Annotated in this window: 54 protein-coding genes and 2 tRNA genes (1 of these 56 only partly in view); 22 read left to right on the top strand and 34 right to left on the bottom strand. The window is 56.2% G+C overall.

Features of this window, described 5'->3' with window-relative positions; genetic code table 11:
- Together B5D49_RS06530 and B5D49_RS06525 are read right to left on the bottom strand one after the other, a co-directional pair.
- Positions 1-192: the start of an Mrp/NBP35 family ATP-binding protein gene (locus B5D49_RS06530; RefSeq protein ID WP_078716879.1), read on the bottom strand. Its footprint begins 702 nt before the window's first position; the window shows 192 of its 894 coding nt (coding positions 1-192); it begins with the start codon at positions 190-192; the stop codon falls past the left edge of the window.
- Between the two features lie 60 nt (positions 193-252).
- Positions 253-897, bottom strand: a complete 645-nt coding sequence (locus tag B5D49_RS06525; protein ID WP_078716878.1) for a protein-L-isoaspartate(D-aspartate) O-methyltransferase — start codon at positions 895-897, stop codon at positions 253-255.
- 165 nt (positions 898-1,062) lie between these two features.
- Here B5D49_RS06525 and B5D49_RS06520 point away from each other — a divergent pair, with 165 nt between their 5' ends.
- The 3 genes from B5D49_RS06520 to B5D49_RS06510 all read left to right on the top strand — a co-directional run bounded on the left by B5D49_RS06520 (position 1,063) and on the right by B5D49_RS06510 (position 3,632).
- A complete protein-coding gene (locus B5D49_RS06520; protein ID WP_078716877.1) occupies positions 1,063-1,491 on the top strand; it encodes a CBS domain-containing protein in 429 nt (142 codons plus the stop codon).
- Positions 1,492-1,601: 110 nt separating this feature from the next.
- The gene (locus B5D49_RS06515) at positions 1,602-2,927 is read left to right on the top strand and encodes a M23 family metallopeptidase (RefSeq protein ID WP_078716876.1); all 1,326 of its coding nucleotides are present in this window, start codon (positions 1,602-1,604) and stop codon (positions 2,925-2,927) included.
- A gap of 135 nt (positions 2,928-3,062) precedes the next feature.
- The gene (locus B5D49_RS06510; RefSeq protein ID WP_078716875.1) at positions 3,063-3,632 is read left to right on the top strand and encodes a hypothetical protein; all 570 of its coding nucleotides are present in this window, start codon (positions 3,063-3,065) and stop codon (positions 3,630-3,632) included.
- Positions 3,633-3,721: 89 nt separating this feature from the next.
- Here the strand turns inward: B5D49_RS06510 and lon are convergent, their stop codons facing one another.
- The 10 genes from lon to B5D49_RS06460 form a co-directional block, all read right to left on the bottom strand.
- Positions 3,722-6,178: an endopeptidase La gene (gene lon / locus B5D49_RS06505; protein WP_078716874.1), complete on the bottom strand. Its 2,457-nt coding sequence runs from the start codon at positions 6,176-6,178 to the stop codon at positions 3,722-3,724.
- A 109-nt stretch (positions 6,179-6,287) separates the two neighbouring features.
- Positions 6,288-7,535 carry an ATP-dependent Clp protease ATP-binding subunit ClpX gene (clpX, locus tag B5D49_RS06500; protein ID WP_078716873.1) on the bottom strand — a complete coding sequence of 416 codons (1,248 nt, stop codon included), beginning with the start codon at positions 7,533-7,535 and terminating at the stop codon, positions 6,288-6,290.
- A gap of 122 nt (positions 7,536-7,657) precedes the next feature.
- Complete coding sequence (gene clpP, locus B5D49_RS06495; RefSeq protein ID WP_078716872.1) at positions 7,658-8,263, bottom strand: ATP-dependent Clp endopeptidase proteolytic subunit ClpP; 606 nt, start codon at positions 8,261-8,263, stop codon at positions 7,658-7,660.
- Positions 8,264-8,400: 137 nt separating this feature from the next.
- A complete protein-coding gene (gene tig / locus B5D49_RS06490) occupies positions 8,401-10,020 on the bottom strand; it encodes a trigger factor (RefSeq protein ID WP_078716871.1) in 1,620 nt (539 codons plus the stop codon).
- A gap of 49 nt (positions 10,021-10,069) precedes the next feature.
- Positions 10,070-10,153: transfer RNA gene (locus tag B5D49_RS06485), tRNA-Leu, on the bottom strand.
- Between the two features lie 84 nt (positions 10,154-10,237).
- Positions 10,238-11,602, bottom strand: a complete 1,365-nt coding sequence (gene thiD / locus B5D49_RS14735) for a bifunctional hydroxymethylpyrimidine kinase/phosphomethylpyrimidine kinase (RefSeq protein ID WP_159447152.1) — start codon at positions 11,600-11,602, stop codon at positions 10,238-10,240.
- A gap of 110 nt (positions 11,603-11,712) precedes the next feature.
- Complete coding sequence (locus tag B5D49_RS06475; protein WP_078716870.1) at positions 11,713-12,141, bottom strand: hypothetical protein; 429 nt, start codon at positions 12,139-12,141, stop codon at positions 11,713-11,715.
- 111 nt (positions 12,142-12,252) lie between these two features.
- Complete coding sequence (locus B5D49_RS06470; protein WP_078716869.1) at positions 12,253-13,176, bottom strand: MerR family transcriptional regulator; 924 nt, start codon at positions 13,174-13,176, stop codon at positions 12,253-12,255.
- A gap of 424 nt (positions 13,177-13,600) precedes the next feature.
- Positions 13,601-14,245, bottom strand: a complete 645-nt coding sequence (locus tag B5D49_RS06465) for a hypothetical protein (protein ID WP_078716868.1) — start codon at positions 14,243-14,245, stop codon at positions 13,601-13,603.
- Between the two features lie 40 nt (positions 14,246-14,285).
- A complete protein-coding gene (locus tag B5D49_RS06460; protein WP_078716867.1) occupies positions 14,286-14,798 on the bottom strand; it encodes a GNAT family N-acetyltransferase in 513 nt (170 codons plus the stop codon).
- A 217-nt stretch (positions 14,799-15,015) separates the two neighbouring features.
- Between B5D49_RS06460 and B5D49_RS06455 the strand changes: the two genes are divergently transcribed.
- The gene (locus B5D49_RS06455; protein WP_159447151.1) at positions 15,016-15,522 is read left to right on the top strand and encodes an OmpA family protein; all 507 of its coding nucleotides are present in this window, start codon (positions 15,016-15,018) and stop codon (positions 15,520-15,522) included.
- A 162-nt stretch (positions 15,523-15,684) separates the two neighbouring features.
- Here the strand turns inward: B5D49_RS06455 and B5D49_RS06450 are convergent, their stop codons facing one another.
- The 12 genes from B5D49_RS06450 to B5D49_RS06395 form a co-directional block, all read right to left on the bottom strand.
- On the bottom strand, positions 15,685-16,113 hold the full coding sequence (locus B5D49_RS06450; protein ID WP_078716865.1) for a response regulator: 429 nt from the start codon (positions 16,111-16,113) through the stop codon (positions 15,685-15,687).
- A 44-nt stretch (positions 16,114-16,157) separates the two neighbouring features.
- The gene (locus B5D49_RS06445; protein ID WP_078716864.1) at positions 16,158-16,817 is read right to left on the bottom strand and encodes a sensor histidine kinase; all 660 of its coding nucleotides are present in this window, start codon (positions 16,815-16,817) and stop codon (positions 16,158-16,160) included.
- Between the two features lie 32 nt (positions 16,818-16,849).
- Entirely contained in the window at positions 16,850-17,200 is a 351-nt protein-coding gene (locus B5D49_RS06440) for a response regulator (RefSeq protein ID WP_078716863.1), read from the bottom strand.
- Positions 17,181-18,935: a sensor histidine kinase gene (locus tag B5D49_RS06435; protein WP_078717005.1), complete on the bottom strand. Its 1,755-nt coding sequence runs from the start codon at positions 18,933-18,935 to the stop codon at positions 17,181-17,183. The genes B5D49_RS06440 and B5D49_RS06435 overlap by 20 nt, the downstream gene beginning before the upstream one ends.
- A gap of 22 nt (positions 18,936-18,957) precedes the next feature.
- Positions 18,958-20,178 carry a response regulator gene (locus B5D49_RS06430; RefSeq protein WP_078716862.1) on the bottom strand — a complete coding sequence of 407 codons (1,221 nt, stop codon included), beginning with the start codon at positions 20,176-20,178 and terminating at the stop codon, positions 18,958-18,960.
- A 25-nt stretch (positions 20,179-20,203) separates the two neighbouring features.
- Positions 20,204-22,330, bottom strand: coding sequence for a SulP family inorganic anion transporter (locus B5D49_RS06425; protein ID WP_078716861.1), 2,127 nt, complete (start codon positions 22,328-22,330; stop codon positions 20,204-20,206).
- A gap of 7 nt (positions 22,331-22,337) precedes the next feature.
- Positions 22,338-22,928, bottom strand: a complete 591-nt coding sequence (locus B5D49_RS06420; protein ID WP_078716860.1) for a TetR/AcrR family transcriptional regulator — start codon at positions 22,926-22,928, stop codon at positions 22,338-22,340.
- Positions 22,929-23,198: 270 nt separating this feature from the next.
- Positions 23,199-23,684, bottom strand: coding sequence for a flagellar protein FlaG (locus B5D49_RS06415; RefSeq protein ID WP_078716859.1), 486 nt, complete (start codon positions 23,682-23,684; stop codon positions 23,199-23,201).
- Positions 23,685-23,878: 194 nt separating this feature from the next.
- Positions 23,879-24,844 (bottom strand): VgrG-related protein, encoded by a 966-nt coding sequence (locus tag B5D49_RS06410; RefSeq protein WP_078716858.1) that lies wholly within the window; start codon positions 24,842-24,844, stop codon positions 23,879-23,881.
- A 145-nt stretch (positions 24,845-24,989) separates the two neighbouring features.
- Positions 24,990-26,111: an A/G-specific adenine glycosylase gene (gene mutY, locus B5D49_RS06405; protein ID WP_078716857.1), complete on the bottom strand. Its 1,122-nt coding sequence runs from the start codon at positions 26,109-26,111 to the stop codon at positions 24,990-24,992.
- A gap of 67 nt (positions 26,112-26,178) precedes the next feature.
- Positions 26,179-26,925, bottom strand: coding sequence for a 2,3-diphosphoglycerate-dependent phosphoglycerate mutase (gene gpmA / locus B5D49_RS06400; protein ID WP_078716856.1), 747 nt, complete (start codon positions 26,923-26,925; stop codon positions 26,179-26,181).
- Positions 26,926-26,957: 32 nt separating this feature from the next.
- The gene (locus B5D49_RS06395; RefSeq protein WP_234990650.1) at positions 26,958-29,465 is read right to left on the bottom strand and encodes a tetratricopeptide repeat protein; all 2,508 of its coding nucleotides are present in this window, start codon (positions 29,463-29,465) and stop codon (positions 26,958-26,960) included.
- A gap of 178 nt (positions 29,466-29,643) precedes the next feature.
- Here B5D49_RS06395 and B5D49_RS06390 point away from each other — a divergent pair, with 178 nt between their 5' ends.
- Both B5D49_RS06390 and B5D49_RS06385 read left to right on the top strand, forming a co-directional pair.
- Positions 29,644-30,006 (top strand): molybdenum cofactor biosynthesis protein MoaE, encoded by a 363-nt coding sequence (locus tag B5D49_RS06390; RefSeq protein WP_078716854.1) that lies wholly within the window; start codon positions 29,644-29,646, stop codon positions 30,004-30,006.
- A gap of 114 nt (positions 30,007-30,120) precedes the next feature.
- Positions 30,121-31,236 (top strand): glycosyltransferase, encoded by a 1,116-nt coding sequence (locus B5D49_RS06385; protein ID WP_078716853.1) that lies wholly within the window; start codon positions 30,121-30,123, stop codon positions 31,234-31,236.
- 178 nt (positions 31,237-31,414) lie between these two features.
- Here the strand turns inward: B5D49_RS06385 and B5D49_RS14730 are convergent, their stop codons facing one another.
- The 5 genes from B5D49_RS14730 to B5D49_RS06365 form a co-directional block, all read right to left on the bottom strand.
- Entirely contained in the window at positions 31,415-31,627 is a 213-nt protein-coding gene (locus B5D49_RS14730) for a dual CXXC motif small (seleno)protein (protein ID WP_144019231.1), read from the bottom strand.
- The gene (locus tag B5D49_RS06380; protein ID WP_078716852.1) at positions 31,627-32,976 is read right to left on the bottom strand and encodes a TolC family protein; all 1,350 of its coding nucleotides are present in this window, start codon (positions 32,974-32,976) and stop codon (positions 31,627-31,629) included. Before B5D49_RS06380 ends, B5D49_RS14730 begins: the two co-directional genes overlap by 1 nt.
- Positions 32,977-33,094: 118 nt before the next feature.
- The gene (locus B5D49_RS06375; protein WP_234990649.1) at positions 33,095-33,844 is read right to left on the bottom strand and encodes a MogA/MoaB family molybdenum cofactor biosynthesis protein; all 750 of its coding nucleotides are present in this window, start codon (positions 33,842-33,844) and stop codon (positions 33,095-33,097) included.
- Positions 33,844-34,371 carry a 2-thiouracil desulfurase family protein gene (locus B5D49_RS06370; RefSeq protein WP_078716850.1) on the bottom strand — a complete coding sequence of 176 codons (528 nt, stop codon included), beginning with the start codon at positions 34,369-34,371 and terminating at the stop codon, positions 33,844-33,846. Before B5D49_RS06370 ends, B5D49_RS06375 begins: the two co-directional genes overlap by 1 nt.
- A gap of 14 nt (positions 34,372-34,385) precedes the next feature.
- Positions 34,386-35,117, bottom strand: coding sequence for a DUF1614 domain-containing protein (locus tag B5D49_RS06365; RefSeq protein WP_159447150.1), 732 nt, complete (start codon positions 35,115-35,117; stop codon positions 34,386-34,388).
- Between the two features lie 128 nt (positions 35,118-35,245).
- Between B5D49_RS06365 and rfbA the strand changes: the two genes are divergently transcribed.
- Positions 35,246-36,139, top strand: coding sequence for a glucose-1-phosphate thymidylyltransferase RfbA (gene rfbA / locus B5D49_RS06360; RefSeq protein ID WP_078716848.1), 894 nt, complete (start codon positions 35,246-35,248; stop codon positions 36,137-36,139).
- A 160-nt stretch (positions 36,140-36,299) separates the two neighbouring features.
- Here rfbA and B5D49_RS14945 read toward each other — a convergent pair whose 3' ends face one another.
- On the bottom strand, positions 36,300-36,443 hold the full coding sequence (locus B5D49_RS14945; protein ID WP_200806772.1) for a hypothetical protein: 144 nt from the start codon (positions 36,441-36,443) through the stop codon (positions 36,300-36,302).
- A gap of 168 nt (positions 36,444-36,611) precedes the next feature.
- Here B5D49_RS14945 and B5D49_RS06355 point away from each other — a divergent pair, with 168 nt between their 5' ends.
- Positions 36,612-37,202, top strand: a complete 591-nt coding sequence (locus B5D49_RS06355; protein ID WP_144019228.1) for a PilZ domain-containing protein — start codon at positions 36,612-36,614, stop codon at positions 37,200-37,202.
- A 14-nt stretch (positions 37,203-37,216) separates the two neighbouring features.
- On the opposite strand, the gene B5D49_RS06350 is transcribed toward B5D49_RS06355, so the two are convergent.
- Together B5D49_RS06350 and B5D49_RS06345 are read right to left on the bottom strand one after the other, a co-directional pair.
- Complete coding sequence (locus B5D49_RS06350; protein WP_078716846.1) at positions 37,217-37,651, bottom strand: response regulator; 435 nt, start codon at positions 37,649-37,651, stop codon at positions 37,217-37,219.
- Positions 37,652-37,687: 36 nt separating this feature from the next.
- Positions 37,688-38,071 (bottom strand): hypothetical protein, encoded by a 384-nt coding sequence (locus tag B5D49_RS06345; RefSeq protein WP_078716845.1) that lies wholly within the window; start codon positions 38,069-38,071, stop codon positions 37,688-37,690.
- 153 nt (positions 38,072-38,224) lie between these two features.
- Between B5D49_RS06345 and rdgC the strand changes: the two genes are divergently transcribed.
- The 5 genes from rdgC to B5D49_RS06320 are packed head-to-tail and all read left to right on the top strand — an operon-like array spanning position 38,225 to position 42,375.
- The gene (gene rdgC / locus B5D49_RS06340; protein ID WP_078716844.1) at positions 38,225-38,839 is read left to right on the top strand and encodes a recombination-associated protein RdgC; all 615 of its coding nucleotides are present in this window, start codon (positions 38,225-38,227) and stop codon (positions 38,837-38,839) included.
- Positions 38,840-38,848: 9 nt separating this feature from the next.
- Entirely contained in the window at positions 38,849-39,373 is a 525-nt protein-coding gene (locus tag B5D49_RS06335) for a hypothetical protein (RefSeq protein WP_078716843.1), read from the top strand.
- A gap of 1 nt (position 39,374) precedes the next feature.
- The gene (locus B5D49_RS06330; protein WP_078716842.1) at positions 39,375-39,938 is read left to right on the top strand and encodes an arylesterase; all 564 of its coding nucleotides are present in this window, start codon (positions 39,375-39,377) and stop codon (positions 39,936-39,938) included.
- Between the two features lie 58 nt (positions 39,939-39,996).
- On the top strand, positions 39,997-40,617 hold the full coding sequence (locus tag B5D49_RS06325) for a hypothetical protein (protein ID WP_078716841.1): 621 nt from the start codon (positions 39,997-39,999) through the stop codon (positions 40,615-40,617).
- A gap of 33 nt (positions 40,618-40,650) precedes the next feature.
- Positions 40,651-42,375: a YcaO-like family protein gene (locus tag B5D49_RS06320; protein ID WP_078716840.1), complete on the top strand. Its 1,725-nt coding sequence runs from the start codon at positions 40,651-40,653 to the stop codon at positions 42,373-42,375.
- Positions 42,376-42,434: 59 nt separating this feature from the next.
- Here B5D49_RS06320 and B5D49_RS06315 read toward each other — a convergent pair whose 3' ends face one another.
- The gene (locus tag B5D49_RS06315) at positions 42,435-43,388 is read right to left on the bottom strand and encodes a YbgA family protein (RefSeq protein WP_078716839.1); all 954 of its coding nucleotides are present in this window, start codon (positions 43,386-43,388) and stop codon (positions 42,435-42,437) included.
- A 213-nt stretch (positions 43,389-43,601) separates the two neighbouring features.
- Here B5D49_RS06315 and carB point away from each other — a divergent pair, with 213 nt between their 5' ends.
- From carB to B5D49_RS06285, 6 genes are all read left to right on the top strand, one after another.
- Positions 43,602-46,847, top strand: a complete 3,246-nt coding sequence (gene carB, locus B5D49_RS06310) for a carbamoyl-phosphate synthase large subunit (protein WP_078716838.1) — start codon at positions 43,602-43,604, stop codon at positions 46,845-46,847.
- Positions 46,848-46,969: 122 nt separating this feature from the next.
- Positions 46,970-48,397 (top strand): amidophosphoribosyltransferase, encoded by a 1,428-nt coding sequence (gene purF, locus B5D49_RS06305; RefSeq protein WP_078716837.1) that lies wholly within the window; start codon positions 46,970-46,972, stop codon positions 48,395-48,397.
- Between the two features lie 33 nt (positions 48,398-48,430).
- A complete protein-coding gene (locus B5D49_RS06300) occupies positions 48,431-49,444 on the top strand; it encodes a KpsF/GutQ family sugar-phosphate isomerase (protein ID WP_078716836.1) in 1,014 nt (337 codons plus the stop codon).
- A complete protein-coding gene (locus tag B5D49_RS06295; RefSeq protein WP_234990648.1) occupies positions 49,441-49,992 on the top strand; it encodes a YkgJ family cysteine cluster protein in 552 nt (183 codons plus the stop codon). Before B5D49_RS06300 ends, B5D49_RS06295 begins: the two co-directional genes overlap by 4 nt.
- A 9-nt stretch (positions 49,993-50,001) precedes the next feature.
- Positions 50,002-52,347 carry a penicillin-binding protein 1A gene (locus B5D49_RS06290; RefSeq protein ID WP_078716834.1) on the top strand — a complete coding sequence of 782 codons (2,346 nt, stop codon included), beginning with the start codon at positions 50,002-50,004 and terminating at the stop codon, positions 52,345-52,347.
- Positions 52,348-52,454: 107 nt separating this feature from the next.
- Positions 52,455-53,261 (top strand): PhzF family phenazine biosynthesis protein, encoded by an 807-nt coding sequence (locus B5D49_RS06285; RefSeq protein ID WP_078716833.1) that lies wholly within the window; start codon positions 52,455-52,457, stop codon positions 53,259-53,261.
- Between the two features lie 50 nt (positions 53,262-53,311).
- On the opposite strand, the gene B5D49_RS06280 is transcribed toward B5D49_RS06285, so the two are convergent.
- Complete coding sequence (locus tag B5D49_RS06280; protein ID WP_234990647.1) at positions 53,312-55,297, bottom strand: peptidase U32 family protein; 1,986 nt, start codon at positions 55,295-55,297, stop codon at positions 53,312-53,314.
- A gap of 290 nt (positions 55,298-55,587) precedes the next feature.
- Between B5D49_RS06280 and B5D49_RS06275 the strand changes: the two genes are divergently transcribed.
- From B5D49_RS06275 to B5D49_RS06265, 3 genes are all read left to right on the top strand, one after another.
- A complete protein-coding gene (locus B5D49_RS06275; RefSeq protein ID WP_234990646.1) occupies positions 55,588-56,109 on the top strand; it encodes an iron-sulfur cluster-binding protein in 522 nt (173 codons plus the stop codon).
- 18 nt (positions 56,110-56,127) lie between these two features.
- Complete coding sequence (locus B5D49_RS06270; RefSeq protein ID WP_078716831.1) at positions 56,128-57,039, top strand: dihydroorotate dehydrogenase; 912 nt, start codon at positions 56,128-56,130, stop codon at positions 57,037-57,039.
- 80 nt (positions 57,040-57,119) lie between these two features.
- Positions 57,120-57,211, top strand: a tRNA-Ser gene (locus tag B5D49_RS06265).
- Positions 57,212-57,552 lie beyond the last annotated feature (341 nt).

The raw sequence follows: 57,552 nt of genomic DNA, 5'->3' as shown, positions 1-57,552 counted from the left end.
GGCCAGTGCCGCAGCCAGGTTCACGGACACGGAACTTTTCCCGACCCCGCCCTTGCCGGACATAATGAACAATTTATACTTGATTTTCGCCAGGGTGGAAGAAATCAACCCGTCCTGGAGCTGTTGTTTGGCACTGGGACCATCAGCTCCGGAGGACGGACAGCTCCCTCCGGTGGACGAACATGAACTCATATGCTTCTCCTTGCTCCGCCCTATAAGCGGATTGCTATCCTGATACGTTTCTCTGAGGCGCTACCAGCCGTGACGTCCCACGAGATCCACAAAACGGACCTCGCCCAGGTCGCTACGGTGCGCCTCGCCATTGATCTTTTCCACGAGTACGAGGGTTTGGCGTCCTCGATCCGTTCCCACGGGAATAACCAGACGGCCACCTTCCGCTAATTGGCCCACTAAAGGCTCCGGCACCTCCGGCCCTCCAGCAGTCACTAATATCCTGTCAAAAGGAGCCTCCTCAGGCCAGCCCATGGTGCCGTCGTCAAGCTTGCAGCGCACACTGAACAGCCGCATATCCAGGAAACGCTGGCGAGCCGCAAAAAACAACGACTTAATGCGTTCCACAGTATAAACATCGGCCCCCATATGGGCAAGGACGGTAGTTTGATATCCCGAACCGGTGCCAATTTCCAGCACCTTCATATCCGGTTGCACGGCGAGGGTCTGGGTCATCACCCCCACCACGTAAGGCTGAGAAATCGTCTGACGCTCACCAATCGGCAGGGGACAGTCGGAATACGCCTTGGACGCCAACGCTTCCTCGACAAAGACATGCCGGGGAATCTCGCGCATGGCCGAGAGCACCGCGGGGTCATCAACTCCCCGGGCCTCCAGTTGGTCACGCACCATGCGTTCCCGAATTCGTTTCGGATCTACGCGCATTCCGCCCTCCAACAACGCTGTCGCCTATCCAGGCGGATGCATGACCAGATTTTACCCGGCAAGTCAACCAACACACCGGAGCAATGTAAAATGGCATTGACAAAATCGGTATTTTATGAAATTGTTTTATTCAATAATTACAGTAAGGTTAAAGGTGGTATTCCTATGAAGGTCAAGGATTTGATGTCCTCCCCGGTTTTTTCCCTCCGGCAGACGGATACGCTCTACAGCGCCCGGGAGCTTATGCAGATGCAACGCATCAGGCATATCCCCATCGTCACTTCCGACAATCTCTTCATCGGACTAATCACGCATCGCGACCTTCTTTCCGCAACCATTTCGCATCTCGCCGAGGTAGACCCGGAAACCCAACGGGAAATCGACTCCGGCATTCCCATCCAGGAAATCATGCGCACGGACCTTCAGTCCATTTCACCGGAAGCAGGACTGGAAGAAGCCGCCAAAGTACTGCTCAATCACAAATACGGCTGCCTGCCGGTTGTGGACAACCAACGCCTTGTGGGCATCCTTACCGAAGCCGATTTTCTGAAACTCACCATTCAGTTGCTTGAGGCTATTGACAGCGCCGACTGATCCCGCCAACCTATCGCTACAGCGTCTTTCCCCCAATCCCCTAAATTCGTGGGACGGGGCATTTTTTCGTTACGGCATCGTCAATTCAGTCTTTCCTATACGGAGCAAACATGAACACCCTGCATCGCAAACCCGCCCGTAAGGGTGGACGGATTTTTATTCTACTCCTCCTAGCCGCCCTGCTGTGCGTTGCGGGCTGGTATGTCCTTCGCGACACCACGCCCCCCAGCCTGACCATCACTCCGGAACAAGGATTCCTGAATGCGGATTCTCAAATCGTCATTACCGCGCTGGATGAGGGCGTCGGCCTGAAGCGCCTGAATATTCGGATATCCCAGGACGGCAGAGACCGTGTGAGCGTGGACAAGACGTTTGGATCCACCACGCACAAACACGAAGAAATCATCCCGCTCAACGGACAACCGCTCTCCGAAGGACCGATTGAAATTTCGGTTCGCGCCGATGACGGAGGATTATTCCTGTTCTCTCACTCCCGCAAGGCCGAAGTCACCCTCACGCTGGACACAAAGGCGCCACGCATTGAGCTGCACAGTACTCGACACAACATCAGCCAGGGAGGCAGCGGACTGGTGGCCTTCGGTGTGGACGAAGACTTGCGCGAATGCGCCTTGCACATCGGAGATCATGAATTTCCAGCCTATCGCCAGGAGGACGGCTCCTACCTTTGCCTGTTCGGAATGCCCTGGGACATGGGACCGGACGATTTCAACCCCATTCTGCGAGCAGTGGATCTTGCCGGTAATATCTCGGAACGCAATCTGCCGCACCACGCCAATGCACGCCGGTTCCGCTCGGACCGGCTCAACCTGCCCAAAAGCTTCCTTGTCAGAAAAGGTGCCTTATTCCAGCGCATGTTCCCGGACGACCCGGAAACCGACCCCCTGGGGCGCTACATTAAAATCAACAACGAGCTTCGCCGGCAAAACCGCGCTCAACTCTTGGAAATCGGGATGAATACCTCCCCGGAGCCTCTCTGGGAAGGCGTTTTTACGCGCTCCCCTGGGGCTACCACCGCGAAATTCGGGGATAATCGCGACTACTATTTTGAAGGTGTGGCCGTAGACAATCAGACGCACTTGGGCGTGGACCTGGCCAACCATCAAAACAGCCCCATCGAAGCCGCGAACAATGGCACTGTCGTCTTTGCTGATTTTCTGGGCATCTATGGGAAATGCGTCATCGTGGACCATGGGTTGGGGCTACAGAGCCTGTACGCCCATTTGAGCCGCATGGATGTGGCCAAAGGCGACGCCGTAAAAAAAGGACAAGTGGTCGGACTTTCCGGGGTAACGGGGCTGGCCGGGGGCGATCACCTGCACTTCGGCATCATTGTCTCCGGGCTGCCCGTACAACCTCGTGAGTGGTGGGATCCTTCCTGGATCCGCAACAACATCACCCCACGCCTGGAAAAATAATAGAAACGAATCCCTGCTCCGCTTCCACTGGCGACGGAACAACCTGTTCCGTCGCCTTTTTTCATACCATTCTGCTTTCCACAGGCATAATTATTGCTTTCCGTTATCGAAGGAACTTTTTTCCGGAGGAACGGTATGGACACAATCTCCGCCCCAGGCCTACCGGCCATAACCAAAAGCAAAAACGTTGAAAGCTCCTCATTTCCCGGCATGCGTCGCCAACTGAGCAAGGAAGAAGAGCAGGAACTGGAGCAGCTTCGGGAAATGCTCATGGACCTGTTGACCGAGGCAGTGGACAACCCCAACGGTCAACAACGGTCACGCATTCGCGAAATCGAAAACAGAATTGCCGAACTGACCGGTGAAAAGCCCAAGACAAACCTGGCTGCCTACACCAAAAAACTCCCAGGCCAGGAGGATGACCAGGAAGAGCAACAAAACCCTTTGCTCGGCAACAGCGCTTTTTTGGATAATGAGAAGATCCGCCGGCTCACATTGCCGCATATGCCCATTCCCGACGGACCGGGAACCCTTGCCACGCCGCTCTCCAATGCCACGGCCGCGTATCTTGCAGCCGCACAGGATGTCCCCAAGCAATCGCCTGGAATGCCATCCGCAGCCACACCGACGCTTCAGCACCCTGTACGCCAATCAAGCGACAATCTTTTCCCGCAATCCAATCTGCATATTGATCGGCGCATCTGAAAAAAACATATTACCCCTCTTCCACCAGCAAAAAAAAGGCGACCCGGAACAACCGGATCGCCTTTGGCATTTCAAATACAATGACAGCGTCAGTGCGGACGCTCCAACTGCGGCTCCTTGAGCAGCAAATTGGCGATGGGTTCCGCTGACTTGCCCCGCCCACAGAAAATCGCATCCGCACTCTCACAGACCAGAGCCTGCTCAAGCACCTCGTCCATATTCTCCATGGGCAGAATGGTCAGATCGTCCTTGATCTCCTGAGGCACGTCACGAAGATCCTTCTCGTTATCCTTGGGGATCAACACGGTCTTGATCCGTCCCCTATGTGCAGCCAGCAATTTTTCGCGAAGGCCGCCGATAGGCAACACGCTTCCACGGAGGGTGATTTCCCCTGTCATGGCCAAATCGTGACGCACAGGGATGTTCAACAGCGCCGAGACAACGGACGTGGCCAGAGTAATACCGGCGGACGGGCCATCCTTGGGAGTCGCCCCCTCGGGAACGTGAACGTGAATATCCACATCCTGGTGGAAATCACGTTTCAAGCCAAATAAATCCGAACGGGAACGAATATAGGAAATAGCGGCCTTGGCCGATTCCTGCATGACGTCCCCCAGCTTGCCGGTAATGACCACCTTGCCCTTGCCGGGCATAAGTGCCGTCTCCACCATCAGCAGCTCGCCCCCCATCTGGGTCCATGCGAGTCCGGTTGAAACGCCCACGCCGGGAGCCTTTTCACGCTCTCCATGACGGAACCGAGGAATTCCCAAGAAATCCTCCAGACCGGATGCATTCAAAGCGACCTGCATCTGCTTGTCGTCCGCTTCAACGATGCGCATGGCCGTTTTGCGACAAATCGAAGCGATCTCCCGCTCAAGATTTCGCACACCGGCCTCTCTGGTGTAGGTTCGGATGACTTCCACCAACGCATCATCGGGAAGGTCCAGGTTTTCCATGGCCAACCCGTGTTGTTCCAGCTGCTTGGGCAACAGAAAACGCCGGCCGATTTCGCGTTTCTCGGTTTCCAGATATCCGGGCAAACGGATAATTTCCATGCGATCCTGCAACGGCAGCGGAATGGATTCCAGCGTATTGGCCGTGGTGATGAAGAACACCTTGGAAAGATCATAATCCAGATCCAGATAATGATCGTTGAACGTGGCGTTCTGCTCAGGGTCCAGCACCTCCAGCAATGCCGAAGAGGGATCCCCACGAAAGTCCGTGCTCATCTTATCCACTTCGTCCAGACAGAGCACAGGATTGTTGAAAGAGCAGCGGCGCAGAGACTGAATGATCTTGCCGGGAAGCGCCCCCACATACGTGCGTCGGTGGCCGCGGATTTCAGCCTCATCACGAACACCGCCAAGAGAAAGCCGGACGAACTCGCGCTCCGTAGCGCGGGCAATGGACCGGGCAATGGAGGTTTTACCGACACCGGGAGGCCCGACCAGGCAGAGGATCGGTCCCTTGATGGTCTCCACAAGATTTTGCACGGCCAGATACTCAAGGATGCGCTCCTTGGGTTTCTCCAGGCCGAAATGATCCTCGTCCAGGATGGTTCGCGCCTTATCTATGGCCACGTTGGTTTGCTTGAGTTCGCCCCAGGGCAAATCCAGAACCCAATCGACATAGTTGCGCAAGACCGTATATTCCGCAGAACTGGGCTGCATGGTACGAAGTTTTTTCACTTCGCGCATGACCCGCTCGCGGTTCTCATCGCTCATTTTTTTCTTGCCGAGCCGCTCTTCCAGCTCTGCAGCTTCGGCAACGGGATCATCCTCTCGGCCCATCTCTTTGTTGATGGCCTTGATCTGCTCGTTCAGATAATAATCCCGCTGATTTTTTTCCATCTGGTCTTTGACGCGACCCTTGACCCGCTTTTCAATGGTGGCAATCTCCACCTCGCCCAGCAGCATTTCATAAGTGCGTTCCAGGCGTTCATGCGGAGGAAGCGTTTCCAACACTTCCTGCTTCTGGCGGAAATCCACACGCAGATGCGGCATGATGGAGTCGGCCAACTGACCTGGCTCATTTATGCCGGACATGGCGGAAACCGCTTCCGGAGCGACCTTGGAATTGGCCTCGCCAAAGCTATCCAGCCCCTCATGCACGGCCCGCACCAAGGCGTCGGCCTCGGATCCCTCAGCGGTCTGCTCGGGGATCCGTTCCACCCGGGCCATGGAATATTCGTCTTCCGGGGACACCACATTGGTTGTGGGATCCCATCGTCCGCGGTACAGCCCCTCGAAAAGCACCTTAATGGTACCGTCGGGAAGCCGCAGCATCTGAAGAATCTTACTCACCGTGCCGACCTCGTAGAGATCGCCCGGCTCGGGTTTTTCTTTTTCCGGTGCCCGCTGGGTCACCAGAAATATTTTTTTGTCAAAATTGGCCAGCGCACTTTCAATGGCCTTCACCGACGCCTCGCGCCCCACAAACAAGGGGACGATGGACCGGGGAAACATCACCACTTCGCGCAGGCTCATCATGGGCAGGGTAACGAAGTCGATGGGGGAATCCTTCGAGTCGAAACCGAATTTCGGCATGCGTTCCTCCGTAAATCATGAACCTTCGCGTCGGAAAATCCCAACGCGTCAGCCCTACAGGTAATGCCGGAACGCAGGATGTCAATCACCGGCGAACGGGCAACAGCCTTTACGCGCTTTTCACTTCCTGTTGATACAAAAGCAGGGGTTCCTTGCCTTCCTCAACAACGCCCCGGTTGATCACGCACTCCTTGACGCCCTCCTTGGACGGAAGCGAGTACATGATATCCATCATCACGCTTTCCAGGACGTTCCGCAGGCCACGCGCCCCGGTTTTCCGATCCACGGCGCGGACGGCAATGGCCTTGAGCGCGTTATCCGTAAACCGTAAATTCACGTTGTCCAGGCTGAACAGCTTTTGGTACTGCTTGGTGAGGGCGTTCCGCGGCTCCACCAGGATGCGAACCAGGTCGTCTTCGGTCAATTCCTCCAACGAAGTGATCACCGGAACTCGGCCGACAAATTCTGGAATCAGGCCGAACTTGACGAGATCGTTGGGTTCGGTTTTTGAGAACAGTTCGCTGTCCGTGGCGCTCACCTTCACATCCACCTTGGCGCCGAAGCCCATGGCCGAACCTTGCAGCCGCTGCTGGACGATACTCTCCAGACCAATAAACGCCCCGCCAAGAATGAACAGAATATTGGAAGTATCGAGCCGAATGAATTCCTGCTGCGGATGCTTCCGGCCACCCTTGGGAGGAATATTGGCCTCGGTACCCTCGATAATCTTCAAGAGTGCCTGCTGCACCCCCTCACCAGAAACGTCTCGGGTAATGGACGGGCTGTCACCTTTGCGGGAAATCTTATCAATTTCATCAACATAGATAATGCCGCGAGAAGCAGCTTCAATATCGTAATCCGCATTCTGAAGCAGCTGAACCAGGATATTTTCCACATCCTCGCCCACATATCCAGCTTCGGTGAGCGTTGTGGCGTCGGCAATGGCAAACGGCACCTTCAGCACCCGGGCCAGGGTCTGGGCCAAGAGCGTTTTGCCCGACCCCGTGGGACCGATGAGCAAAATGTTGGATTTGTCCAGTTCCACATCATCCTTGCCAGCCGTGGAAGCGTAGAACACCCGCTTGTAGTGGTTATGCACGGCCACGGACAGGATCTTCTTGGCCTGCTCCTGACCGATAACATACTGATCAAGCGAATCGCGAATCTCCATTGGAGAGAGTAGCCGCCCCTCTTCCATGCCGCCGTGCATGATTTCCTGGGCTATGATTTCATTGCACAGTCCCACGCACTCGTCGCAGATATAGACGCTTGGTCCGGCAATCAGCCTTTGGACCTCGTTTTGCGACTTGCTGCAAAAGGAACAGCGCAACTCGTCCGTACCTGTGTTTTTACTCATGAATGCTCCATGTGTTGTGTCGGGATGGCGCCCCCCACGTTTTACTTCGCCCGTCAAAAACGGGTCGGAGGGCGCGAGGGGCTTCAGGCGTCGCGCCGAATCAAGCGCATCTTCAAAAAAGCTTATTCGCTTTCTTTCAGCGTAGTTCCCCGAGACGCCATGATGCTGTCGATGATGCCATACTCTTTGGCCTCCTCAGCACCCATAAAATAATCACGCTCCGTGTCTAGAGCAATCTTGGAAAGATCCTGGCCGCTATGCTTGCTGAGAATCTGATTCAGGTCTTCACGCAAACGAAGAATTTCACGGGCCTGGATATCAATATCCGTGGCCTGCCCCTGAGCACCGCCCAGAGGCTGGTGGATCAAGATCCGGCTGTGAGGCAGGGCATAACGCATTCCCGCCTCGCCCGCACAAAGCAACAGGGCACCCATGCTTGCGGCCTGCCCCATGCAAAGGGTCGCCACAGGCGCGGAAATGTATTGCATGGTGTCGTAAATGGCCAACCCCGCGGTGACGGAGCCGCCCGGGGAGTTGATATACATATAAATCTCTTTTTCCGGGTCTTCCGACTCCAAGAAGAGCAACTGCGCACATATCAGGCTGGCCACATGATCGTCCACGGCGCTGCCGAGCAACACGATGCGGTCTTTGAGCAGTCGCGAATAAATATCGTAGGCACGCTCTGTGCGGCCGGTGGTCTCAATGACGATGGGTACGCTGGGCATAGCCTCTCCTTGCGGTATAGTAACGTATCGGCATCCGGACGTTGAAACATTACCCGCCGTCCACCCGGGGGCGAACGGCGGGTGCAACGCTCACGTCGACATGATGGGGCATTTTCCCCTGCGAAGCAAGCGCCTCGTTATTCTTTCTCGTCGGCGGCAGGCTTCTTGGCCGTCTTCTTGGCAGCGGGCTTCTTGGCAGGCTTTTTCGCAGCCTCATCGCCCTCGTCAGCCTTCTTCGTGGCCTTCTTGGCCGTCGTTTTTTTGGCCGGAGCCTTTTTCGCGGGCTTCTTCTCGCCTTCTCCGTCGTCATCCGCCTTTTTGGTCGTCTTTTTGGCAGCAGGCTTTTTAGCAGCGGCTTTTTTGGCCGGAGCCTTTTTCGCAGGCTTTTTCTCGCCTTCAGCTTCCTCGTCGCTCTTTTTCGCAGCCTTTTTGGCGGCAGGCTTTTTTGCGGGCTTTTTTTCTTCCGCTTCAGGCGCCTTTTCAGTCACCTTGGCGTTGTCGAAAATAAAATCCGTCGCCTTATCCGCCAGGAGGCGATCCCGCAGGGGAACAATCAGTCCCTGCTCTTCATAGTACTGCTTCAGGTTATGGAAAGGCTGCTGCGTCTGCATGGCCATCTGGCTGATGGCAATATCGATTTCCTGCGGTGTCACTTCCAAGGATTCCTTGCGGGCCACGGCAAGCAGGAAAATTTCCGCACGCACGCTTTCCTCGGCCTGGGCGCGGTACTCCTCGCGAAGCTCGTCCAAAGACTTTCCAGTGGAGCTCAGGCTCTTGCCCTGACGATCCAAACGCTGCTCCAGGTCCGCCACCAAACGATCAATACGGTCAGCAACCATGCTGGGAGGCAGCTCAAAGTCCAAGCCCGCCAGCATTTTATCCAACAATTCCTTCTGCGCCTTGCTCTTGACGAACTGCTCACGCTGGCCCTTATACGACTCACGGATGGCGGTACGCATGGTTTCGAGGTTTTCGAACCCGGCTTTTTTGGCCACGTCATCACTCATTTCAGGAATGACACGTTCCTTGACCGCATGCACCGTGGCCTTCATGGTCAACGTACGTCCGGCAATATTCGTATTGATGAAATCCTCGGGGAAGGTGATCTCTTTCTGGCCCATTTCTCCGGGCTTCAGAGTCTTGATCAGGTCTTCAAACTCTTCAAGAGCCTGTCCCTGCCCCAGAGAAAGGTCAAAACTTTCGGCCTTGATGCCGTCCACAACCTTTCCCTCGGCGTCATACGCACCGAAGCTGACAGTAACGACCTCGCCTTCCTTACCGGGGCGCACTTCCTCCAACACCTTAACTTCCGCGGCGTTGTCCAGGATGCGCTTCTCCACCTCAGTCAACTCGGCCTCGTCGATTTCCACGGTCTCCTTTTCCACCTCAAAGGCGGCATAGTCCGGGATATCGATATCGGGAGCGGTTTCAAAAGAAATCTTGTACTGAAAGTCCTCATCCCGAACGAACTCTTCAGCGTCCACGTCAATACGGGACACAGGCTGCGCCCCCAACTCACCCATGATCTCATTGATATGGTAGTTGATCAGGTCCGTGGTGGCCTCGCCGTAAATCTGAGCGCGGAACTTCCCCTCAATGACGGAAGCCGGAGCTTTACCCTTGCGGAATCCACGAACCTCATGGTTACGTTTGTACAAGGCAATAGCGGCGCCCAGAGCGGCGTTTACCTCTTCAGCGGGAACCTCGATAGTAATTTCCCGCTTCACCGGGGACAATTCGTTCACTTCGTATTTCATGACTCCACTTTCCTCCTCGAATCATGCCGTTGGCGTCGCTTGAAATATCTGGTGCGAGAGGGGAGACTCGAACTCCCACGGCTATGCCGCTGGATCCTAAATCCAGTGCGTCTACCACTTCCGCCACTCTCGCCAAAGGGACGCTTATAGAGCACTCCGCTTGAGCGCTGTCAACTCCAATAACCACTCCTGCCCCGGAGACAAGCCCCAGAGCGGATTATTTCAACAAACCAATCAACTTTTCGACCATTTTTACCAGAATACCCGGCGCGGCGGCCCAAAGGCAAACACGCCCTCCGAGACCATAAGCTCCGCCGTCCGCCAAACCGGAAACGCGATCCACGGCTTTATGATTGGACAACGCATGATAGGCTCCCCACTCCAAGGCCGCGTCACATGCCCGCTGCGGCGTCGCCGGGGCATCAGCACGGTCGAAGCGGGCCAGCACGACGTCCATGGCAGCAAGAGCCGAAAGCACATCTTCACCGGGACGCAAACTCAGGCAACAGCGCACATCTTCGCGTACTTTCCGCACGGACAGGAGCACCGCAGCCTCATCATTTTCGATCCCATATTCAGAACGGCCCAGGGCAAACACGCGCCCCCCCGCGGAACGACACACAGGAGCGTCCAACGTAGCCACGTCCTCAAATCCACGGGAAAACGGCATGGACAACGCCATGTTGAGTCCCTGTTTGGGGATAACACGCTCCACTCCGGGCAAACCGGCCAATCGTTCCATAGCCGTTGACAACTCCTGCAGCACAGGCCACCGCTGCCCTTCTTTCAAAACAGGGGCAAGGTGGTTGGGCGGTCCGCTTCCGTTGCCCACATGAATTTCATCCCGAAGGCAAAGGTTCAGATACCGTTGCGCCTCACGAACGGCCTGGGACATTTCCAGCCCCTGTCCTGCATACGTTGCAATGGCGGCAGAAAGCGTGCAGCCCGTTCCATGATTGTTGTTTGTATCAACTCGACGCTGCATGAAGGGCAACGGCTTATGCCCCGGACGCGCAAACCAGTCTGTGGAGGCGACGGAGTCCATTCCGTGGCCTCCCTTGATCAAAACAGCCTTCGGTCCCTGCTCCAGGAGTCGACGCGCCGCCTCGGCAATCTCCTCGGGGGTCCGAATAGTCATGCCCGTGAACAGTTCCGCTTCGGGAATATTGGGGGTAAGCAGCGCAGCATGTGGAAAAACAAATTCCCGCATGGCCTCCACCGCGTCATCCTCCAAAAGCTTGTGTCCGCTCTGGCTGACGCATACCGGATCCACCACCACGGGAAAGGCCGCCTCGCGCAAAAAGGGAGAGACCGCTTTCATGATGGAGGCAGAAAAAAGCATACCGGTCTTGGCGGCGGCCACATCGATGTCCGTCAACACGGTCTTGAGCTGTGTCGCCACAAAGGACGCTGGGGGGGCGTGAATGCCCTCCACCCCCAGGGTGTTCTGCGCCGTAAGAGCCGTAATGACGGAAAGACCGTAACACTGAAGCGCGGTGATGGTCTTCAGGTCGGCTTGGATTCCGGCGCCGCCGCCCGAGTCGGAACCTGCAATAGTAAGAATGCGTGGGAGCTGTTTCATTACAACCTCAGATACTTCATGTCGAAAACGCAGCGACCCAATCGGATGTCGCCGCGCCGCAAGGTGCATAGCAGGAAAAGTCGTCGGGGGAAAGTCGATCAGGAGGGGGATCACCCGCAGGAAAGCTTGACGTACTCGTCCAGGGACACGCCGTTCCAGTTTTTACTGGTCCAGTAGGCGGTGGCCCAAATCATCAAGGCGGTAGCCTGCAGATCGCTCAATCGGCGGAGCTTGACTTCGAGATTGCTTTTACTGGCTCCATGCTGAATGTGAACACTGCGCTCATCGCAGGCTTCCCCAAGGCGAAGCAGCAAATAGGCCTGCTTGGATTGATTCGGCAACAACTTGACGTCCCGATGGGCCTCCAGGACCGTCTTCAGTTCCGCCACGGAAAAATCGTTGGAGACATTGCGGATGCATTTAAAAAAAACATCCACCGCCCACGGCAGGATGAACTCGGCCCCAGCGCTCTTTGTTTTAAAGAACTCCTTAAGCCACTTTTCCTGATCGTGGGTGATTCGTGCAGCAACCTGCGGCATGCGTCTCCCCTCCGCCTCGTATGTCATAGTGTGATCCAATAACCCGAAATACGTATTTGCATCAAGACTTTTTCTAGTTCTTTTATGGTCTCGCTCTAAGATATAACAAGATCAACCGGCCCACGCATCAAATCCGTCCTTGACCTTTTTAAACAACGTCAACAACAGAGAGTCTGGAACATCGTTGCCATTGATATTCAAACGGACGATTTCGGTAACGGTGTTGCGGCTGGGGGTCACGGTTTTCTGCGTAACCAGCACGACGTGCTGCTCGCGCCCCTCTTCGCCGTCCCTTGATGTGACCAACAATACCCACTGATCCTCGCGAAGCTCCCAGGACAAGTCCAACTTCCGACCAGCCGCCGCGTTGCGTTCAATCATAAAAACAAAGTCCCGCAGGGCAAAATGCTTCTGCACCTTGCCAAGCACACCGAGATATTCCCCATTGCGCGTGCGGATGACCAAAGGCCGGGCAAGGTAATCCTCGGACGGAAACAAGGGAGCGTTCTCGGCTCCCCCGCGAAGCAAACGCTCCAACTCTTCTTTGGCACGGCGTAACGAGGCCACCTCGGACTGCACCTGATCCAACTTGGATTGGTACTGCTCCTCGCTTTCCCTGCGTTCCCGCTTCAGCTCGGCAAGCTCATCACGCAGAGAGCGGATTTCACCACGAAACAACGATTGGTTTTCCAAGAGATCGGTCATTTTATCCAAGACCCCACCCATGGCATAGGCCGTGGAGGGGGCGTCCGGACGAGCCTCGGAAACAGGCTCCCCATTGTCGCGGGGCGGCGTGACCACATGGGACCGCATAGCCAGTTCCTGCTCAATTTGTTCCGTCGACCAATTGTTGTTGAACATCTCGCGGATCCTCCTGAAAATATCGATTACTTCAACGGGATAACGTTTTCTCCGCCCTTCCCCTCCCTGGGAGGGGATGTAACCGGAAAAACGATCCTTATAATAGACGACGGTGGAGGGCGGGATATTGAGCTGCCGCGCCACCTCGCGCAAACTTATGAATTGTTTTGTCATCGTCTGGCTGTCTGCTGTTCGCTGTTGTTCAACTAATCAACTATTACACAACTTTTTTTTCATGGTCAACAAGGCTTCTCATAAAAAGACTGGACAGTGCGTGGCTCCTTGTTGTTCACCACTGATCAAAATGATTTTCCGCTTTCACGGTACGCTACTGGAACAACAGGGGCATTCCTCTCCCGCATACATCGTACTCAACACGACAGCCCACTGAACACGGACCGGCATGCCCCAAAAATACGCGGAATGGTTTATCACGCACCAAGCTCCCCCCACTCACCGGCGAGAGAAGCAAGGGCAAAGGCAGGGACCGTCCACAAAAAAATAGTAAAACCGAATTTTATTTAAAAAAAACGCCCGGCAGGCATGACCGGGCGTTTGCACGTTAACGAGCAATCGTTTTGTTGACGAGTCTGCGTTCCTATTGCTTCAAAGGCAATGCGCTGTTCTCGGACTCTGACGTCCCTTCTTCCGCTGTGGAGCCGGCTTCGTCCTTTGCAGAATCCTTCAGCGGCTCTTCCACAGAAGGCGCCGCAACCATGTCGGACGAGTGGTCCTCTTCCGCTTGCCCAGCAACAGACTCCGTTGTGGCAGGACCGTCACGAAGCTCCAAAAGCAGCACCCGAATCCGATCCAGACGTCGCGACTCCGCTCCCGGCCTCAACTGGGAACGCAAAAAGGTTACGTCCTGGAGCATATCGTCCACCATGGACTCCATCAAAACGCGCAACGCCACACTCCGCTGCTCCTCATTCAAATTCATCAGCCGGGCGTTGACCCGCCCCATCTGGCTCACAATGTCGTCAACATACGCATCCAGCGACGACACCGTATTCTTCATGCTCTGATAGTCCTGAATCTCCCTGGTCAGTCCGCTGAGATTACGGTTCAATCCAAAAAAGAAAATCGCCACCAACACCAATGACAGCAAAGAAATCACCAACGCGACTTTGCTGAGATCCCGCGGCGACTTGTCGCCCTGCGGCACGGTACCGTTGCCTTCCCTTGCCTCGCTCTCTTCCGGAGACGGGGAGGCGGAGCCCATCGTGCTACGATCCTGATTCATGGAATTACCCTCCTGCATGATCAGCCTTCATCATCTTGCATCAATCGACATGAAATGCGGCATGATGACGAATTACACCAGTGGGGGCAGCATTGCCCCAGGCCAGCCCCAAAACGTACTGCTCCGGGACGCAGGGCAACGAGAGTCCATCATGCCGGGAAAAACCAAACCGTTTATAATATGCCGGTTCTCCGACCAAAACAACGCCCAATGCGTCCCGTTGGCGCATGATCCGCAATCCCTCGCGAATCAAAGCCGACCCAATACCACGATTCTGCAAGGGAGGATCCACCCCCACCGGTCCCAGGGCGAACCAACCCGATTGAGCTTCCACCCCAAGCCAAACAGGGGAAAAAGTTACCTGACCGGCAACCACGCCATCCTGTTCCGCTACAAGAGAAAGCGTCAGCGCGTCGGCCCTACGCAACGTGTCAACGATGACTGGCTCCATTGGCTCGGAACCCGGGGGATGTTGCGGATGCCCTTTAAAGGCCCGGTACAAAACATGGTGAATGATGTCACGGTCCGTCCCGCGCTCCGGTCGAATCTGCATGTTCCTCCCTGCGTAATCACACCTTACGATTCCCCCGAAGGATACGGACTTCAAGATGTAATTCCAAGTAAAATGAACCGGATCGTCTAGCTGTTCGCCCCAAAAGCCAAAAGCATGTTGCTCCACCGGTAACAACGGGCTATTCAGGATGATGAGTCCCCCTTTTCGCAGGGGCTGCCGAACGTCCCCAAATCCGACAATCCAAGGAGCCGGAACAATGCACACACCACGCCGGATGTTTTCTCCAGGCCTCGTGATCGGCCTGCTGGCCTTCACCCTTTGGTCTTGCGCCCTGCCCGCTGTTCGGGCCGCACGCTCGTTGGGAAGCCAAACCGACCGCATTCGGGCCGAACTCTTCAACGAGGGCGCCTCGGAGCTGGCCGTCCCATTTGCCTCGGGCAAGGCAACATTCCTTCCGGAAGCAATGCCATTATTGGATGACGCAACAGAGGCGCTTCGTGATGTGGATCAGGAAAAATACCGCCTTGTGGTGGTCGGACACACAGACACAACAGGCAGTGCCGCAGCCAACTTACGCCTTTCGCGACAGCGCGCCCAGGCCGTGGCCGACTATCTGCAAGAACAGGGAGGATTTCCCTGGTGGTTCCTCCAGACCATGGGGAAAGGCGAAGAAGACCCCAAGATAACGCCCGAAGCAACACCCGAGGATCGAGCGGTCAATCGTCGAGTGGAGCTGCGGTTGGAAGAAACAGCAGCGGATTAATCAACGGCCCAGCAGTACACCGAAACAAAGAAAAAGGGGCCGCATAATGCGACCCCAATCCCGCAGCGCACGGCGCGGCAGACGCCGAACCCACGGGGGACACCCGAAGGTGGGGGCATACTCGAAACGCCGGCAAAACGTTCGAGCATGTCCGCCAAATTCTTACCAGCCCTTGGTGGTCATGATCTCCTTGATCTTATCCTCGGTCATCTTCTCGACCAGAACGAGCTTGCGGGCTTGGGCCTTTTTGATCTTGTCGGTCAAAACGTCGATGTCCGCGGGCTTTTCCATGAAATCCATGGCTCCCAGCTTCATGGCCTGTACGCCCTTTTCCAGCGTGGCATGTCCTGTAAGCAGGATAACCTGCATTTCCGGATGCTTCTCACGGATGAACTTGAGCAGGTCAATGCCGTTCATCTCAGGCATCTGCAAATCCAGCACAATGGCGTCATACGAATCCGCATCCACCGCTTTCATGGCTTCGGCCGGATTCTCAGCCGTGGACACGTTCATACCGCGCACAGACATGCGCTCAGACAAGCTCTCCAAAAAATCCTTCTCGTCATCAACGAGCAAAACCTTTTCCGACATAGCGATTCTCCTTAAAGGGACAAACGGTTGCTCTCTATCACCGGCTACTGATTTCCACTGCGCGGCAGACGCACCACCAGGGTGCCGGCGTCGTCTCCCGGCTCCACGCTGGCGGCGAGGCGTCGGGTCAGGCGTTCCAGACTCCCGGGCAGGTCCGCTGGGAAACGGACGCCCGAGAGCGACAATTGGACCCCATCGGCCGGGGCAGCGGCCTGGGGCATTACGGAAAACAGGATCGTACCGCCTGATTCGGCGCCCTCCAGGGCAACATCAATGACGGCGAACAAGAGATGCTCTAAAAAATACGGATCCGTGCGAATAGAGCAGTCCTGACTTTCTCCCATCTCCAACCGGACATTGCGGGCCGCGGCGAGCCGCTGGCAAATTCCCACCATCAGCTCCACACTGGTGACCAGATTCACTTCCCGCACGTCCTCATCAACACTGTGGGCGAAGGTATTCATGTTGCGCACGATGCCGTCGCCACGCTGAATCTGATTCAGGATACTGCGAGATACGCTTTGCAACTTTTCCGGATCCAGAGGACGACCTTTTGCAGCCAACAGACTCAAGTCCTCCAGCAATCCGGCTCCGGCGTGTATCACGGCAAACACGTTTTTTATCTCATGAGATATGGAAGCGCTGACCTTGCCGAAAAATTGCAAATCCTCGCGTTCCACATCATCGTGCCTTTCACCGCTCATGCCTCATGCTCCTTGCCGAAAACATTATCTCTCTATTCCATGGCCTTATGGATACGCTCCACAAGATCTTCAATGCGTACCGGCTTAATCAGGTATGATTCCGCCTCTGCCGAACCGACCTTGAAATCTTCTTCGGATCCATGCCCGGAAAGAAAAATAAACTTCATGTCGGGAACCAGCTCCGCCAAGCGCCGACGCAACTCCAAACCGCCCATGCGCGGCATCTTCATATCCAGGACAGCCACATCGTAGTTCCCTGCCTTGACCATCTTCAGCGCCTGCTCTCCGGTCTCAGCCCACTCTGTGGGCATTCCCCGCATGCTCAGCCGTTCGGCCATGGCCGAGACCAGTTCGGCCTCATCATCAACCAGAAGAATGTTCATGGTTCGCTCCCTCTTTGATATTGGCCTGGAGCGGCAAGGTAATGGCAAAGGTCGTCCCCTTCCCCACTTCGCTTTCCACGGTCATTTCGCCGCCCAGTTCCTGTACAAGTCCATATGTGATGGACAGTCCCAACCCTGTTCCTCCCCGCTTTTTCTTTGTCGAAAAGAACGGTTCAAAAATGCGCTTCCGGTCCGCCTCAGGAATACCGCATCCGTTATCCTTCACGATAAAGCGAATGGCATCCCGACCGTAACGGTCCGCGGCCACTTCCAGACGCCCCCCGTCATTCATGGCCTGAAACGCATTGTTCACCAGGTTGAGCAAAATTTGTTGCAGCTTGCCCCGATCAGACTCGAATTCCGGCAATTGTTCGTCGATCCGCAAATCAATGGTGATGCTCCGATACTCCGCTTCCTTGTGCAAAAAGCCGAGCACTTCCTCCACCAACTTGCCAAAACGGATTTGTTCCACACGAACATCAATATGCCGCGCAAACCCGAGAAGCCGCTTGGTAATGGTTCCGCAACGCTCCACCGAGCTGATGATGGAATCCACAATCCCTACAAGGCGCACGTCCTCGGCATACTCTTTTTTATACGTAAAGAGGTCGCGTATCAGACCAGCCTTTTCATTGATGATTGCCAAAGGGTTGTTGATTTCATGCGCCACGCCCGCGGCAAGTCGGCCAATGGAGGCCATACGGTTGGTATGCTCCATATGATGCAGCGTCTTGGCCCGGGTCTGGTCCGCCAGATAAATCTTCCCCACCATGTACGTGGCCACCCCGGCAATAACCAAAAGGATAACAGCGACGCTGACCACCAACAACCAAAGCAACTCAATGCGGATGCTCTGCCATGGCTTCATCAGCTCGGCCGTGGGTTTGACCAGCAGCAGAATGAACGGCGTATCCGTAATATAGGCATACCCGACGATCACTTCCCTGTTGGTTTCATCCCTGGCCAACATCACCTGGGTGGTATCCGAATACTTCGGAATCCGCAGGGCCGTGTGCGACAACACCGGTCCATTCCATCGCGAAGGGGTTTGCAGCATGCCATGCACGTCCACAAGAAAGGCGTCCCCGCCGCCGGACAAATCCAGGCTGGATAAGATATTGTTGAACTGTTCCGTATCCAACGTTGCCCGAAGAACGTATTGCTGCCCATTCGAATTGGCTGGACACTTGATGGCCACAATGAGGTGAGGCACGTCACGGTATCCACGGAACACGCTGCTGATGAACGCGCCGCGTTCCTTGGCCTTCTGGAACCAAGCCTGGGCACTGTAATCCCGCCCCTGGAGCTGGTACGGTCCCACGTAGGCCACCTGCCGCCCGGAATCGTCAATAAGCCCCAGGTCCACAAACCCGCCGAACCCCTGCTTGAGCGCCTCCAGCACCTCGGCCAACCGCCGGGTATCTGCAAGCCTGGTCACGTCTTCCTGGATGGCGACATATTTCAAGGCGTTTTTTCGTTCATCCAGAAAGTAACTCACAGCCCGCCTCGTGTTGGACGTGGTCCTGGCGGCGCGCAAGAGGTTCTCGGACTCCAATGAGGTCCGGGTCACGTTGTAGTCGATGAAGGTCATGACAATAAGCGGCACCAATGCAACCACCGCAAGCACACCGATGGCGAGCCACCAGATACGGCGATAGTTGAACAGGCTTTTATACGGCCCGGCATCGGGATCCGTATCCCAAAACTCCGGAATGAGCCGGCGCAGCTTTGTCAATACCTTCACGACCACACCCTCGTCAGCCGTTCACGCGGCGAATTTTTTCGTTAGCTTCCTTCAAGGTTTTGCTGAGGACGTCGATATCTACGGGTTTGTGCAGATAGGCAAATGCCCCAAGTTCCATGCACACTTCCCGGTCTTCCTCGGAACCATGCCCGGTAAGAATGATGACTTCGATTTCAGGGCGACTCTGCTTGACCCGACGCAGCACTTCGATGCCGTCGATCCCGGGCATTTTCAGGTCCAGGATCATGACTTCGGGTTCGTCCTCCTCCACCAGGTTCAGAGCGGATTCCCCATCGTACACCACGGCGGACCCCATATCACGGAGCATAAGCCGCTCAGAGAGGGTCTGCACGAATTCCCGTTCATCGTCCACCAGCAACACCTTGGACGGAACCTCAAAGTCCACCTTGCGGTAGATGTCGGTCTGGTGGAACTGCTTGCCCACACCGGTCTCCACGCTACGGACACCTTCCACCTTCCCGACAATGTCGGCGAGTTCCCGTTCCAGACGTTCCAACATGAGCACGTTCTTGTTGATGGTCAGCTTGACCTTGCCGTTATCGGCGGCAACATTCACATTATGCCCTTCGTTGGCCAAAACGGTCTCCACCCGGGCGGACAGCAGGAAATCCTCAACCGCATCCCGGCTGGAGTGCCGAACCCGAACAGCCTCATTGCCTGCTTGCTCCGCTATGAGATCGGCGGCTTTTTCCACACCGACCTTGGGGACGGGTACCACCATATCATACAATTCATCATTCCAGGGATCATCGACGCCCTTCAGCGTGTTGACCCAGGCAGCACGGTCCTCGTCGTCCTTATGGATCAACTTGTGCGCATGCTTTTCCGCATAGCCCTCTTCCTTTTCCGCCAGGGCAAGCCGATCCTTGATCCCTGCAATCAGGCAGACGCGCAGAATGTGGCCAATATGGGCAGGAGGAAGCTGGGAAGCAAATCCGGAAAACAGCAGGTTATCGGCATTGAGCAGCTTCTGCGCCATGGCCAAACGTAGCCAGGCCACGGAGCGCTCTTTTTCATGACTGAACTTGTTGAACACGGACGTCCCGGCTTGAAAAGCGCGGGTAATTTTGTCCTCGGCCATGCCGGACAATTCGGCTGCATCGGCCACGATCTCCTGATCCGTGACAAGACGATACCCGGTGGCGTCCAACACGCGTTTGACCACGACACCTGCTTCGCAGAACAGGCCGTTGAATACGGTAATGACGGACATATTGTCTTCTCCTGTGTTTGTCCCGCTAAGCGAGGCGGCAGAATGTGGTCAGGGGGCAGGATTCCTCCTGGCCTTCCCTGTGGGCCTTTTCGTGCGTGGCGCAAAGAGCGCTTTCCATGGTCACGAACACATTTTCCCTGCCGATTTTCTCCAGCAAGTGCGTACGCTCCAGCACGGCCATAACCGCTTCGTTCACACCGGCCAGGCAGATTCCCATTCCGTTGCTGCGCACACGATCCACAATGAGCGACAGGGCTTCCTCGCCGGAGGCATCCATATCATTGATACCATTGGCAACAATAATGATCTGCCTGAGCTTAGGCATATTCATCATGCGATCCGTAATCTGGTCTTCCAGGAAGCTCGCGTTGGCGAAGAACAACGGACCGTCAAAGCGGACCACGGCGATGTGTTCGCATTCCTTCAGGCCATGCACACCGGCGTCGCGCAACGAATCATCCTCGGAGCGCGACAACGAGGCCACCCGGGGCCGCATGCTCTTGTAGAGGAATACGCCCAGAGAAAGAGCCACGCCCACCATGATGCCCTTGTCCAGATGCGGCGCAAAGGCCAACGTGCAGACAAAGGAAATGATGGAAATAGCGCCGTCATACCATTGGGCTTTCCAGGCATGAATGAAGCCCGAGGCGTTGATCAGGCCGATGACCGCCATCATGATAACGGCCGCCAGGACGGCCTGAGGCAAATGATACAGCAGCGGAGTAAAGAACAACAGCACAACCACAACCATAAGCGAAGTGAATACGCTGGACATGCCTGTGACGGCTCCGGCCTGCAGGTTTACGGCGGAACGTGAAAAAGACCCGGATGCGGGATAACTCTTTCCACAGGCGCCGATCATGTTGGCCAACCCCTGACCGATGAGTTCCTGGTTTGGATCCAGGCGCTGGCCGGTCTTGGCGGCCATGGCCTTGGCAATGGAAATGGCTTCCATGAATCCGAGCAGAGAAATGATGGCCGCATACGGCAACAGGTGCAAAAGAACCTTGAGGTCAATGTCCGGGACAGTGATGGAAGGAATGCCCGAGGGAACCGTACCAACCACGGCGCCTCCGCCCATCATCCTTAAGGACGCGGTATCCAGCGCCTTATTTCCCACCTTGATGCGCCAGGTGCGGCCATCCGGTTCCATACCCGCAGGGACACCCCCCTGCGCGTAGAATTCCAGATTCCCATCCACACCGTTGGCCCCGGTAAAAAGCATCTCCCGCAGGGCGGCCCGGCTTTCCGACGCCTCATGCTTAAGGCGGGCGATGCGGACGCCAAGCACACTGAGGTCATGCTGCACATCCAACATGGCCACCGTGTCGTCCGCTTCCTTGGCGGCTTCAAGCTGTTTCGTCAAACCGGTCCGCTCGGCGGCCAACTCGTCCACACCCTGGACAGCGCTGTTGAAGGAAACCACCGCCTGGTGCGCGGGTTCATACATCACAGCGTCCAGAGAGACCTTGGCATCATGATTGAATCCGGTAGCCCAAGACAAGAGCGTGGTGATGACCACAGCCACCAAAACGTTCGGAATCCGGGGATTGATGCGTTTCAAGACGATCATGATGGCAAAGGCCAACGCCCCCATCGCCAGCGTAGGCCAGTGCGTGTAATGGAAGGCGGACTCCACCACCCGCATGATGGTCTCATAATGATGCGCGGCCTTGTCCACATACACGCCGAACATCTTTGAAAGCTGGGACGATGCAATGATGATGGCCGCAGCATTGGTAAAACCGTTGACCACGGGATGAGAAAGGAAGTTCACCACAAGCCCGAGCCGAAGCACTCCCAATGAGAACTGAAACAACCCCACCATAAGCGCCAAAAGGATGGCGTATGCAATGTACCCCTCGCTACCCGCCGTAGCCAAAGGTTCCAGCGAAGCCGCGGTCATCAGGGAGACCACTGCCACCGGGCCTGTGGCGAGCTGCCGGCTCGAGCCGAACAGCGCTGCGATCAAAGGGGGCAAAAACGAGGCATACAAGCCGTAATACGCGGGCATACCCGCCAACTGCGCATAGGCCATGGACTGCGGGATCAGCACCAGGGCCACGGTAAGCCCGGAAATGGCGTCGGCGCGCAACTTGGCGGCATCGTAGCCCTTAAACCAGCCGATAAAAGGGAAAATTTTCGTCAACATCCAGCCTCTACCTCTCGTTAGCCTGCAGCATCCTGCGGCACGATCGCAACAATTCGTTGAAGAGCGCGCCCGCATCATACAGATTGTAGTTTTTAAACCGCACCAGGCCATCAACCATCGTATAGATGATTAGCGCAGACTTTCGCGGCTGCACGTCGGGGTGGATGGAACCATCCTGCTTCCCCCGGGTTACGGCCTGCTCGAAAAAGTCCACCAGACAATTGTAGATCGCTTCCAGATTCTCCCGAAACTCCGGACTTGTTTCCGCGAATTTATAGAGATCATGCCTGTGCAAAAGCAAAAAACGATCTTCCATCAGCCCGGCAAGATAAAGAAAAAACGCCACTGTTTCCTCGACCATATCCAATCCGGAAGCAAAAGAGCGGTCCCGAAAAAAAGCCTCAAATTGGCCGACAATGGCCTCTCGGGTTTGCTCCAGAATTGCTAGCAACAGCCCTTCCTTATTTTTGAAATGATAGAAGAGCGTTCCTTCCGCCGCTCCGGTCAATCGAGAGATTTCCTGCACGGACGTGCCGGCGAACCCCTGATTGGCGAACATGACGGTGGCAATTTTGAGTATGGCGTCTTTTTTCTTCATGCCTCATCCACTCCCGTAAAAACTGAGCAAGTGGTCAGTTTCTATTTTTACTATGTGCAACCATCGATAATGTCAAAAAAACAGGCGAAACTGAGCAAACACTCAGTTTCGCCTGTAACCTTTCGAAAATACTTTGTGATTTAGTTCACATTTCTTTTCTCCACTTTGGAAAATTACTTTTTTTTCAATTTCTGAAAATCCGATATACAAAATACACAAGGCGATTCCCGAAGGAATCGCCTAACGTCGATGGATTGCCAACAGCAGGGGCTATACGGGACGGTTCATCAACGCCCCCCCAAAAGTAACCTCGGAGTCCGTCAAGGCTTTTTCGGCCATTTCACCCGAAAAATCCCTCAGATGCGAAGCGAGACGAACCAATTCATCGGCCGGAATTTTCCGAATCACCTTATCGGTCTCTGGATCGCGCACTTCGACCTGCACTCCTTCAGCGTCCTCCCGAACTTTGAAACGGAGTTCCACGCCGTGAGCCTGCAAAGCTTCCCTGGTCTGTTCCAACGCCTGGTCAAGACGTTGCTCCCGGGATGGCTCATTCAGCGCTTCCGGAGCAGGCACGTTCTTGCGAGCAACACGCCCTGCCCCCTCATCCTGCAGACGAAGTTCTACATCCCGACCGGATCGGCGCTCCTCCCGTCGGTCATGCCTCCCCACCACGCGCCCGACCTGTTCCGCACTCTGCGCCACATCACGACGCATCGCGGCTGACGGGGCTTCGATGTACTTTACCAGATCCATGGCTGCTCCTCCGCCTACAATTATGCGTTACGTCCTTCTTATCGACATGTTCCCAAAAATCTTTACCCCCCAACCAGAAGACAACCACTCATCAAAAAAAACGCTCAGGCGAGTTTGCCTGAACGCTTTTCAGCTTGTTGACCAACATCTTTCCACTCCTGGCCATCAGCAGGTTACGGACTACAGGACAATCATCAGACCAGCTGATTCACGCCCCCACTTTCCAGCATGGAGAGAGCCAATTCCTTTTCGCGATCCATCCTGTTTTGCACACTTTCGCGCACTCGGGTTGAGGAAGATCCGAACTGCGTCTTCCGGTAATCGTAGACCTCGCCAATAAGCTGACGCGCAAAGTCGCGATGCTCCGGCGATGTTTGAATCTGCTGCATGACCCGGTCAAAAATTTCGGCAGCGCCTGTGGCGCCATGCTGCACAGAAGTACTCCAAAGCACCTCCCGGGCCGCCAACGGCAGAGAATCAACGTCCACCCCGGTTTCCGCGAGAATTTTTTCCCTGGCAGGTTGGTAATGGTCCTGTCGAATGAACTGCCGCTGGATCAACTCAAACCGCTCCGGATCCTCCCTGGCAATCGCACGCCACTGGTCAGGCATACCGCCTCTGCGTCCCCCGGTATTGGCCGGTCCCGCAGCACGCAGCCGGTCCGCCCACTCCGGTGCCTTCTCGTCCAAAAAATTGAGAAAACGCTCCATGGTTCCGGTTCGGGATGCGATCTGAAATTTGCCATAGGAGGTACCGCCTACGCGATCATATCCAACAGCTCCCACACCCCGGTCACCGGATTCGAAAATAGCGGAAAGCGCTCCGTCCACCACCGCATTCCGGGGCGAATCCACGACTTGGGCACGGACCACATGCGTGGAGGCACCTCCTCCTGCCTGCCCCTTATCCATGATACGCGAAATGGTGGCCAGCGCATCCATCATCAGGCCATCACTCATCATCGTCCCGCCGGCGAACGATCCAGCGCTCCGGGGTTGAGAGTCCTCACCGTCCCCCAACAACTGCATGGCCATCCGCATCTCGGTCTGAAACGCCAAATCTCTGGCCCGCACAGGGTCTGGACGCCCTCCCCCCATGGTCGAAGCGCCTTGCCTGGCGTGCAACGCCTGCAAAAATTGTGTGTAGTTGATTTCGGACATTCCGATTCCCCCTGTCAAAATCCGGACGCCTGATGGTCCTCTGTTTCAAGGAAAGCACATAGCGTGCCACCGCAGACAACAGCTTAGAACCATGGGGGAAATGTCTCAAAGCGAACAACGGATAAGAATTCTCCGATTCCACACGTCAGGAACCGATCAAGCGTTGAAATACCGAATCCTCCCGCAGCAACTGAATAAACTTACGATGCCCCGCGGGAAAGGCAAAATCGTCCAGTTCATTTACAGTCACAAACCGGCCGTCAACAGCTTCATACGTTGCGGGCGTCCGCACTTCATCGGCATATTGAAGATAAAAACAATGCAGCGTCACACGAAATTTGGTGTAGCTATACTGCACCACGCCACATTTGTGTATCGGCAGCACATCCAGCCCGGTTTCCTCCACATACTCACGGATCACGGCCTGTTCCGGAGTTTCACCCTCCTCAATGCCGCCGCCGGGAAACTCCCAAAGCCCGGGCCATACGTCGTCCGGACGACGCTTCTGAATGTAGACCTTTCCCTGATGAATCAACGCTCCCGTAGCCACGGTCACCTTGACCACAGCCTGTTTTTTCCCGGGTACAGGCCGCTCTCTCTCCACCCCCAGGGAGTGGGCGCGACACAGGCTGGCAACAGGACAGGATGTGCAATCCGGTTTTTTGGGAGTACAGACCAAAGCTCCCAGTTCCATCAACGCCTGATTGAAGCATCGGGCCTGCCCCTCTGGAATCAGGGCCAACGCACGATCCTCGATAAACCCGTGGGTCGCGGCCTGCTTCACGGGCTTGTCCAGATCATAAACACGGGCCAATACCCGTTCCACATTGGCGTCCACGGCCACATACGGCTGATTATACGCCACGCTCATGATGGCTCCAGCGGTATAGGGTCCGACCCCCGGCAAGGCCAGCACCTGCTCATACGTATCAGGAAATCCACCGTTTTCCGCCATGGCCCGTGCGGCTTTAAGCATATTCCGTGCACGACTGTAATATCCCAATCCCTCCCAGGCATGCAGGACGTCATCCTCCCGAGCCAGGGCCAACGCCCGCAAATCGGGGAATCGCTCAACCCAGCGCTGAAAATACTCCACCACGCGGGTCATCTGGGTTTGCTGAGCCATTATCTCTGAAACCCATACATGGTAAGGATCATAGGAAGTTCGCCAGGGCAGAGCGCGCCCATTTTCCGCAAACCAGGAACAAAGCCGGGGACCAAGGGAACGCGTAATGGAATCGGAAGAATCTGAATTCGTATCAACCATGGAGGCGTGTGTACTCTGGAGCGCTTCCGGGGGCAAGTGGCAGAAGGTGTGAGTCCCCCCGTAGAAACTATCCGGCTCGTCCCTGCCCGGCCACCTCGGCCTGGGCCTTTGCCACGGCTTCCGAATTACCGAGGTATTTTTTAGCAAGAGGGCGCATGTCCTGATCCAATTCATATAATAAAGGAATTCCCGTTGGGATATTCACATCCATGATCGCTTGTTCGTCCAGCCCATCCAGGTGCTTGACCAGGCCACGCAGGGAATTGCCGTGTGCCACAACCAGTACCCGACGCCCTGCCTGCAAATCCGGCACGATAACATCGTGCCAATAAGGCATGGTCCGTTCAATGGTCTGTTCAAGACTTTCCCCAACGGGCAGATCCGCACGGGGCAAGTCGTCATATCGAAGGTCCAATCCCGGCCATCGGGAGTCGGACGGCTCCAGCGGCGGGGGCGCAACGGCGTATCCACGTCGCCAGGCAAAAACCTGCTCCTCGCCATACTCAGCAGCTGTCTCTGCTTTATTCAACCCTTGCAATGCTCCGTAATGACGCTCATTCAGCCGCCACGTTTTCCGAACGGGAAGCCAAAGTCGGTCCATGACATCCCGCACAATCCAAAGAGTGCGAATGGCCCGCTTTAATAGCGAAGTATGACAGACATCGAAGTCAAGCCCCTCGGCAAGCAATTGAGAAGCCCCTTCCCGGGCTTCTTCCCGGCCTTGATCCGAAAGATCAACATCCGTCCATCCCGTAAAACGATTTTCCAGATTCCAAACACTCTGACCATGCCGGATCAAAACAAGACGGTGCATGCGTGCTCCTTTGAAAACCGCCACCATTGTTGCTACTTTTTTTTCTTCGACTCCGATTGCTGCGCCTCATCCATCGGACGCTCGAAGAGTTCCTTTTTCTTCCGTTCAAAGGAAATGGCGGTTTTCAACAAGGATACCACAAGTGCCAATACGCTCAAAATGAGAATCAGGCCTTTTTGAAACTCCCATTGCTGTTCCCGAATCATGTCCACAATCCAAACATTTTCCATGGACCGAGTGAAATATATAAACAAAGGGAGTCCAACCAAACCCAACCCCAAGCCGATCACCTCAAACCAGATAAAACTCCGCCCAAGCATCAGCACAAACAACGTGGTGTCGCGAACAATACGCAGCGTAACCAAACGCTTTTGCAATGCGCTCAAGCGTTGCTCCACTTCATCCAGATAGGAGCCAGCCTGACGAAAGTTTTCCGCTGCCTTGATGTGCTGATGGTTAACCCAATTAATTTTCTCAACACAATAATTGAAATCCTTGTTGAACTCCAAAAGCAGCTTGGGAAACGGAAACCAGGCCGCTTCCTGTTGCACGTCCTTCAGGCGCTCCACAAGATAGTCCACTTTGGCTTGCATCCGCTTGATATCCCGCTCCACCTGGCGGGATAATTTGTCTTCAAATAGAGCCAATTCACGAATCAATTCCCGAAACGCCACAAAGTTATTCAGTTTTGCCAAGCCCTGCATGTGCTCCAAGGAACGTTTGGCCGGTTCATAAAATTCGTGGTCTTCGCCGAAACGCTGATCAATCTCACCGCTCAGCGCGTCAACCCGCTCCCGTTGCCGCATGACCTCGGCTTCAGCCAAGGCCCAGCGATCCCACATGGCGGAAAGCACATGAGCACGACCACGGTCCAGCTCCGGATCAATCAATGCCCTGTTGAAAAAATTGGGATCCTGCTGAAACAAATCATCAAGCATTTCGATAGCCTGACCGGTGAATCCCAGCTTCACCATACAGACTCCGCCGCGATACAATGTTTCCAACCAATTGGGGGAAACCGTCAAAGCCCGCTTATACAGCGTAGCCGCTTCCTTATAATCCCCTTCAATCTCAAAGCTACGCGCCTGGAGGTACACGAAAAAGCCCTGCTGCAAGGGGGTGTACCCCATGCGCTCCGCCTCCTGCCAATAAAAACGCGCCTGATGATGATCGCCCTGCTCCATGGCAACATAGCCCTGCAGGGATGATGGTATGAAACTGCGGGCGTACTTTAATCGGAGCTGCTTCAACAACGCGCCGGTTCGCTCATAATCCCTGGCTCGGAACGTCTCCATGGCCGTGTTGACGAACTGTCCCTCCTCGGGAACAAGCTGCCGCAACCCTTGCGGCCACTCCTTTCCCCGGCTGCGCCAGACCCGCTCCAACACTCTGAATTGCGCGGGACTGTTAATTTCAAACATGGCAGCGGCCATGATATTCTCAGGCTTTTTGCCCGAAGCAAGTAAACCAGCCAACGAGTCCAAGGTGTTTTCCGAATCCAGGGCATCGTCGAGACTGCGCATGGCCTTCGGAAACTCCTTGATGTCCATCCCTGCTAAGGCCTTCCAGACCCCCGGCCGGGGATCCTCAAGATTGCGGGACGGGCATTCCGCCGAGGCATGACTTCGAAGCCCGCAATAAAAACATTCGGAATCCTGGGTCGCCAACATGAGTTTACGTGGTAGAATGACCTCTGCCGCGCTCTTGGATTTTTCACCCACATCTTCAGCCAGACTGACATTGCACCAGGAATCCAACGACTCCTCGCCGCCATACCGGGCTTCGTTAACGACGAACCCTTCCCCAAGCATCAAGCCGTCACGATAGGAAAAATGCGGAAGATCAGGGCTGAGCTTGTTCCAATCCAAATTGAACTTATGCGTCACCTCTTCAGTAAACTGACGCCCCTTTTGGGATACCGCAGCCATGACACAGGGCCAGTAGGTTCGTTCTGATTCCTCCTTTGTGGCGGCAATGAGCCGCAGCAGCTCGGCAATAAACCCGCGCAACGAACGCAACCCCCGAAGCGAGACGATCAGAACCTCTTCACGGGTGCCAACCAGGTAACGGACATTCAGGCGCGTAAAGAGCTTCTTTATCTCTTCGGCCCAGGCCCGCCAGCCCATGATGCTATCCTTCTCGCCCATGCGGCCCACCGGCTTGATCACAAAAAACCAGTTCAAAACCGTTTCGTAATCCAACCCCTCATCCGCGTCGAAAAGACGCCAGTCCACGTTGGCCAAGCCGGGCATGCTCCCCTTTTGCTGCAGACTCAGCCCGGAAATACGCTGAACATCCTCCGTAAGCTTCGGGTGTATCCAGGCCTCGAATTCCTTGGGTGGGTCAACACTCTGCTTGCCCAGTTCCGTAGGAAATGCCATGGAAAGGGTCAGGTCATACCCGACAAGAACCGTAACGGGCATGATCTGACAAAAAAGTGGCATGGGATTGAGGCGCGACCATATCTGCAGCCGCCCCAAAGCCCGAAACACCTCAGGGGTCGGAGAAAGCCAGAGCGCCTGCCCGTCCGCCTCAGCCATGGGGATTGCCCCATAGTCCTTCAAGGTATGGGGCACGGCCGTATTGAGGGCACCGTTCCAGACGAGCCACACGCAATATCCGGAACCGATCATTCGTGACTGTGAGACCTTCGGCAGGACTTGCAAAAGAGAAGAAATACTGCTCATCTGGCTACCTCAACAACTCAAGGAGAAAGGCATGGACCTGACTAAAACCATTGCGGAACTAAAGACCCAACCAGGGTTTACGGAAAACGTCGGCATGATGCTCATTCATAACGGAGTGGTACGGGGTTGGTCCAGAAAAGACCGCAACACTGTAACCGCCGTAGACGTTCAGCCGGATCTCGACAAAATAAAACAACTTTGCCGGGAATGCGAACAGCGCCCCGGCATCTGGCGGGCTGTAGCGCAGGCCAACAAAGGACATCTCGTGCCTGGCGATGACCTGCTCTTCATCATTGTTGCCGGGGACATCCGCGAGAACGTCAAGCCCGCTCTAGCCGATCTGCTGGACCAGATCAAATCCCAGGCCGTCACCAAGCAGGAAGTGTTTGCCTGAACCCCGGCGTATTTCGCAGGGCATTTGAAAACATGCAAAAAAAAGTCCAATAGGACTTGATTATAGTCGGGAAACGTCCTGGCCGTCATGCCCGACCCCGACCGGAACAACGCAATGAACATTATTCAGGTCGCCAACGTCCGCTGGTTCAACGCCACCGCATGGTACGCCCTGTACCTCAGCAAACTGCTGCAGCAGGACGGACATAACGTGCTTGTACTCACGTTGCCGGATACGCCGCCGGACAGCATGGCCCGCGACATGGGCCTGCACACACTGCCCATGGACCTCAATTCCAACAACCCGTTGCGGCTGGCACGCACCTGCGTGGATATGGTCCGCCTGGTGCGCTCTTTCCAGCCCCAGATCATCAACTGCCACCGTGGAGAAAGCTTTTTTCTCTGGGGCATGCTCCGAAAGCTGGGACTGCCATTTCAACTGGTGCGGACCAGAGGCGACCAACGCGCTCCACGCAGTGATTTCTTCAACCGTTGGCTGCACAAAAATGTAGCCTCCTCCGTGGTGGTAACCAACAAACGCATGGCATCCCATTTTCTCAAAACCATGCGCACTCCAGAGGACCAGGTCTGGTGCATCCACGGCGGAGTCGATCGGAAGACCTTTGCCTTCGATGCCCAAGGCCGTCGACGTGTCCGCGAGGAATTCGGCTTTGGTCCAAACGATTTCGTCATCGGGCTGGTGGGACGGTTCGATGAAGTGAAAGGTCAAAAAGAACTGGCCCAGTGCGTAGCACGGTTGCGTGAAAAGCACGGACTCAACCATATCCGGCTGTTTTACATCGGTTTTGAAACCGCCACCAAACAGGACCAAGTTCAACAGTGGATCCAGGAGCTGGGCATTCAGGATATTACGTGCATCAGCGGCAAACGAAACGACATGGCCGCATGCATCTCCGCGCTGGACCTGGGGGTGGTCGCCTCCCTCTGGTCGGAAGCCATTGCCCGCGCCGCACTGGAAATCATGGCCTGTGAACGGCCTCTCGTTTCTTCGGACGTCAATGTCATGCCGGATCTGGTGCCGGACCAAGGTCTTTTCCCTGCAGGAGACAACCAAGCCATGCTTGGCACACTGCTGGCTGCCGTCACCAAGCCGGAGGTACGTGAATCTTTGATTCAAGAAGAAAGAAAAACCATGTCCCAGCTCACGGGGAACGACTTTCTAAAACGAACGCTGAACCTTTACAGCAGTCTCAGCAACAAGGCAGATTAGCGGAAGATTTTTCTGACCATGGGCGACGGCCGACGTGTCGTACTTGTCGGTTCGGTGCGATACGCGGAGGGGAAATAGCACTTGGACCCTCAGACACACACCGCCGGCGTCCCTCTCTCAGCTCCACCAACAAAGAAGGCCGTGCTTAACAGCACGGCCTTCTTTGTTGGTGGACGAACTACAGCCGGTCCATGGGAATCCAGCCAAGATCCTCTTCAAACGGATCGTCGATCTGCGAAGCTATTTCACGCAATTCCATGGATGCTCCACATTTTCGGCAACGCATCACAACCCACGGACAACGACGTGTGGCATAGAGTTCCCCACCGCATTTTCGGCAGGTTTTCGGAGTCCCCGCCGGGGTTTCCCCTTTAAGTCGATCAAATCCCATTATTCCGTCACCAAACCGGGATTTTTTTCTCCCATCGCAATATACAGCGTGGAAAGGGCCGTCTGATAGTCGGCAAGAGCCTGGATAAGTTCGGCTTCGCTGGACGACACGTTGGCCTGTGCATCAAGGACATCCGTATTCGTACCCACCTGGGCCTGATACCGGGCCAAAGCCATACGATAGGATTCCGTGGCTGCGGCAACGGACTTATGCGCCACCTCGATACGATCCCGCGCTTCGACAATATTCAAAAGCGCTTCCTTGACCTCGTACCCGGCGTCAAGCTTGACCTTTTCCAATTCAGCCATAATCTGGGCGACATTTTCATCGGCCTTGAGCGCATCCAGAACCTGGGTAGCGCCTCCAGCCCCCAGAGAGTAGGACATGTTGACACCCGCGGTCCAATACTCCTGACCAGAGTGGCTCCACTGCGCGGCATTTTCTTCCAGATCCATGCCGTTGCCCTTCTTGTAGTAATCCCACTCGGCATCAACGGAAGGTAAGAAATCGCTGGCCGCAATATTAAAATCCTTACGGGCGATAGCCACACTCTTCTCGCCGATACGGATATCCGGCCGTTTGGAGTAGGCTCTGGTCAACGCCTGCTTGAGTTCCATGGCAAAAGGCCGCTCGTCCAGTTCTCCCACGTACTCCACATCCGCCTCCAACGGCAGATTCAGCAACGTATTCAGCTTGGCTTCGCGAGTGGCCACACGGTTACGGGCTTTCACCAACTCCTGTTCAGCGGACGCCAGGTCCGTTTCAGCCTGCAACACGTCGAGACGCGGCTTAAGCCCAACGTCATAGTAAGCCGTGGTCACTTCCAGCTGCGACTTGAGCCGTTCCACGGAATCCTCGGCGCTCTTCACGTCCATACGTCCCTGAAGCAGCCCCAGAAACGTTGTCTGAATCTCACCGATAAGCGTCAATTCCGCCTGCTCAAGTTTCGCCTCGGTCTGTTCCTCCTGAAGCATGCCCTTCTGGAAGGCGTTCAAAAGGGAGATACCGGGAAACAGTGGTTGCGACACATTAATATGAAAAGCCCAAACATCGCGACGGCCACTTGTTGCCGTGGCGGGTTCACGATCCTTATGGGTATAGCCGTATCCCATAGTGGTGGAGGGCAGCATGTCCGTAAACGTGGACCCGGTTTCGTATTCAGCTCCGGAAAGCTGGGCCCGTGCCGCCACAATCGCGGGGTTGGCCTCCAGACCGCGCTCCACACAGGCTTTCATGTCAAAAACCCGGGGCGCACTTTGCGCTGATTCAGCATCACTCTGCTGAGCCCAGACCCCCCCGCAGGAAACCAGCAACAGGGCCAAACTGACGGCAAGCGTCCGTATGTGCATATCTACTCCGTATTCACGCATTTTTCTTGTTCCGTTGTATCTCCACATCGGGTGATTGAAACAGGCGTTTAGCACCATGTTGGATTGCTGACAAGCCTTGTGAAAAAAAGCGTTGAGGTCAGGCTCCGCCACAATCTGAAGGATCGCCGTGGAGTTTTTCCAATGTATGCCGCAATGCCGGAAGCACGACGCCCAGACACTCCCGTACGGCCTTGGGACTTCCCGGCAGATTTATAATCAGCGATAGCCCCAGCGTACCGGCTACGGCTCGGGAAATCATGGCGTGCGGGGTTTTGGCGAGGCTTTCCGACGTCATTGCCCGTTCCATTCCGGGCAGACGCTTCTCAATAACCCGCAGGGTCGCGTCCGGGGCCACGTCACGAGGAGCCACACCGGTTCCACCTGTGGTCACAATGAGGTCTACCCCCTGCCCCCAGGCCAGATCCATCAGCAATAACTGCAAAGAACTTTGATCGTCCGGCAAAAGATAGCCCATCGTAAGGGAAACGTCGAGATGTTCCCCGAGCATTTCACCCACAAGCGGGCCTGCAGTATCGATCCGCTCACCGCGAGCGCCCTTGTCGCTGAGCGTAACCCAGGCCACAGACCACCCCCGACGCTCAACATGAAGACCTTCCCAAAGCCCCGGGGTCAAGTCCCGTTGCGCGGCAAACAAACGCAACGCCCGGCCCGGACGCTCCGGCTCTCCTGGTTCCAAATGAAATCCCACGGCCCGCAATACTGGCCCATGGTCGTCGCAAAGCAATGTACCGGCCCGCAGGGATTCTTTGTGCGTCCAATCAATTTCGACGCGCTCTCCCTTGGAGACGGCATGTTCAAGCTGCACCTGATGCTTGGTTGTGGGCATCATGCCTCCTCTGCTACGGATGCCGCATACTTTCTTACGCGTTCCAAAAAAATATTTCGATTGCCGGGATGCTGCAACACCACTTCATCTGCCATGGGAATACGAGGGAAGCGCTCCTGAAAGGCGCGAGCGAACAGTCCCAGGCTCCAGCCCATCCCGGGAGTGTTTTCAGGATGCCAAATCGGCTTTGGAGTGACGCAGGCGCAACTGGGAGAGTTGCTTTTCAAAACCATGCCATGCACCGGTTCCCTTACGAACCGCTCAATTCGGGGCAACACCCATTCCATCAGTTGCACGGTATAATTCCGCCCGGTACGCAACCCTACGAAAGTGGGGCAAAATACGCTCCCCCCAATTTCCGCAGGCTCCCGAGGGATGGACATCCCGCACTCCACCTCGGGACACAGGGGAACCAACCGGGCCGCGCGCTGCATTGCTTCCACCAGCACAGGCTCGCCACGCTCACCGCCATCATATCGTACACGTTCACCCAGCAGACACCGGCTGATACCGATTTTCAGACACATAACTCCCTGCCCCGTCACGCCACAAGCCCAGCCACCACGCAACCAAAAAAGATGCCCCAAAAGACCTGTGGTCCGCCGAAGACCAAGTACGGCGTATCCACCCTCCCGCGCATTCGCGGCACGGCCAGCGGCAAGAATCCGTTCCCCACGATCGGACCGAACACGGCAGCGGCAAAGGACGCTGCCGCTGTAAACTCCGCGTGGGGCAGCATGACCGCGGTCAACCCCGCACAGACCGGCGGCAAAAATACAGGCAATTTCGGGGGCATTCCTCCGCGATAGGTGGTGGCTGCAAAACAGACCGCCGAGGACACAACAACGGCCAGCCCAGCCCAAGCCAGAGCATTCGGCAGGTGCGCCACCCGAAACAGAAACACAGCACTCATTACCAGGGGTAAAATCAACCCACCCAAAGCCACCGCGAAGGTTTGAGGGACCAATTCCTCTCCGTAGATGCTCTCCGCACCGGCCATGCCCCGCGTGCGCAACAATTCCGCAAAAGGTGTTTCCGGACGGATCACTTCCCGCACCAGACGCTCACTCCGGTATACAGTGAACTCCAGCCCCCGGGTCAGAACCATGGCCACCAACAACACAATCCCCTGGAGTGGAGTCAGCCCCAGTCCTTCGGCGGCATGTGCCGCGATGTTGGCGGGTAAAACCACGAACAGCAGGAACAACAACGCTACAAACAAGAAAAAGGCGATAAAGGAACCTGGTCCGCCGGAATGGTAAACAAATCGCATTTCAAATCTCCCTGCGGTGTGCGGCGCATCCAGGTTGCAATTCCATTCAACCCGCGTCATATTCGCGCCCGTTGGGTTTGGGTGTTATCGTAAGGCGCTGTTCAAGTAAATCAAAAGCGAGGTCCATCATGAAAGGCATCATCCTGGCCGGAGGCTCCGGTACGCGGCTCTACCCTCTCACCAGAGCCATGAGCAAACAGCTCCTGCCGGTGCACGACAAGCCCATGATCTACTACCCGCTTTCAACGCTTATGCTGGCCGGGATTCGTGAAATCCTGATCATTTCAACCCCAACGGATCTGCCTCGCTTCCGGGAACTGTTCGGCGACGGTTCCCAACTCGGCCTTTCACTATCCTACGTGGAGCAACCCAGCCCGGACGGATTGGCACAGGCCTTCCTTCTTGGCGAAGATTTCATCGGGAATGATACGGTTTGCCTTGTGCTCGGCGATAACGTTTTTTATGGGCAGGGGCTTCCGACCATTTTGGAGGACTGCGCCCGGCTTAAAAAGGGCGGCATCGTCTTTGCCTACCCGGTCAAGGATCCCAAACGGTATGGCGTGGTTGCCTTCGACAAACACAAAACCGTGACCTGCATCGAAGAAAAGCCCGAACAACCTAAATCCCGATACGCAGTCACGGGACTCTACTTTTATGACAATGATGTCGTGGGGATGGCCCGGGAGCTAAAGCCTTCGTCCCGCGGTGAGCTGGAGATCACGGACCTGAACAACCTCTACCTCAGACGGGGCGACCTCCGAGTTGAGACCATGGGCCGCGGCTTTGCGTGGCTTGACATGGGAACCCACGATTCCCTGCTTCAAGCCGCCAACTACGTGGACGTGATCCAAAAACGGCAAGGGTTGATCATTTCCTGCATTGAAGAGATTGCCTACCGTAAGGGGTACATTGATGAAAACCAATTGCGAACCTTGGCTGCCCCCATGCTCAAGAATGCCTACGGCCAATACCTGCTGGAGGTCATCCGCGACGTAGAAGAAGGCGTTGCCAGCCGATACTAACCCTTTCCCCGGATGACCAGGCCAACGGCCGAAAAACCACGCCAAATGAAAAGCCCCCAGACATCGTCCCAGGGGCTTTTCATGCTTACTACCCGCTCTCGTAGCCATGCACCAAATCGGTGGACACGCTCACACGAAAACGGTCTACAAAAAACTTTGCTTAGTGATGCTCTTCCTGCTTGGTCTCTTTGATGCGAATCATGGCAATGCTCACGATCCATGCCAAATAGACAAAAATCAGGGAAACCCCGATAAACCCTTGCGTCGTGCTCTGCGCCATACCGTGCAGAAGTTCGCCGATCATAGTCCTTCCTCCCTGTTTCCTACGAAAATCTTGTAATTTCTTTTGCCGGATTCCCACAAAAAGTCAAGGGGTGAAAATATCATTTGCCGCTTCCGCCCAATACAGGGCTTGCTTCAAACGCAAAAAGGAAATATACAGATCGGCAATACATTAACCAACAATTTTGCCATGAACATAAAGAAACTGTTGGGAAAACTTCATCCAGGCGAAAACGAATCCCGCTCCGGCTCTTCTCGGTCTCCCAAAAAGAAGAACCCGGCGGGCGAATACGCCATTTATCTGCCGGGTGAATCCTCTTCCGGTCCCGCAGCTTCCGCAACGCCTCCCTCCGCGCAGACGGATACAGCGGACACTCCCCCCGATTCCTCGCTTGACGTCTCGCTTCCCGCACAACGCCCTGACGGCAGACCCGAGCGGCGTCATTGTTTCCGAGTCCGTTATGACGGCCTGCTCTGCCGCATCAAAGAGCTGCAAAAGACTGTTCGCGTCCACGACATAAGCGCCACAGGACTGGGATTGCGGCATACGGGAAAACGCATCAAAGCCGGCACGCGGCTTCACCTGGTTCTTGGAATTGAGGGGAAAGCCCTGCTCAAAGGGGTGATTCTTCGGGTTGTACGCCACGAACAGGGCATTCTTGGAGGGGCATTTGAAGAGTTGGACCGCCACCAGGAAGCTGCAGTAGCCCAGCTCGTCCTTGAAGCACAGAAGCAGCAGCGCCAAAAAAAAGCTTCCGCTTCCCCTGCCACGCATCCTTGAGCCAACGTTCCCCTTCAAGAAGAAGAATTGGTTTCCTGTCCCGCTTCCTGACGGCTCTCCAGAGCGGTTTGGATCGCCTCCACCAACCGAGCCTTGGGCACCGGCTTGGTGATGTATGCATCGCCACCGCAGTCCAGCACGCGGCGACGAATTTCCTCAGAGGCGTGCGCGGTTACAGCGATAATGGGTACGGACTCGTTTCCCTTTTTCTGTTCCAGTTCGCGAATGCGTTCCGTGGCCTCGTATCCGTCCATGCCGGGCATCTGGATGTCCATCAATACCAGATCATACGCTCTTTCACCGAACATCTGCACGGCATCCCGGCCATTTTCCGCCACGTCGATCACATACGGATGGTTCTTAAGATACAATTGTATAATCAGGACGTTGTCGGCACTATCCTCGGCAAGTAAAATCCGCCTGGTCTGTTCCGCATTGCCGCTCGACATTTGCCCTTCCCTCCAAGAAACTACACAGGCCTCCCCTCAGCGGGAGCCTGCCAGTTGATGCGCAAATTCTGCAAACCGTTCCAGGTCATTGGGCTGACCAGGCTGGTGGTCCTCCGGGTACAAAAGAGCCGACATAAAAAAAACACTGCCGACTTCCAACGCCATGGAGGCGCCAGCAGAAAAAGCCGCCAAGCGTTGTCGCAGCTTGTCGGCCTCGGGTCCGCCGGCTTCCTTCAAGATGTCCCGTCCCTGTTCTTCCAGGTCAGCCAGCAACAAGGCTTTTTCCCGCATCAAACGTTCATAGCCCGCCTGATCGCCCTGCTGCTCGATGACCTCGCGAGCCTGTTCTTCCAACTCCCGCAGGGACGCAATACGCCCATCCAGCCATTGGGCCAACGTCTTGTAAGCTCCTTGGGTCATGAACTCTCCCCGTTTCATTGTTGCGCCAGGAATACGTTGCCACGCAAGGAAAGGCAAGGGCAGGACACAAAAACTCGACTGCATGCCGGACTTTACACAGCCGCGATTTGATTCTACCCATACCTGACCATTCCGAAACAAGGAGGAGCCGACTTGGGCATTCTTTCCGCCAGTACGGGTCTGACCCGATACCGCATCATGGACGAAGTGAACAACGAGTTGCTGCGCGACGTTCCGCGCCTGCTCAAGCAATATCATTTCCTGGACATCGACGATTCCGCCGAGGAGCGTTCGTTCGGCTGGACCAATATCGACGACATGCTCGACGTGGACTGGAACCAATCGCCACCGGAAAAAGGACATTATATGACCTTTACGCTGCGGCTGGAAACCAGAAGAGTCCAGCCTGCCGTGTTCAAAAAACACCTTCAGATTGCACTGAAAAAGGAAATGGCCCAGGCCAAGGAGCAGGGGAAAAACTTCATTTCCCGGGCCCGCAAACAGGAAATCAAAGAGCAGGTTATGCTGCGGCTGCGTGCCCGCTCACTGCCGATCCCGGCAGTGTTCGACGTGGTCTGGAACACCCAGACCCACCGCCTCTACCTGGACACCACCAACGCCAAAGCCTGTGCCTTGTTCGAAGACCATTTTTACAACACCTTCGAACTTCGCCTGGAACCGCTAACCCCGTTTTTCCTGGCCATGGACCAATTGGGCGAAGACGCGGCCAAGACTCTTGAAAATCTCGAACCCTCCATTTTCATTTAAGGAATCGCCATGGACTTGCAACTTGTGGAACGCGAAAATCGCCTTATCGGTCAGGAGTTTCTGACCTGGCTCTGGTTCTACTCCGAAACAACCGGCGGCACCTTTCAGACAAAAGACGGCCGGGGTTTCAGCATCAACCTTGAGCAACGCATCTCCGTGCAGGGCGGCGAAGGCGAAAACCTGGCCACAGCCACGGTTTCCAGCCCTCTGGGAGAACTTACGGAAGCCCTCAGCGGTCTGCGTATCGGGAAAAAGGTCAACAAAGCGCAACTTCGCATGGAACGGGACGGAGAAACCTGGATGATTTCGGTCAAGGCCGAGGATTTCGGTTTCAGCGGCTTGAAGACACCGAAAATCGAGACGAAAAGTAACGATGATGAAGACCCGGACGGTGCGTTCCTGGAAAAAATGTATCTCATCGAAGAATGCCTTGAAATGCTCGACGCCTCCTTTGCCCGGTTTCTGAAGCTACGGCTCGGTCCGGACTGGAAGGACGAATCCGCAGGACTGACCCGCTGGGTCACGGGGGGCTGACATGGCGTCCGCCCGCACCATCGCCTGTTTCGGCGACAGCCTCACCGAAGGCTTCGGATTGGTAACCAAGCACGCCCTTCCCGCTGTGCTGGAGGGGCTGCTTCGAGAACAAGGATACGACGTAACCTGTCGCAACATGGGGGTTTCCGGGGAAACATCGGAAGACGGTCTGCGCCGCATCAAACCCGTACTCAAGCTCAAGCCATGCGTCTGCATCGTTGCTTTCGGCGCCAACGACTTCTTCCTCGGCACCGAGCCGGGCGAAACCGAAGCAAACCTTGCCGCCATGCTCGACGGCCTGAAGGCCTGCAACATTGCGCCGATCCTGGCCGGAGTTGCCTGCTTCCCGGAATTTGGGGATGAATACAAGAAGCAGTTCGATGCCGTGTTTCCGGAGTTGGCCCGGCGGTATGCCATCCCGCTCCTGCCCGACCTTTTGGGAACCTACCTCCACGATCCGGACAACACCCTCATCGACCAACTGCACCCCAACGAGCAAGGTGTTCGCAACATGGCCCGGGCGCTGGCTCCCATCGCGGCAAAAGTACTGGACGAAACCGCCTGATCCCCTTTTTGGGTGCGACATTCCCGTGAACACAAACTCACGCGAAGAGGAGTGCGCCATGTCCCCCCTGGAACGTCTGCTCGTGGACTTTTGTCGACGACCAAATCTTGAGATCTGTGCGATACCGGTTTTAGGACTCGCCGGACTGGCGTGGTGGCCCTTGGCGCTCCTCGTTATTCTGCTCCCTCTGGCCCATTGGCGCGGCACCTCGATCATCCGGCATTATCTGCCCTCTCTGGAGGAAGACCTGCAAGAACAACTCACGGAGACCAACCTCCTGGCCTGCGGCATCCACAGCGGGGAGCATCATTTCATCCTGACAGAACGCTCAGGCAGTATCGACATTCGACTGGTACGCGACCTGCCCGATACCTTCCGACTGACCGTGCTTGCCCCCAAACGCGACTACGCGGTTATGGCCACTCGGGAAGGCCGTTTGTTCCCCCCCCTAGAAACCCTGCCGCCCACCTTCGAAACAACGGACCTCGGCTGCGTGGAAATATACTACAGCGACATCGACATGGTGGAACTGGAAAACGGCACCCTGCGGTTCCATACCATGGGAGGTAGGGAGTTGGAATTTCCAGCCCGGCAGGGCGCGGCCCTGGAAGCGGCCCAATACCTGCGCCAGCGGTTGCGCGACTACAAGGCCCGCGTCAACGACGGGCTTCCGGCCTGACCAGGATACAACGGCAAGACCAAAGGACGTCCCATGCAATACGAATTGAAACTGATGGACACCGTGGCCGGAGTCGGCTGCTTTGCGGCTCTGCCCGCCCCGAACTTGAGCCTGAACCAAATACTGGACCATATGCGTGCCGCACCCTACGATGATTTCATGCACCGCTTTGCCGTGGAGCAGCTCGGCAAACTGCGCACACGCAAGGTAGAACAATTTCTCTCCACCGTATTGCAGGATCAGCGCAAAGATCCGGTGCTCTCCGCCCTGCTCGGCGAAGCCTGCCTTTCTCACCAACGCCTGGAAAAACTTCGCCCCAGCCTGGATGGGCTGGATATGACTATGGCCGCCCGCAACACTCCGGGCATTTTGTTGCGTTGGCACCTGATGCCCCAACGAGAACAGCACGTTGCCTGGTCCCGCCATTTTGCGGCCAACGCCGACACCCACGCGCCGCTCCCTGCACCGGATCGCGCCGGTCCCGACCACGAAGGACTGGACCTTCCATACGATGAAGAGGAACTCCGGGCCGTCCTTTCCTGGACTGCCGCCCAAGATATTCGCCGCAGGCTGACCGACACGCTCCCTCCGGCCCAGGAACGGCAACCCGCCCTAGAGACCGCGCTCAATGCGCTCCGGCGACTCCAAAACGCCGGCGCTTTTGCCACCCCGGAAATGCAACACAAAGCCTGCCTCAGCCCCTTTGCCCGCCTACGGCATTGGGGATTTCGCATCGTCGTTCGCAATGGACGCAACGAGCACTCTTTCAAGGGACTGCAAACGAGCTATGGACGCGGAATGACAGAAGAAGCAGCACGAGCTTCCTACGCCATGGAAGTGGCGGAACGCTTTTCGTCCTATGCCTCCATCGGAAAAAACGGCATTGACGGCCTGCGTGGCAACGGCGCTCTTGTTCGCGGAACCTTGGACGACCTGCGGGAGCAAGGTGCCCTGGATCTCATGGCGTTGCGCTCGGAAGTACCGTATCAGGGACAGCAGCTCCACTGGATGGCGGCGGAACGGGTTTCGCTCCATGGAGTGGAACCGGCCCTGGTTCCGGCACAGCTGGCCTATCTTTTCTGTAATGTAGATGAACAAAATTTATTCGGCGCACTGGGATCCACAGGACTCGCCTCGGGCAATACCACGGAAGAAGCCCGGCTCTCGGCTCTGTGCGAAGTGCTGGAACGAGACGCGGACGCGGTACACCCCCTGAACCTGCACCACTGCTTCCGTATCCGCACGGATGATCCAGAGTTGCGGACACATCTGGACCGACTGGAAGAACACGGCATCCATGTCTGGTTCCAGGACGTGACCACGGAACTCGGTGTTCCATGCTACCGATCCTTTGTTACGGGGCTGCGCGGTGACGTGAACAAGGGGCTGGGCTGCGGACTCAGCGGTCCCCGGGCTCTTGTTTCCGCACTCACGGAAACACCGTATCCCCTGCCTGGCCCGGCCAGCGCTCCCACGCCCGCGAACCTGCCGGAACGACGAGTGGAAGACCTTCCCGATCTTTCCACCGGCAGCGCCGCAGGCGATCTCCAGGTGTTGGAACAGACCCTTGTAGCCAACAACCTTTCCCCCCATTATGCGGACATGACCCGCGCCAACCTGGAAATCCCCGTATGCCGCGCCATTGTCCCTGGACTCGAACTTCTCAACGAATTTGACGTGTTCAGCAATCTCTGCCCAAGGCTCTTCCGCAACTATCTTTTGTTGTTGAAAGACGAGTCCTCCCAGCTTTCTGCCTAAAAAACCGCTCCCGACCATTTTCCAGGCCGGGAGCGGTCGTTTCTCCAGCTTCTTCCACTTCAAACGTGGTTTAAAAGCTTCAACTCACTAGGCGGAGGATTGAGGTACACCTGAGCGGCCAGATACTCCTGACCGTACTTTCGAACATAATGATTCAACAGGGTGATGGGGACAATACGTGGGATCAGTCCTTCGGCATACTGGGCAATGACCTCCCGCAATTCCTGCTTTTCAAACGGTTCCAGTTGTTTTTTGAAATACCCCTGGCAATGATCCAGGGCGTTGCGATGCCCTTTAAGAGTGGCGGGACGACGCATGCCGTGCAGCAGCCGCTCAAAATACCGATCTGAAAGTACGGCCAGATCCATGGTTCCGGCCTGGGCCACCAGCTTTCCCAGGTCACGGTAAGCCTGGACATTATGAGCCATGACCAACAGCTTATGCCGGGAGTGGAAGTCCACCAGACGCCCAGGCGTCAACCCGGACTTAAGCACGGCCTGCCAGCGGTGCGTCGTAAAAATCCGTTGTATGAAATTTTCCCTCAACCCTGGATCATTCAGTCGTCCGTCGTCTTCCACGGGCAACAGCGGAAATCGGTCCATGAACATCCCTGCGAACATGCCGCGGCCCTTCATGGACGGTGGGCCGCCCTTTTCCGGATACACCTTGACCCGGCTCATGCCACTGGAAGGGGAGCCGTACTTAAAAATGTACCCGCAAAGCTCTTCCCCAGCCAGCGCGTCCAGGCGCTGCTTCGCCCAGTCCTGCATTTGCGAGGTCCAATCCACTCCGGAACGACTGGTCACCAACCGAGGGGATTCCGGGTCACCCACCAAGCGCACTGCCTCCCTGGGGATGGACATACCGCATTCCATCTCGGGGCAGACAGGAACATACGTCACATGACGCCCCAGGACATCCCGCAGGTAGCGATCCAATTTATGACCACCGTCAAACCGAACATTCTTTCCAAGCAGACATTCGGCAATGCCCACTTTTGGTTGTTCCGACATACGACCTCCTCATCAGCATCAGATCTAGATGGGTTCCGCGACCACCATTTTCCAAAGCTCGTCAGACAAGCCAACGAAACATCATACCGCAATCCATGGGATTTCCCACCTATTGAGGACCAAGGGTCCACGCTTGCTCATCGGCTGAAGATGGCTTATGTTCTCTTGCTTCAACACATGACATCATCCAACCTTTTTTTCTGAAGGAAGTCCATGCCCAAACGCACCGACCTGAAGAAGATCATGCTGATCGGGTCCGGCCCGATTGTCATCGGACAGGCCTGCGAATTCGACTATTCCGGCACCCAGGCGCTGAAAGCCCTCAAAGAGGAAGGCTATGAAGTGGTCCTGGTGAACTCCAACCCGGCCACCATCATGACCGACCCGGAACTGGCCGACCGCACCTATGTGGAACCCATTGAGCCGGAAACCGTGGCCCGCATTATTGCCCAAGAGCGACCCGACGCCCTGCTGCCCACCCTGGGCGGACAGACCGGCCTGAACACGGCCCTGGCCGTGGCGGAAATGGGCGTACTGAAAGAATACGGAGTGGAACTTATTGGCGCCAATGAGGCCGTCATCCAAAAGGCTGAAAGCCGACAGCTGTTCCGCGAAGCCATGGAAAATATCGGCCTGAAGGTACCCGCCAGCGGCATCGCCCGCAGCATGGACGACGTGCGCGCCTGGGGCGAAAAGATATCTTTCCCCATCATCGTGCGGCCTGCCTATACTCTGGGCGGCACCGGCGGCGGCGTAGCCTACAACATGGAAGAACTGGAAGCCATTTCCTCAAAAGGATTGGCTCTTTCCATGAAAAACGAAATCATGCTTGAGCAGTCCGTCCTGGGCTGGAAAGAATTCGAGCTGGAGGTCATGCGGGACAAAAAAGACAACTGCGTGATCATCTGCTCCATCGAAAACCTGGACGCCATGGGCGTACACACCGGCGACTCCATCACGGTGGCCCCGGCTCAGACGCTCACGGATCGGGAATACCAGCAGATGCGTGACGCGGCTCTGGCCATCATGCGCGAAATCGGTGTGGAAACCGGCGGCTCCAACGTACAGTTTGCGGTGAACCCGGAAGACGGGGAGCTGGTCATCATTGAGATGAACCCCCGGGTTTCACGCTCTTCGGCCCTGGCCTCCAAGGCTACCGGCTTTCCCATCGCAAAAATCGCGGCCAAGCTTGCCGTGGGCTATACCCTGGACGAGCTGCCTAACGACATCACCCGCGAGACCATGGCCTCCTTTGAGCCGACCATTGACTATTGCGTGATCAAAATCCCGCGCTTTACCTTTGAAAAATTCCCCGGATCCGAAGATCATCTGACCACCGCCATGAAAAGCGTGGGTGAGACCATGGCCATCGGACGAACCTTCAAGGAAGCGTTGCAAAAGGGACTACGGTCCCTGGAAGTGGGTATGCCCGGCTTGGGCAAACACTTCGCCCCCTGCCCCCTGGACAAGGACGAACTGCTCACGGAATTGCGCAACCCCAATTCCCAACGCCTCTACGCCGTCCGCAACGCCATGCGCTGCGGCGTCGATGACGAGGAAATTTACGCAACGTCCTTCATCGACCCCTGGTTCCTCCGCCAGATCCGGCAGGTGCTGGAAATGGAAAACACCCTGCAGGAATTCGGCAAGCAGCACGGCATTGAAAACAAGGACCAGGAACTGGCCGACATCCTGCGCCGGGCAAAAGAATATGGTTACTCCGACCAGCAACTCGCCACACTCTGGAAAACCTCGCCCCGCAAAATCCGCTCGCTCCGCAAGGAATGGGACATCGTCCCCACCTACTATCTGGTGGATACATGTGCCGCGGAATTCGAGGCCCATACCCCCTACTACTATTCCACCTACGAGAGCGGCTCGGAAATTACTCCCGCACCGGGAAAGAAAATCATCATTCTGGGCGGCGGTCCCAACCGTATCGGTCAGGGCATTGAATTTGACTATTGCTGCTGCCATTCCTCCTTCCAGCTCCGGGACATGGGCATCCAATCCATTATGGTCAACTCCAACCCGGAAACCGTCTCCACGGACTACGACACCTCGGACCGGCTGTATTTTGAACCGCTGACCTTTGAAGACGTGCTCAACATCGTTGAGTTTGAACAACCCGACGGCGTCATCATTCAATTCGGAGGGCAAACCCCTCTGAATCTGGCTGTTTCGCTCATGGAAGCAGGTGTACCCATGATCGGCACCTCTCCGGACGCCATCGACCGCGCCGAAGACCGGGAACGATTCAAGCGGTTGCTCAAAAAACTCCACCTGCGCCAGCCTCTGAACGGTACGGCCATGAGCCTTGTCCAGGCACAGGAAATCGCAGGAAAGATAGGTTTTCCCCTGGTTCTGCGCCCCTCCTACGTCCTGGGCGGACGCGGTATGGACATTGTCTATTCCATGGAAGAGTTTGAACGCTATTTCCGTGAATCCGCGCTGGTAAGCCCGGAACACCCGGTGCTCATCGACAAATTCCTGGAACATGCCGTGGAAGTGGATGTGGATGCACTGGCCGACGGCGAGGACTGTTACATCGGCGGGGTAATGGAACACATTGAGGAAGCGGGTATCCATTCCGGCGACTCCGCCTGCGTGCTGCCGCCCAACAGCATCTCCCCGGACCTGATTCAGGAAATCGAACGGCAGACCAAGGCTATGGCCCTGGAATTGGGCGTAGTCGGCCTTATGAATGTTCAGTATGCCATCAAGGACGACGAGGTTTACATCATCGAAGTAAACCCCCGGGCTTCCAGAACCGTTCCCTTTGTCTCCAAGGCGACCGGCGTGCCGCTTGCCAAACTGGCCACACGCGTGATGCTCGGCGAAAAACTGAACGACATTGACCCGTGGTCCATGCGGAAAAAAGGCTGGGTCGCGGTCAAAGAGGCAGTGTTCCCCTTCAACCGCTTCCCCAACGTGGATGTGATCCTGGGACCGGAGATGCGTTCCACCGGCGAGGTCATGGGCATCGACTACGAGTTCGGTCCCGCCTTCATGAAAGCGCAGCTCGCTGCCGGGCAGGTGCTGCCCGAGGAAGGAACAATCTTCGTGGCGGTCAATGACTGGGACAAACCGCTCATTCTGCCCATTGTGCAAAAATTCCGGGAGATGGGCTTCCGCGTTATGGCCACACGAGGAACCGCCACGCATCTGTACGACAACGGCGTCACCGACGTGGAGCCATTGCTCAAAGTCTATGAAGGGCGGCCCAACGTGGTGGACCACATCAAAAACCGCAAAATCAGCCTAGTCATCAACACCGTGTCCGGCAGAAAAACCGTTCATGACTCCAAGGACATCCGCCAGGCGGCCCTGCTCTACAACATCCCCTACGTGACCACCGTGGCCGGTGCCAAAGCCACGGTCCAGGCCATTGAGGATGTACGCAAGGCAGGACTCCAGGTCCGTTGCCTTCAAGAATATCACGACAACAAAAAACAATAATCCTGATCGGAGGCGCGTTCTTTTAACCAAGAACGCGCCTCCGGCCATATGCACAAACGCACACAACCAGAACGCCCCGGTTTTCCCATGGACCGGGCAAGTGATCGCGGGGATTTCGTACAATGAAAAAAGAGTACTGTGGTCTGTTCGGCATTGATTGCCACCCCGAGGCCGCACGGATGACGTATTTTGGTCTCTACGCCCAGCAGCACCGCGGCCAGGAGTCAGCAGGCATCTGCACCTGGGATGGTGATGGAATCCGGGAGCAGCGCGGTATGGGGCTTGTGGCCGACGTGTTCAATGAACGTCATCTCGGTAAGGAGTTGAAAGGTCAAGTGGCGGTGGGCCACATCCGTTACTCCACCACAGGCGTTTCCCTGCTGCGCAACGCCCAGCCCTTCATGGTCCGACATGGCGAACACCGCTTTGCCGTGGCCCACAACGGCAATCTGGTCAACACCTACGAGCTGCGCCGTGAACTGGAACAGCAAGGCTCCATTTTTCAGACCACCATGGACACCGAAGTGCTGGTCCATCTCATTGCCAAATACCTGAACGGCAACACCCTGGAAGACGCCATCGCCAAGGCCTGCGGCCGCCTCAAGGGCGCCTATTCCCTGCTCATCCTGGCCAATAACAAACTTATCGCCATCAAGGATCCCAATGGATTCCGTCCGCTGGCCCTAGGCCGAGTGGGCAACAGCTATGTTTTTGCCTCGGAAACCTGCGCCTTTGACCTCATTGAGGCGGAATACCTCCGCCCTGTGGAACCCGGTGAAATGATCATCGTGGACAATGGCAAGCTCACCACACGAAATATCACCAAACCGCAGCCCCGCTCCTCCTGCATTTTCGAGCTGATTTACTTTGCACGCCCCGATTCCACCGTCTTCGGCGAAGTCGTGTACGAACGGCGCAAGGAGATGGGCGCGATCCTGGCCCGTGAAGCCCCGGTTGACGCGGATATGGTCATGCCCTTTCCCGACTCCGGAAACTACGCGGCCGTGGGATATGCACAGGAATCAGGCCTTCCGTTGGAACTGGCCATGATCCGCAATCACTATGTGGGACGTACATTTATCCAACCATCGCAGGACATGCGCGACTTTGGCGTTCGGGTCAAACTCAACCCCGTTAGCAGCATGATCAAGGGCAAGCGCATTCTCATCGTGGAAGATTCCATCGTGCGCGGCACCACCATCCGCACAAGGGTGAAAAAACTTCGTGAACTGGGTGCCCGCGAAATCCATATGCGTGTCTCCTGCCCCGCCATCCGGTTCCCGTGCTTTTACGGCATTGATTTTTCCTCCAAGGGAGAATTGATCGCAGCCAACAACACGGTGGAGGAAATCGCCCGATTCATTGGCCTGGACAGCCTGCACTACCTGAGCATCGACGGACTGCTGCAATCCGTCCACAAGCGTGACGGGTACTGCTTGGCATGTTTCGACGGCAATTATCCCGTGGCTCCCTCCACCAACGGCGGTAAGCTCTGCCTGGAGGACGTGGCCCGGCCCGGCATTATCGGAGAATACTGCAACAATAAATAGCGTGATTCGCTCACGCATCCGCAGGTGGGAAGAATGACCAACGGCAACGCGGATACGCATTTGCTGGATATGGCCCGGAACGTGCTGGATATTGAAATCCAGGGATTGACTGCGGTCAAGGAACAACTGGACGAAGGATTCGCCACGGCTGTCCGCCGCATCGCCTGCTGCGCCGGACGGCTCGTTGTCACGGGCATCGGCAAGTCAGGACTTGTCGGCCGAAAAATCGCGGCCACACTCTCAAGCACAGGCACTCCCTCCTTTTTTCTGCATCCCGTGGAAGGAGCCCATGGCGACATGGGCATGATCCGCTCCGAGGACGTGGTGCTGGCCATCTCCAACAGCGGAGAAACGGACGAACTGAACGCCATCCTGCCGACGCTCCGCTCTCTGGGAGCCTGGGTCATCGCCATGACCGCCAAGGAGGATTCCTCCATGGCGAAACTGGCCGACGCCGTCATTCAGGTGGCGGTGCCGCGCGAGGCCTGCCCCATGGGACTGGCCCCGACCGCCAGCACCACAGCCACCCTGGCCGTGGGAGATGCTTTGGCCGTCTGCCTCATGCAGCTCAAGGGTTTCGACAAAGGCGACTTCCGCCGCTATCATCCCGGGGGAGCTTTGGGCCAACGGTTAAGTAAACGCGTTGCCGACCTCATGCATGTAGACGAACTGCCCTCGGTCCCGGACAACGCAACCATGAGCGAGGCACTCCAGGTGCTCGATGCTGGAGGCTTCGGACTGGTCGTCTTCGAAAATCAGGCGGGACGGCTCACCGGCGTACTCACGGATGGTGATGTACGTCGCCTGGCCAGCAAGGGCATCCTCGATCCGGCTCTGCCCGCAAACACGGTCATGACCGCCAACCCCAAGGCGGCCCACCCTCAGGAATCCGCAGCCAAAGTGCTGGATGTGATGGAATCGCATCAGATTACGGTTCTGCCGGTCCTGGACAGTGACGACAAATTGCTGGGCCTCGTGCATCTGCACGATCTTTTGGGCAAGGGGCGAGTCAAATTTTCCACCAACGGAGATGACGGGACATCGTGACTTCCGATCCTTCCATCTGCAAACGTTGCGCCCTTCAGGGACCAACCTGCTGCCGCCTGGAACCGGGCCAGGAAGAATTTTGTTTTCCCTTGTCTCAGACCGAAAAGGAACGGATCCAGGAATTCCAGCCGGACGAAGGCGGCTTTGCCCTCCAGGAAAATACGGAGGGATTCGTTCACAATATTTTGCGCCTTTTCCCCGGGGAAAAGGAACGCGTGCTGGCTTTGTTCCCGCGGCAAAAATTCCATTTCCGGCTTGCCGTGGACGCAAGCGGAGCCTGTCGGTTCCTGGGTTCCAAAGGATGCCGCATACCGCAGGATCTCCGACCCTATTATTGCCGGCTGTTTCCCTTCTGGGTGGTGCACAACGAGGTCAGCGTTTTTGATTCGCCGTCTTGCCTTGCCCGCAGGGAGGCGGTACACCTGCTTCGCATGTTTGAGACGTTTGATACCAACGCAGGCACGGTACGCGACCTGATGGGCCGCTTGCGCCTAGCCTGGGGACTTCCTCCCACTGCCGGTTCCAAACCGGTGAAACGCAGCTTTTGATGTGAGCCTATGAAGATTCTCAAATACCTGCTCTATACGGCCACGGCCCTGACCATCCTTGCGGCCGGTTCCTTTTACGGACTCTATCGCTGGGCCTCGGCCGATCTCCCCAACTTTACGGAAATCACGGACTACACCCCCGCCCTGGTCACCACCGTCTACGACAAACAGGGCGGCGTTCTGGGCTATTTCTATCATGAAAAGCGCTTCCTTGTGCGGCTTGACGAAATGAACAAATGGCTTCCCATGGCTTTTCTGGCCGCCGAGGATGCCGCGTTCTACGATCATGAAGGCGTGGATCTCATGGCCATTTTCCGGGCCTTCCTGATCAACCTCAAGTCCGGACGGGTCAAACAGGGCGGCAGCACCATCACCCAGCAGATCGTCAAGCAGCTACTGCTCACTAACGTCAAAAGCTATGAACGCAAACTCAAAGAGGCTATCCTCGCCTATAGGTTGGAGAACTATCTGACCAAAGAGGAAATCCTCACTATCTACCTCAATGAAATTTTTCTCGGCTCCAACAGCTACGGCGTGGAAGCCGCTGCGCGGACGTATTTCGGCAAACACGCCCTGGACCTGACCCTGGCGGAATGCGCCATGCTTGCCGGGCTGCCACAGGCTCCCAGCCGCTACAGTCCCTACGCCAACTTCGATCTTGCCAAAGATCGTCAACGCTACGTGCTCGGCCAAATGCACGAGCAGGGCTGGATAACCGAAGCGGAACGCCAAGAAGCCCTTGAACAGGAAATAGTACTCAAACGCATGCCCGATCCTTCCTGGGGAACAGGGGCATATTACCTGGAAGAAGTTCGCCGCTGGCTCATCGACAAATACGGCAAGAACCAAGTGTACGAGCGTGGCTTATCCGTTTACACCGCTTGTGACCCCAAACATCAGGCCGCAGCGGAGGCCGCTCTGCGCGAGGGTTTGGAAAACTCGGCCAAGCGGCGCGGCTGGCCCGGACCATTGGGCAACGTGGACGAAGATCCGCAACTCCTGCAACGCCTGGAAGCCCAGGAAGTCGTACCCGACGACATTGCTGCCGGCGACTGGCTGATGGCCATGGTCACCGATGTGAGCAAATCCAAAGCCCAAATCAAAGTTGGACCGCTCACCGGGACGATTCCGGTTTCCAGCATGTCCTGGTGCCGGAAACCAAATTTGCGGCAACGCGCATCCTGGGCACGCAAAATCTCCGATGCACGCAAGGTCGTGGGGAAAGGAGATGTGGTCTGGGTTTCGGTAAAAGAACGGCCCGAGCAGGGGGAAAAAGATTGGATCTTTGACCTTGAGCTGGAACCCGAAGTGCAAGGCGCCCTGGTCTCCATCGTCCCGGAAACCGGCGAGGTTCCCGCATTGGTGGGCGGCTACGACTACATGAGAAGCGAGTACAACCGCGCCACCCAGGCCCGCCGCCAGCCAGGCTCGGCCTTCAAGCCATTGGTCTATTCCGTGGCTCTGGACAACGGCATGACCCCGGCTACCCTGGTGAAGGATACGGCCATCGTCTTTGAGAACGAAGATGGATCGGTCTGGCGGCCGGAAAACTACGCTCACCGCTTCTACGGGTGGCTGTCCCTGCGGACCGCGCTGGTCAAATCCAAAAACCTTGTGACCATCCGCGTTGCGCACAAAGTCGGCATCCAAAAAATCATCGAACGTGCCAAAGCCCTTGGTTTGGAGGCGGATTTCCCGCAAGATCTCTCTGTAGCCCTGGGATCCGCCTCGGTGACGCCCATCAACCTCTGCTCCGCCTACACGGTATTCCCTCGCGGCGGTTCCTGGGTCGAACCGCGCCTTGTTCTTGAAGTCCAAGATGTCTGGGGAGAACAAATCTATTCCTCGGAGCCTGTTACCCACGAAGTCATCAGCCCGCAAACCGCCTACCAAATCTGCTACTTGATGCAGGAGGTCGTACAACAGGGTACCGGACGGCGCGCCCGTGTCCTGGGCCGCCCACTGGCCGGGAAAACAGGCACCACCAACGATGAGCGTGACGCCTGGTTCATGGGCTATTCCCCGTACCTGCTCACTGGCGTATATGTCGGCTTTGATGAACCGCGCTCCATGGGAGCCGGCGAAGCGGGCAGTTCCACGGCCCTTCCCATCTGGATTGATTATCGTAAGGAAATTGAGGAAGACTATCCGCTTCAGGACTTCGAACAACCTGACGGTATCGTCATATCCCGCGCCAGTTTTGAAGAGGGTTCCCGAGACGGCATGCGTATGGTATCCTACTTTCTGCCGTTCAAAGAAGGAACGCAGCCCGTCCCCACGCCCACGACAAATCCGGGCTCCACAGCTCCCGGTGCTCAGGGGGTGGATGACGATCTGCTCAAGCAGGGATTCTAAAGCCTTCCAAATGGCGGCCGCTGGTTCGGCCGCCATCTCTTTCTCCTTCTTGAGCAGCCCAAACCGGATCAAACCAGACGGCCGGTCAACTGAATTGGAGGAAAACCATGAAGCTGGAACTCTATCAAGTGGACGCGTTTTCTTCACGCTTGTTCGGAGGCAACCCCGCAGCCGTAGTGCCGTTGTTTGAATGGCTCAGCGATGACCTTTTGAGCGGTATTGCGCAGGAAAACAATCTCTCCGAAACCGCCTTTTTTGTTAAACGCGGTGAATACTATGAGCTTCGCTGGTTCACGCCTTGCGGAGAAGTCGACTTATGCGGTCATGCGACACTGGCGGCCGCCCATGTTCTGTTCGAGCAGCTGGGCTACCAAGACCAATGCATTGTTTTCGCCACCCGAAGCGGCAGACTGTTTGTGGATCGGGACCAGGGTTGCGTGCTTTCCATGGACTTTCCATCCTGGCCGGCAAAGCCCTTCCAGGTGACGGAGCGGGTGCAGCGCGCCTTGGGCGCCAGACCGGACGAACTCTATTTTTACCAGGATTTCATGGCGGTATTCGAATCCGAAGAACAAATCCGAACCCTCTCCCCGGACATGGAACGCATCGCCGAGCTGGACGGACTGAGCATGATCGTCACGGCCCCAAGCGAGGAATACGACTTCGTGTCCCGGGTGTTTGCGCCCAGCGTTGGCATTCCGGAAGACCCGGTCACGGGGTCGGCGCATTGTACGCTGGTTCCCTACTGGGCCGATCGACTGAACAAGTCGGAACTCCGAGCCTACCAGGTTTCAAAACGCGGTGGAGAATTGCTTTGCCGTCACATGGGCGACCGCGTAAAAATCGCCGGTCCCGCAGTCCTCTACCTCAAAGGCACAATCTACCTGGAACACGAAGAGTCCTGCCACACTTGAGGGAAATACCGTTTTTCGGCCTCGCCAGGGGACGCCGCTGCACACGGTTTTTAGAGCAACTTCAAATGCCAGTTGAATTTGCTTGTACGTTGTGCGGCGCGTACCTTTTTGGGCCAATTCTCCCGCATATCCACAAGCCAGGCATATCCGGCACGCTCCAGCGCCTTTGACTCGCTAGACAAATCCAGTTCCCAGTCCGGATATACCCAATAATTCTGGCCCAGGGGCTTCACCCAGCACCCCTCTCCCTTGGGACTGGAATATGTTTCGCCAGGTTTGACACCCTGTCCCAGCACACGGGAGATGCCCAAGGGCCAGGAACCTTTCAGCACCATTCCCAGCGGCAACGGCGACTCCGCGGGGAGACGTAAAAACTCTTCCCCGGAAAGTTCCGGACTTACAAACGCACCGGAAAACCCCTGCTCCGCCAAAACCTGCACCGCCATGGCATTGGCGATATTGCAAAACGGCCCAGCCAAAAGGCGCACATCGCCGTCAGGCACCAAGGCACGCTGCCAGGGAGCATTCAACACCAATGTCCGCGCGCCCTTGTCCAACGCCATTTGGACCAATTCCTTCCAGCGCGGCTCCTCATTTGGCCAGATCACGGGGGGAAGCCACCACCAAATCTTACGCCCCAGCGGTTTGGGCAAATTACTCACCAACCGATCTTCCAGCCAGAGGCCGGTTTCGGAACGTACTTTCCCTTTTGGCGGAGTACGGAACAAGCTGATATGCCGCGAGCCGGATAGTTTCACAGGACGCGGCATGGTGGGTACAAATGACGACCCTCCGGCCGAATCCGCATCGTCCGCACCAGCCAAGCGTTTTTCCTGGTCGCGCATGGCATGCATCAAACCCGGCTCCCGACGGTCGATCAGAAAGACACGCATCCCAGCGGTTGCCGAAGGACCACGACCTCCCGGAAGGTCCAGACGCCCCCCCTTGGGAACACGTTTGCGCACGGGCAAAACCCGATGCCCGGCTTCATCCTCATACCCAACACGGAGAAGATCCCCGGGCAACAGCTCCTGACGCGGCTTCAAATAGGGTTTGCGGTTCTGGGTACGAACTGGTCCGAGAAACAACCCAGATCCCGTATCCTTGTCCGGCTGCACCGGAGTAAATGTCCGCTGCGGCAAAAACACGGAATGAGTGCCGGGGCGTCCCAAGGCCTGTTCCAGCAGACTGAGCGCGTCCTTTTTAGCCTGGGCATCCTTGGGGTGGTCGCGCAATAGCTGGTAGGCCTTCACCGTGTAATAAACGTAGTGCGGTCCCTTCTTCCGTCCCTCGATTTTCCACGCGCTGACCTTGGGCATCTGCAATAGGGGTTTCGTCAACACATCCAGACTCAAATCCATGCAGGAAAAAGCCCGCCGTCCCTGATCATCCCGCCCATGACGGTACAGACGCCGACAGGGCTGCACACAGCGCCCGCGTAGGCCACTTTTCCCGCCCATGTAACTGGACCACCAGCACCGACCGGAAATCGAGTAACAAAGCGCCCCATGCACGAATATTTCCAAATCCAGCCCTTCGGGGCACGCCTCCGTCATCTGCCGTACTTCGTCCAGATTCAGTTCCCTGGGAATAACCACACGATCGGCCCCCATGTCATGAGCCATGGCAAGCCCAGCAGGGTGCGTGATATTCGCCAACGTGGAAAGATGTAGTTCGCCTTGAAACCCCACCTGCCTCGCCAGAAGCAACATAGCCGGATCCTGCACGATCAAGGCATCGGGGTGCACCAGCCGGGCCGCCCGATCCAGCAGACGCCCGGCCGCGTCCTCGTCTCCGGGCTTGACCAGGGTATTCATGGCAACGTACACCTTGCTTCCTTGATCATGCGCCAAATGCGTAAGCCGCGCCAATTCGCTGATGGAAAAATTGTTGGCCTGCATGCGTGCAGAAAAATGCTTCAGCCCAAGATAAACGGCATCGGCACCGGCGGCCATGGCCGCCAAGAAACTCTCACGCCCACCGGCGGGAGCCATGATCTCCGGGACAAAGGCCTCGGCATTATTATTTGTATTCATCGTCAATCTGTCCAAAGAGGGCTAAGCCCATGGTAAAAAAGGTTTGCAGGGAAGTTAGCGTAGGTGAAGTGCTGCCGATTGGTCAATCGGTCCGGCCAGGAGAATTCTTTGAGCTTCGCCTGGAAAATCCAGGCTGGAGCAACTGGCGGCCCGGCCAATTCGTTATGATCCGGCCGTCGGACTGGGACCATTCCCTGCTTTGGGGGCGCCCCTTCTCCATTGGACGCGTCCAAGGGCCGGATGGAGATCTGTCCATCTTCTTCCAAAACGTAGGCCGGGGAACGGCACGAATGGCACAACTTTCCCCCGGTGACAAGGTTGTTGTCTGGGGTCCGCTGGGCAATGGATTTGCCGTGGAACCAGACACCCCGACCCTGCTCCTGGCCGGAGGAATCGGCATTGCCCCGTTCGTCGGCTACATGGAAGCGCACCCCACCTCGCAAAATGTGGAACTGGTCTTTGCCCATCGCCTACCTGTGGAATGTTACCCGTATACTGCGTTTTCCCAATGTCCCCATTCCTGCCTGGAAGAAAACAGTTCCGATGACCTGCCCAAAATCATCAAAGCGGTGCGTGACAAAGTAAATGAATATAGAGACGGACTAATACTGTGTTGTGGACCGACCCCCTTCATGCGCACAGTACGGACCGCAGCACTGGAATTCGGAGCCAGAGCGCAGCTTTCTCTGGAAAATCGCATGGCCTGCGGCGTGGGAGCCTGCCTCGGCTGTGTGTGCCAGGACGGCAAAGGCCATCATGTGCAGACCTGCACTCGCGGACCTGTTTTCTGGGCCACAGACGTCACCCTGTAGACACATTCGGAGGTAGCTATGGATCTCAGTGTAGACGTTGCCGGTCTTTCCTTCAAAAACCCGGTACTCACGGCCTCCGGCACGTTCGGGTTCGGTATGGAATTTTCAAATTTTGGCAACCTGGAAACGTTGGGCGGTGTCGTAGCCAAGGGACTCTCCCTTAAGGCCCGTGAAGGCAACCCCATGCCCCGCATTGCCGAAACCCCTTGCGGCATGCTCAATGCCATCGGCATCCAAAACCCCGGCGTTGACTCCTTCATGCGAAATGTCCTGCCGACCTTTCCTTGGAAAAAAACACCTTTGGTGGCCAATCTCTATGCCTGCGCTCCGGAGGAATTTGCGGAACTCGCCGCAATCCTGGCAGACCGAGAAGAAGTGGCCGCGCTGGAGGTTAATGTTTCCTGCCCAAACGTTAGTCAGGGCGGAGCACTCTTTGGTGCGGATCCGAACCAGATTGAACGCGTAACCCGTTCCGTTAAGCAGGCTGCCGGGGCAAAGCCCGTCTGGGTCAAGCTCTCTCCCAATGTCACGGACGTTTCCGTTTGCGCCAAGGCGGCGGAACAAGGCGGCGCTGACGCCCTCTCCCTGATCAACACGCTTCTTGGGATGGCCGTGGATATCCATACCCGAAAGCCGCTTCTGGCCAACGTGGTGGGCGGGCTTTCCGGTCCGGCAATCAAGCCCGTTGCCCTGCGTTGTGTCCATCAAGCGGTACAGGCCGTTTCCATTCCAGTTGTGGGCATTGGCGGCATTTCCTGCGCCCAGGATGTGCTGGAATTTATCCTGGTCGGAGCGCACGCCGTCCAAGTGGGGACAGCCAACTTCCTGCGTCCTGACTTTGCGTTCCGTCTCGTCGATGACCTGGCGCATCTCGTTTACAACATGGGCATTACGTCCTGGGACAGCTATCGCGGTACGCTTGAAATATAAGGGGAAAAAACTTTTTTTATTTTTTTACCCCTTTACCCCTTGCCAGCAAAATTGTTTTATATTAGGTCATTCTTCCTCGCGGAGAGGTGTCCGAGTCCGGCTTAAGGAGCACGCCTGGAAAGCGTGTGTGGGGGAAACTCCACCGGAGGTTCAAATCCTCTCCTCTCCGCCATTTCGACAGTACAAGCCCCTACTCACACTGAGTAGGGGCTTTTCTGGCTCTCCATCAAATAAAGGGGCAATCGCGAAGAATTCCTAAAAAAAGGGTCTGGCAAAACGACTCGCCAGACCCTACAAGCGAACTCGATTCCGACTAAAAAAAGGAGTTGAGCTTGTGGAGCGGATTCTAATTGGATTGCCGGATTTTACAATCAAAAAGATCGTGTCTGTTCAGCCTGCGGTGATCGAAGTTGAGTACACTGGTCAGCCAGCCTGTCCTCACTGTCAAAGCCGGGCATTGCGCCTCAAAGACAGTTTTTGGCGGTTCATACGCAATGTGCCGTTTCGCGGTCG

The organism is Paucidesulfovibrio gracilis DSM 16080 (genome assembly GCF_900167125.1).
Lineage (GTDB): Bacteria > Desulfobacterota > Desulfovibrionia > Desulfovibrionales > Desulfovibrionaceae > Paucidesulfovibrio > Paucidesulfovibrio gracilis.
The sequence above is the reverse complement of the archived record's forward strand: the minus strand, read 5'-3'. Positions and strand labels throughout refer to the sequence as shown.

Excerpts from the sequence above, each read along its gene's own strand:
- B5D49_RS06525 (WP_078716878.1), bottom strand. The coding sequence starts at position 897 with ATGCGCGTAGATCCGAAACGAATTCGGGAACGCATGGTGCGTGACCAA.
- B5D49_RS06520 (WP_078716877.1), top strand. The coding sequence starts at position 1,063 with ATGAAGGTCAAGGATTTGATGTCCTCCCCGGTTTTTTCCCTCCGGCAG.
- B5D49_RS06515 (WP_078716876.1), top strand. The coding sequence starts at position 1,602 with ATGAACACCCTGCATCGCAAACCCGCCCGTAAGGGTGGACGGATTTTT.
- B5D49_RS06510 (WP_078716875.1), top strand. The coding sequence starts at position 3,063 with ATGGACACAATCTCCGCCCCAGGCCTACCGGCCATAACCAAAAGCAAA.
- lon (WP_078716874.1), bottom strand. The coding sequence starts at position 6,178 with ATGCCGAAATTCGGTTTCGACTCGAAGGATTCCCCCATCGACTTCGTT.
- clpX (WP_078716873.1), bottom strand. The coding sequence starts at position 7,535 with ATGAGTAAAAACACAGGTACGGACGAGTTGCGCTGTTCCTTTTGCAGC.
- clpP (WP_078716872.1), bottom strand. The coding sequence starts at position 8,263 with ATGCCCAGCGTACCCATCGTCATTGAGACCACCGGCCGCACAGAGCGT.
- tig (WP_078716871.1), bottom strand. The coding sequence starts at position 10,020 with ATGAAATACGAAGTGAACGAATTGTCCCCGGTGAAGCGGGAAATTACT.
- thiD (WP_159447152.1), bottom strand. The coding sequence starts at position 11,602 with ATGAAACAGCTCCCACGCATTCTTACTATTGCAGGTTCCGACTCGGGC.
- B5D49_RS06475 (WP_078716870.1), bottom strand. The coding sequence starts at position 12,141 with ATGCCGCAGGTTGCTGCACGAATCACCCACGATCAGGAAAAGTGGCTT.
- B5D49_RS06470 (WP_078716869.1), bottom strand. The coding sequence starts at position 13,176 with ATGACAAAACAATTCATAAGTTTGCGCGAGGTGGCGCGGCAGCTCAAT.
- B5D49_RS06465 (WP_078716868.1), bottom strand. The coding sequence starts at position 14,245 with ATGAATCAGGATCGTAGCACGATGGGCTCCGCCTCCCCGTCTCCGGAA.
- B5D49_RS06460 (WP_078716867.1), bottom strand. The coding sequence starts at position 14,798 with ATGCAGATTCGACCGGAGCGCGGGACGGACCGTGACATCATTCACCAT.
- B5D49_RS06455 (WP_159447151.1), top strand. The coding sequence starts at position 15,016 with ATGCACACACCACGCCGGATGTTTTCTCCAGGCCTCGTGATCGGCCTG.
- B5D49_RS06450 (WP_078716865.1), bottom strand. The coding sequence starts at position 16,113 with ATGTCGGAAAAGGTTTTGCTCGTTGATGACGAGAAGGATTTTTTGGAG.
- B5D49_RS06445 (WP_078716864.1), bottom strand. The coding sequence starts at position 16,817 with ATGAGCGGTGAAAGGCACGATGATGTGGAACGCGAGGATTTGCAATTT.
- B5D49_RS06440 (WP_078716863.1), bottom strand. The coding sequence starts at position 17,200 with ATGAACATTCTTCTGGTTGATGATGAGGCCGAACTGGTCTCGGCCATG.
- B5D49_RS06430 (WP_078716862.1), bottom strand. The coding sequence starts at position 20,178 with ATGTCCGTCATTACCGTATTCAACGGCCTGTTCTGCGAAGCAGGTGTC.
- B5D49_RS06425 (WP_078716861.1), bottom strand. The coding sequence starts at position 22,330 with ATGTTGACGAAAATTTTCCCTTTTATCGGCTGGTTTAAGGGCTACGAT.
- B5D49_RS06420 (WP_078716860.1), bottom strand. The coding sequence starts at position 22,928 with ATGAAGAAAAAAGACGCCATACTCAAAATTGCCACCGTCATGTTCGCC.
- B5D49_RS06415 (WP_078716859.1), bottom strand. The coding sequence starts at position 23,684 with ATGGATCTGGTAAAGTACATCGAAGCCCCGTCAGCCGCGATGCGTCGT.
- B5D49_RS06410 (WP_078716858.1), bottom strand. The coding sequence starts at position 24,844 with ATGTCCGAAATCAACTACACACAATTTTTGCAGGCGTTGCACGCCAGG.
- mutY (WP_078716857.1), bottom strand. The coding sequence starts at position 26,111 with ATGGTTGATACGAATTCAGATTCTTCCGATTCCATTACGCGTTCCCTT.
- gpmA (WP_078716856.1), bottom strand. The coding sequence starts at position 26,925 with ATGCACCGTCTTGTTTTGATCCGGCATGGTCAGAGTGTTTGGAATCTG.
- B5D49_RS06395 (WP_234990650.1), bottom strand. The coding sequence starts at position 29,465 with ATGGCTGAGGCGGACGGGCAGGCGCTCTGGCTTTCTCCGACCCCTGAG.
- B5D49_RS06390 (WP_078716854.1), top strand. The coding sequence starts at position 29,644 with ATGGACCTGACTAAAACCATTGCGGAACTAAAGACCCAACCAGGGTTT.
- B5D49_RS06385 (WP_078716853.1), top strand. The coding sequence starts at position 30,121 with ATGAACATTATTCAGGTCGCCAACGTCCGCTGGTTCAACGCCACCGCA.
- B5D49_RS14730 (WP_144019231.1), bottom strand. The coding sequence starts at position 31,627 with ATGGGATTTGATCGACTTAAAGGGGAAACCCCGGCGGGGACTCCGAAA.
- B5D49_RS06380 (WP_078716852.1), bottom strand. The coding sequence starts at position 32,976 with ATGCACATACGGACGCTTGCCGTCAGTTTGGCCCTGTTGCTGGTTTCC.
- B5D49_RS06375 (WP_234990649.1), bottom strand. The coding sequence starts at position 33,844 with ATGCCCACAACCAAGCATCAGGTGCAGCTTGAACATGCCGTCTCCAAG.
- B5D49_RS06370 (WP_078716850.1), bottom strand. The coding sequence starts at position 34,371 with ATGTGTCTGAAAATCGGTATCAGCCGGTGTCTGCTGGGTGAACGTGTA.
- B5D49_RS06365 (WP_159447150.1), bottom strand. The coding sequence starts at position 35,117 with ATGCGATTTGTTTACCATTCCGGCGGACCAGGTTCCTTTATCGCCTTT.
- rfbA (WP_078716848.1), top strand. The coding sequence starts at position 35,246 with ATGAAAGGCATCATCCTGGCCGGAGGCTCCGGTACGCGGCTCTACCCT.
- B5D49_RS14945 (WP_200806772.1), bottom strand. The coding sequence starts at position 36,443 with ATGATCGGCGAACTTCTGCACGGTATGGCGCAGAGCACGACGCAAGGG.
- B5D49_RS06355 (WP_144019228.1), top strand. The coding sequence starts at position 36,612 with ATGAACATAAAGAAACTGTTGGGAAAACTTCATCCAGGCGAAAACGAA.
- B5D49_RS06350 (WP_078716846.1), bottom strand. The coding sequence starts at position 37,651 with ATGTCGAGCGGCAATGCGGAACAGACCAGGCGGATTTTACTTGCCGAG.
- B5D49_RS06345 (WP_078716845.1), bottom strand. The coding sequence starts at position 38,071 with ATGACCCAAGGAGCTTACAAGACGTTGGCCCAATGGCTGGATGGGCGT.
- B5D49_RS06335 (WP_078716843.1), top strand. The coding sequence starts at position 38,849 with ATGGACTTGCAACTTGTGGAACGCGAAAATCGCCTTATCGGTCAGGAG.
- B5D49_RS06330 (WP_078716842.1), top strand. The coding sequence starts at position 39,375 with ATGGCGTCCGCCCGCACCATCGCCTGTTTCGGCGACAGCCTCACCGAA.
- B5D49_RS06325 (WP_078716841.1), top strand. The coding sequence starts at position 39,997 with ATGTCCCCCCTGGAACGTCTGCTCGTGGACTTTTGTCGACGACCAAAT.
- B5D49_RS06320 (WP_078716840.1), top strand. The coding sequence starts at position 40,651 with ATGCAATACGAATTGAAACTGATGGACACCGTGGCCGGAGTCGGCTGC.
- B5D49_RS06315 (WP_078716839.1), bottom strand. The coding sequence starts at position 43,388 with ATGTCGGAACAACCAAAAGTGGGCATTGCCGAATGTCTGCTTGGAAAG.
- carB (WP_078716838.1), top strand. The coding sequence starts at position 43,602 with ATGCCCAAACGCACCGACCTGAAGAAGATCATGCTGATCGGGTCCGGC.
- purF (WP_078716837.1), top strand. The coding sequence starts at position 46,970 with ATGAAAAAAGAGTACTGTGGTCTGTTCGGCATTGATTGCCACCCCGAG.
- B5D49_RS06300 (WP_078716836.1), top strand. The coding sequence starts at position 48,431 with ATGACCAACGGCAACGCGGATACGCATTTGCTGGATATGGCCCGGAAC.
- B5D49_RS06290 (WP_078716834.1), top strand. The coding sequence starts at position 50,002 with ATGAAGATTCTCAAATACCTGCTCTATACGGCCACGGCCCTGACCATC.
- B5D49_RS06285 (WP_078716833.1), top strand. The coding sequence starts at position 52,455 with ATGAAGCTGGAACTCTATCAAGTGGACGCGTTTTCTTCACGCTTGTTC.
- B5D49_RS06280 (WP_234990647.1), bottom strand. The coding sequence starts at position 55,297 with ATGAATACAAATAATAATGCCGAGGCCTTTGTCCCGGAGATCATGGCT.
- B5D49_RS06275 (WP_234990646.1), top strand. The coding sequence starts at position 55,588 with ATGGCACAACTTTCCCCCGGTGACAAGGTTGTTGTCTGGGGTCCGCTG.
- B5D49_RS06270 (WP_078716831.1), top strand. The coding sequence starts at position 56,128 with ATGGATCTCAGTGTAGACGTTGCCGGTCTTTCCTTCAAAAACCCGGTA.